Raw genomic sequence first — 52,942 nt, 5'->3', positions numbered from 1 at the left:
CGGCGCACCTTGAGCCTGGACCTGGATCGGCAGTTCGACCGCCTGGGCCTCGGCGCCAGCTGGCAAGCAGTGAGCAGCAGCTATGACGACCTGGCCAATCAGCAACGCCTCGGCGGCTATGCCCTGCTGGGCTTGCGCAGCAGCTGGGCGCTGAATCGCGAAGTCCGGCTGGAACTGAAGGTCGACAATCTGCTCGACAAGTCCTACAGCCGGGTGCTGTACAGCCATGACGGCGCGCAGTACGGGTATCGGGAGCAAGGCCGGGCCTGGATGTTCGGGGTGACCTGGACGCCGGAGCTTTAGTCAGGTCGGTCCTGTAAGAACGCTATCGCGGGCAAGCCTCGCTCCTACACGGGGATTGCACATTTTTCTGTAGGAGCGAGGCTTGCCCGCGATGCGCTAGCCGCAGCTACTCAGAATCAAGCAACTCACAGAGCTTGGCCGTCGCAGCGATCATCTGCCCGCTCGGCCGCTCCAGGCCTTTATCGCTGATCAGCAACAACCTGCCTTGCGCCACCGCCTTCAATTGCGGCCAGGCTTTCCAGGCGTCAAGTTGCGCCTGGGTGCTGGCCAAAATCACTTCAGGGTTGCGCTGCAACACCGACTCGACGCTGACCTGGGGCGCTGGCAGCGGCAAGTCGGCAAACACATTGCGCGCGCCGCACACACTCAAGGCATCACTGATGATTTGCCCGCCGCCCACGGTGTACAGCGGCTGGTCCCAGACCTGATAAAACACCGCCATCGGCGCACTGCGGGCATAACGCTGACGCAGGCCGGCCAGTTGCTGCCGCAACTCGCTGGCACGCTCCAGGCCGCGTTGTGGGCGCCCTAGTCGGGCGGCGATGGTTGCAATTTGAGTGGTGAGCTGGTCGAGGCTGTGGGGTTCGGCCACCAGGGTCGGGATACCCAGGCGAGCGAGCTGCTCGCGCTGGGCCGGGCCGACGCTGCCGGGCCAGAGCAGGAGCAGATCCGGCCTGAGGCTGAGCAGCCGCTCCATGTCCAGCTGGCCATAACGGCCCACCGACGGCAGGTTGTGCAATTGAGGGGGGCGCTCGCCGGCGTCGAGCACACCGACCAGCAGGTCGGCGGAATCCAGTTCGACGACGATTTCCGATAGCGAAGGCGCGAGGCTGACCACGCGCTCCACGGCCAGCGCCGGGCCTGCGAGGGCCAGCAGCAGGACTGCCAGCCAGCGGTGCATCAAGCGAGCTGACGCGGGATGCGGTAGAGGTAGAACAGCACCGCGGTGGACAGCGCCAGGAGGATCAGCGGCACCGCTTCCAGGCCGACGAACACCGCCAGGGCACCGACCCAGGCCGGCAGGGCCGCGGCCAGAAACGCCGCGCGACGACGGGCCGCCAGCTCGATCCAGGCCGCTGGCTCTTCAGGGGTATCGAGGGCTTTATGGGTGGCGATCAGGGCCCGTTTGTAGCCGCCGAAAAAACGCAGGCTGACAAACATCGAGGCCACTCCAGCGATGAAAAACGGCATCGCCAGGATCGGCAGCAACGGCTCGCCCTGGCCAAACACCAGATTGATCACGAACAGCGGCAGCAGCGCCAGCGCCAGGTATTGCCACCAGCTGACGGCCAGGCGCCGCCGGACCTGACCGCGGGTCACGCCCGGTCTACCTCGCCCTGGTGCTCGTTGCCCATCATGTGGTCGAGCTTGCTGGCCTTGGTGGCCAGGTAGAGTTTGTTGTGCGGGTTGTGGCCGGTATGCAGCGGCACGCGCTCGGCAACGACTATGCCCATCTCGGTCAGGGCCTTGACCTTGCGCGGGTTGTTGGTCATCAGCCGCAGGGATTTCACCCCCAGGTGCTCGAGCATCGGCAGGCACATGGCGTAGTCACGCTGGTCGGCGGCAAAGCCCAGGCGCTCGTTGGCTTCCACGGTGTCGGCGCCGCCATCCTGCAACTCATAGGCGCGGATCTTGTTGAGCAGGCCAATGCCGCGGCCTTCCTGACGCAGGTACAGGAGCACGCCACGGCCTTCGCGGGCGATCGCCTGCAGGGCGGCTTCCAGTTGCGAACCGCAGTCGCAGCGCTGGCTGAACAGGGCATCGCCGGTCAGGCATTCGGAGTGCAACCGGCCGAGCACCGGAGCACCATCGGCAATATCACCCAGGCTGAGCACGACGTGCTCGCGGCCGGTGGCTTCATCGAGAAAACCGTGCATGGTGAATTGCGCAAAAGGGGTAGGCAGCTTGGAAGCGGCAACAAAAACGACGGGCACCGTTGTGCTCCTGATCTGTATGGGACTGGAGATTCGCAGAGGCGGCATTGTAACAGCAGCTTCCGACAGACGCTTAGGCTGAATTATCGGACATAAAGATCGAGAAGTTAGATCAACGGTCTTCAGGCGGGCGCCCGGTATCGAACGGATAGGGCTGCTGCCAGCGCTGGAAAATCGGGCGCAAACGGCCATTTTTCACCAACTCGGCCATCCGCCGATCGAACAGCGCGCACAGCACCCGCCCACGTTCATTGTTGGCAAACCCCAGGAACAGTGGCAGTTCGGCCAAATGGCTGCGCCGGAACTGCGAGCGGTCCCCGGCCTGGGACAGGACAACATCGACCTCGGTCAGGGCATCGATATAGAAGTCGGCGCGACCTTGCTGGAGCATCGGCAAGATACCGACACGCCGGCGGATCTCATTGAAACGCTGAATATTGGGCAAGTAGTCCTGGTAGCGATAGCCGCGTACCCAGACCAGGCGATAGTTGCCGAGCGTGGCCAGGGTCGGCGGCGGGTTCGTCGCCAGGCCCAGGCTGTAGATATGGTCGGTGTCGTAATTCCAGCGCGGATACAGGGCGCCATCGGTTTCGTCCCGATAGGAACCGACCAGGGCGTCGACTTCACGCCGCTGCACCAGCCCGACCGAGCGGGTGTACGGCACGCTGCGCATGTCGAGCTTCACGCCCTGGGTCTCGAAGACCTCGCGCAGGATATCCCAGGCCATGCCCTGGCCATCGGCCTGGGTGTAGCTGTCCCACTCCTCGCTGGCCACCCGGATTTCGCCGGGAAGCGCCGCCGGCTCGGCGGCCCGGACCAGGCTGGCGGTCAAGACACAGAGCGTTACCAGCAGAACGCGAGCGGCCGGCATGGCTGATTCCTCAGGTAAAACACCACACCAGCCCCTGCATCGCCAACCAGGCGAAGACACCGGCCAGCACGTCGTCGAGCATGATCCCGATACCGCCGTGCACATGCCGGTCGATCCAGCGAATCGGCCAGGGCTTGAGAATGTCGAAGAAGCGGAACATCAGGAAACCCGCCAGCAACCACTGCCAGCCTTCCGGCACCAGCCACAGGGTGATCCACATGCCGACCATTTCGTCCCAGACGATGCCTTCGTGGTCATGCACCCGCAGGTCGTCGGCCACCTTGCCGCACAGCCAGAAGCCGAACAGCATGGTGATGCCGAGCATCAGCCAGTAACCCCAGTCCGGCAGCATCTGCCACAGCGGGATGAACGGTAGCGCCACCAGCGAGCCCCAGGTACCCGGAGCCTTGGGCAAGGTGCCCGAACCGAAGCCGAAGGCCAGAAAATGCCAGGGATTACGCCAGACGGAGGGTGGCACGAACTCTGCCGGAACCTGTTTGGGATGATCTGTCACGGTGTCTCCCGAAAATGTTGATAGCCCCGAGTGTTCGGGGTGATGTCCCGCCCCTCGGCATCCAGCAGCACCACGCCCTGCCCGGCCACGACCCGGCCCAGCACATGCACCGGCCAGCCGGCGGCGAGCAGCGGCGCCAGCTCGGCTTCGGGCAAGGTGAAGACCAGCACGTAATCGTCACCGCCGCTGAGTGCCGCCGAGCGGGCGCCATTCTCACCGAGAAAGCTCAACAACGCCCGGGACATCGGCAGTTTTTCACTTTCGATCAGCAAGCCGACAGCTGAAGCGGCAGCAATGTGCCCGCAGTCGGCCAGCAGGCCATCGGAGATATCCATGGCCGCGGTAGCCTTGCCGCGCAGCGCCTGGCCCAGGGCCAGTTGCGGTTGCGGCGACCAGTAATGGGCCAGCAAAGGCTCGGCGACCGCCGGCTCGGCGCTGCGTTGTCCGAGCACCAGGGGCAAGGCCCCGGCGCCATTGCCCAGCTCGCCGCCGACACACAGCAGGTCGCCCGGACGGGCACCACTGCGGGTCAGGGCCTGGCCGGCGGGCACGCGACCGAACACGGTCATGGTCAGGGTCAACGGGCCGCGGGTGGTGTCACCGCCTACCAGGCGCACGCCGCAGCTCTGCGCCATGGCGCTCAGGCCGTTGGCATAGGCTTGCAGCCAATCGGCGTCAACCGTCGGCAGAGTCAGGGCAAGGGTGAAGGCGACAGGCGCGGCGCCCATGGCCGCCAGGTCGCTGACCGCCACCGCCAGCGAGCGCTGGCCGAGCAGGAAAGGGTCGCAGGGATCTGCGAAATGCACACCGGCCACCAGGGTGTCGGTGGAAATCGCCAACTGTTCGCCAGGGGGAACAGCCAGCAAGGCGCAGTCGTCGCCAATCCCCAGTGCAACGCCCTCGCCGCCCTGCGCACAAGGCGCGGCAGCGAAGAAGTTACGGATCAGCTCAAACTCGCCCATGGCAGCTGCAAGCGCGGATCAGCGCTTGAATGCCTTCACTTCAGCTTCACGCAGACGCGGGGCCAGCTTGTCGAGTACGCCGTTGACGAACTTGTGGCCATCGGTGGAACCGAAGACCTTGGCCAGCTCGATACCTTCGTTGATCACAACGCGGTACGGCACATCGACACGCTTGAGCAGTTCCCAGGTGGACAGGCGCAAAACCGCCAGTTCGACCGGGTCCAGCTCTTCGATGGTGAGGTCCAGGCAAGGGGTGAGAGCGTTGTCGATCTCATTCTTGTTGGCCGGAACGCCGTGCAGGATCTCACGGAAGTAGGCACCGTCGATGTCGGTGAAATCGTTGTCGACCCGGAACTGCGCTTCGATCTCGTTCAGCGAGTGCTTGGCCATGTGCCATTGGTACAGCGCCTGGGTCGCGAGCTGACGGGCTTCGCGACGCTTGGCGCTCTTGGATGGCTTGCCAGCGTCCGCAGGTTTCGGATCACGCGGGTTGAAACGATCGCTATCGTCGCTAATCACTTGGCCTCCAACTGCGCCAGCAGGCTGACCATTTCCAGAGCGGACAAGGCAGCTTCAGCACCTTTGTTGCCGGCCTTGGTGCCGGAACGTTCGATGGCTTGCTCGATCGAGTCGACGGTCAGCACGCCAAAGGCGACCGGTACGCCGAACTCCATGGACACCTGGGCCAGGCCCTTGGTGCATTCGCCCGCCACGTATTCGAAGTGCGGAGTGCCGCCACGAATGACCGCGCCCAGGGCGATGATCGCCGCGAACTCGCCCTTCTGCGCGACTTTCTGCGCAACCAGCGGAATCTCGAAGGCGCCAGGGGCACGAATCACGGTGATGTCGCTTTCGCTCACGCCGTGACGGACCAGGGCGTCAACGGCGCCGCTGACCAGGCTTTCGACGACGAAGCTGTTGAAACGGCCGACCACCAGGGCATAGCGGCCTTTGGGGGCGATGAAGGTACCTTCGATGGTCTTCAGGGTCATTCGACAAATCTCTTAAAGAGCCGGAGCGCGTTCACTACGCGCTCACTAGTGATATTTGAACCGCGAATTTCAAGCCCGCAACAACCGGCTTTTATTCGGAGGGCACGTATTCTACAACTTCCAGGTCGAAACCGGATATCGCATTAAATTTCATCGGCGCGCTCATCAGGCGCATTTTGCGTACACCCAGGTCGCGCAGGATCTGCGAACCGGCACCGACGATGCTGTAGGTGGTCGGTTTTTTCGCAGGCACGTGCTCGGCCGTTTCGCGGATATGCGCCAGCAGCACGTCGCCGTCCAGCGGGTGGCCCAGCAACAGCACCACGCCGCTGCCGGCCTCGGCCACCGTGGCCATGGCGGCCCGCAGGCTCCAGCGGCCAGGCTGCTTGACCATCAGCAGGTCGCGCAACGGGTCCATGTTGTGCACGCGAACCAGGGTCGGTTCTTCGGCGCAGATGTTGCCCAGGGTCAGCGCCATGTGCACGTCGCCTTCCACCGAATCACGGTAAGTCACCAGGTTGAACTGGCCCAATTCGCTGTCCAGCGGCTGCTCGGCAATCCGCTGAACGGTACGTTCGTGGATCATCCGGTAGTGAATCAGGTCGGCGATGGTGCCGATCTTGATGTTGTGTTCGGCGGCGAAGGCTTCCAGCTCGGCGCGACGGGACATGGTGCCGTCGTCGTTCATCACTTCGCAGATCACCCCGCTCGGCTCGAAACCGGCCATGCGCGCCAGGTCGCAGGCGGCTTCGGTGTGGCCGGCGCGAGCCAGGGTGCCACCCGGCTGAGCCATCAGCGGGAAGATGTGGCCCGGGCTGACAATGTCTTCGGCCTTGGCGTCCTTGGCGGCGGCAGCCTGCACCGTGCGTGCGCGGTCGGCGGCGGAGATGCCGGTGGTCACGCCGGTGGTGGCCTCGATGGAAACGGTGAACTTGGTGCCAAACCCGGAACCGTTGCGCGGCGCCATCAAAGGCAGCTTGAGCAGCTCGCAACGCTCGCGGCTCATCGGCATGCAGATCAGGCCGCGGGCGTGCTTGGCCATGAAGTTGATGTGTTCGGCCTTGCAGCACTCGGCGGCCATGATCAGGTCGCCTTCGTTCTCGCGGTCTTCGTCATCCATGAGGATGACCATCTTGCCTTGGCGGATGTCTTCAACCAGTTCTTCGATGCTGTTGAGCGCCACGCGGCACCCCCTTGAGTCAGGATTTGAGGTAGCCGTTAGCGGCCAGAAAACTTTCGGTGATGCCACCGCTCGAAGGCTCCGCGGCCTTGTCGCCCAGCAGCAGGCGCTCCAGGTAGCGCGCCAGCAGGTCGACTTCGAGGTTGACCTGCCGACCCGGCCGGTAGTCGGCCATGATGGTTTCGGCCAGCGTGTGCGGGACGATGGTCAGCTCGAACTCGGCGCCATTGACCGCGTTGACCGTCAGGCTGGTGCCATCGACGGTGATCGAGCCCTTGTGCGCGATGTACTTGGCCAGGTCCTTGGGCGCGCGGATGCGGAACTGGATGGCGCGGGCATTTTCTTCCCGGGCCACCACTTCGCCGACGCCGTCGACATGGCCGCTGACCAGGTGACCGCCCAGGCGGGTGGTCGGGGTCAGGGCCTTTTCCAGGTTGACCCGGCTGCCGGCCTTCAACTGATGGAAAGCGGTGCAGTCCAGGGTCTCGCGGCTGACGTCGGCCCAGAAGCCGTCGCCCGGCAGTTCCACCGCGGTCAGGCAGACGCCGTTCACCGCAATGCTGTCGCCCAGCTTCACGTCGCCCAGGTCGAGCTTGCCGGTTTCCACATACACCCGCACATCGCCACCCTTGGGGGTCAATGCACGGATGCTGCCGATGGATTCGATGATGCCTGTAAACATGGAGTCCTCCTCGAGAACAGGGTCGCCGCGTGGCGAAGGCCCGAAATTATACGCTCGCTGCTGGCAGAGGAATGGCAATGACTCGCCAGTCATCGCCTACGGCGCGCATTTCAATGATTTTCAGCCGCGGCGCCTCGCTCATCTGCGCCAGCGGCCAGTCGAGCAGCGGCCGGGCCGTAGAGCCGAGGAACTTGCCGGCGACAAAGATCTGGTACTCGTCCACCAAACCTTGCTGGGCGAACGCCCCCGCCAGGCGCGGGCCGGCTTCCACCAGCACCTCGTTGACGCCGCGGGCAGCCAGCTCGCCCAACAGCCGACGCAGGTCCACCTGGCCATCGGCGCCCGGCACGATCAGGCATTCCGGACCGTTGGCATACTGTTCTTCCACCGCCGCGCAGGTGGCGACCAGCGCCGGCCCCGCCTTGAAGAACGGCGCATCGAGCGGCACCCGCAAACGGCCGTCGATCAACACGCGCAAGGGTGGACGGCTCATGGCCAGGGCGGTCTGTTCCGCATCCAGCCCCAGTTCCTCGGCACGTACCGTCAGCCGGGCATTGTCCGCCAGCACCGTGTCGGCACCGGTCAACACCACGCTGGCCTGGGCCCGCAGGCGCTGCACCGCGGAACGCGCGGCGGGGCCGGTGATCCACTGGCTTTCGCCACTGGCCATGGCGGTGCGCCCGTCCAGGCTCATGGCCAGCTTGACCCGCACGAACGGCAGGCCGTGCTCCATGCGCTTGAGGAAACCCTGGTTGAGGGCACGGGCTTGCTGCTCCATCACCCCGCTGTGGGTAGCGATGCCGGCCTGGGCCAGGCGCTGCAGGCCACGGCCGGCGACTTCCGGGTTGGGGTCCTGCATCGCCGCCACGACCCGCGCCACGCCGGCATCCACCAGGGCATCGGCGCACGGCGGCGTACGACCGTGATGGCTGCAGGGTTCGAGGGTCACGTAAGCCGTGGCGCCGCGGGCGTTGGCACCGGCGGCACGCAGAGCGTGGACTTCGGCATGGGGCTCGCCGGCCCGCACATGCCAGCCTTCGCCGACGACCTGGCCGTCGCGCACGATCACGCAACCGACCCGGGGGTTGGGGTGAGTGCTGAAACGGCCTTTTGCGGCCAGCTCCAGGGCGCGCGCCATATAGTGGGCGTCGAGTACCGCCTGTTCGCTGGAGGTGTTCATTCTTTGCCCGGCTCGCGGGCGAGACGGTCGATCTCTTCGCGGAATTCGTTGAGATCCTGGAAGCGCCGGTAGACCGAGGCGAAGCGGATATAGGCCACTTCATCGAGCTTTTGCAGCTCGGCCATCACCAGTTCGCCGACGACCAGGGACTTGACCTCGCGCTCGCCGGTGGCGCGCAGCTTGTGCTTGATATGCACCAGCGCGGCTTCCAGGCGCTCGACGCTGACCGGGCGCTTTTCCAGGGCACGCTGCATGCCAGCGCGGAGTTTTTCTTCGTCGAAGGGCTGGCGGCTGCCGTCAGTCTTGATCAGGCGCGGCAACACCAGTTCGGCGGTTTCGAAAGTGGTGAAACGTTCACCGCAGGCCAGGCATTCACGCCGGCGGCGCACCTGTTCGCCTTCGGCGACCAGACGCGAGTCGATGACCTTGGTGTCGTTGGCACCGCAGAAGGGACAGTGCATGGTGGCAGGCAACAAAAAAAGGGAGGGCCATGGTAGCGCATCCCACTGGCAAGACAAGCCATAGCCTTTACGGTATACAGACCGACTATTATGTTTTGCACATGGAATTTCGCCTTGTTGGAGCTTCGCATGCCACTACGACCGCTCGTTTTGCTCAGCCTTTTCAGCCTGCTGGTCGCTTGCAGCAGCGACGCCCCTAAACCGGCCGCCTCCACCGTGCCGCCCCAGCAGAGTGTGAAAAAAGCCCAGGAATCCACTGACCTCGGCCCTCTGCCGGCCTATCAGCGTGAACTGAGCGGCACCCTGCAGGGCGTACCAAGCGGTGCCGAGGTGGAACTGGCGCTGCTGGTGATCGACGAGCGCGGCCGGCCGCAACGTTTGCTGGCCAGCAGCAACCTGATCGGCAACAACAAGGTCCTGCCGTTTCGCCTTCGCTTCAATCCCGATGTCTTCCCGGTAGGCGCCCGCGTTGAACTGCGCGGCCGTGCCAGCCAGTCCGGCCAGTTGATCCTGCACCTGCCGGCGCAACTCATCACCCAGCCGACCACCCAGGCCGTGGGCCAGCTGCAATTCGTCAAAGCACCATGACCCCACCGCTCGACCTGCAACGCGCCCTGAGCGAACTGCTGGGCGACGCCCAACTGGTGGCCTGCGAACTGCCGGACACCGAGCTGAAGCTGTGGTTGATCGATGCCGACAACATGGACCGCGCCTTCACCCCGGAAGAAACCCGGCGAATTCTCCACGAACCGCCGTACTGGAGTTTCTGCTGGGCCAGCGGCCTGGCCCTGGCACGCTATCTGGCCGAGCATCCGCAGTGGGTGCAAGGCAAGCGGGTCCTGGATTTCGGCGCCGGCTCCGGTGTGGCCGGTATCGCGGCGCTGAAAGCCGGCGCGCTGGAAGTGGTGGCCTGCGACCTCGACCCGCTGGCCATCGCCGCCTGCAAGGCGAATGCGACGCTCAACGGGGTTGAACTGGGTTACTCCACGGACTTTTTCGCGCAAGCGGATCGCTTCGACCTGATCCTGGTGGCCGACGTGCTCTACGACCGCGCCAACCTGCCGCTGCTGGATGAGTTCCTCAGCCGCGGACGCCAGGCGCTGGTGGCGGATTCCCGGGTCAAGGACTTCCAGCATCCGCTGTACCAACGCCTGGAAATGCTCCACGCCCTGACCCTGCCGGATCTGGCCGAGCCCTGGGAGTTCCGCGATGTGAGCCTGTATCACGCGCAGCGCGATTGATGAAGGACAAGTCACCTTGTGCTCTATCGAGCAACATCCAGCAGCATCTGCAGGAGCGAGGCTTGCCCGCGAAACAATCTACCGACCACCCGATACCCCGCTTTCAGCCGCCCCCCGCCAAGCCTTATAGTTGGCCCATTCACGTTCTTCGAGATCCCCCATGAGTCAGGACACGCCGTACATTTTCGACGCCAGCACCGCCGACTTCGACCAGTCGGTGATCGAGAACTCGTTCCACAAGCCGGTGCTGGTGGATTTCTGGGCCGAATGGTGCGCGCCCTGCAAGGCGCTGATGCCGATGCTGCAACAGATCGCCGAGAGCTATCAGGGCGAACTGCTGCTGGCCAAGGTCAACTGCGATATCGAGCAGGACATCGTTGCCCGCTTCGGCATTCGCAGCCTGCCGACCGTGGTGCTGTTCAAGGACGGTCAGCCGGTGGACGGTTTTGCCGGGGCGCAACCGGAATCCGCGGTGCGCGCCATGCTCGAACCCCATGTGCAGATGCCGCCGCCCAAGGCCGCCGACCCGCTGGTGCTGGCTGAAGCGCTGTTCGCCGAAGGGCGCATCGCCGATGCCGAAGCCACGCTCAAAGTGCTGCTGGGCGAAGACAACAGCAACGCCAAGGCATTGATCCTCTACGCCCGCTGCCTGGCCGAACGCGGCGAACTGGGCGAAGCCCAGACCGTACTCGACGCGGTCACCGGCGATGAACACAAGGCAGCGCTGGCCGGGGCCAAGGCGCAGATCACCTTCCTCAAGCAGGCTGCCGACCTGCCGGACAGCGCCGAGCTGAAAAGCCGCCTGGCGCAGGACCCGCAGGATGACGAGGCGGTGTATCAACTGGCCATCCAGCAGCTGGCGCGCCAGCAGTACGACGCGGCGCTGGATGCCCTGCTCAAGTTGTTCATCCGCAACCGCAGCTACAACGAAGGCCTGCCGCACAAGACCTTGCTGCAAGTGTTCGAGCTGCTGGGCAACGACCACCCGCTGGTGACCACCTACCGTCGCAAGCTGTTCGCTGCGCTGTACTGATTCATAGCTGATAGCCGCGCCGGTTTATCGCAAGCCGGCGCAGCCCTCGCCTACTCGATCCAGCTGTAGAGCGGCGTATCACCGCCGCTCACCACCTTGACCTGTGCGCTGTGGCGCAAACGCACCAATAGCCGCTTGCCCGCCGCGGCGCTGCCGGTCAGGCCTTCCAGTTGCTCCAAAAGATCCGGGCCGCTCAATTGCCCGGCCTTGCGCAGCAGGTCCTGAGTGATCTGCCACAGCGCATCGTCCTGGCTCGCCGGCTTGGCCACAGGCGCGCCGCTTTCGGCTTTGGCCGCCTGCAACGGCGTCCCCAGCCGGGCACTCAACTGATCCCAGTCGGCCTCGTCCAGTTCCAGGGTCAAATCCACCGGCCATTCGCCGATGCTTCCACGAATCCGCACCATCGCTCTGCTCCCGAAAATTTCTGACGAGCATGCTCCCATGCGTCTTGCGCAACGCCAAGCAGGCGGTCAAACTCTCGCCACTTTCGTTATAAGATTACATAACATTATTTTCATGTTCGCTCCCGGAGACTTGCCATGCGTCGTCTGCTGCTCGCCCTGCCGTTCGCTCTGTTGCCCCTGGCCATCGCTCACGCGGCCGAAAAACACGACCACGACCATGAGCACGGCAGCCTCGGTGCTCACGAGCATGGCGTGGCCCGCCTGAACGCCGCGCTGGACGGCCAGACCCTGGAGCTGGAACTGGAAAGCCCGGCGATGAACCTGGTGGGCTTCGAGCACGCCGCCAGCACCGACGCGGACAAGGCCAAGGTCGCCGCCGTGCGCGCCCAGCTGGAAAAACCGCTGGCGCTGTTCAGCCTGCCGCCCGCCGCCGGTTGCGTGGTGGCGCAACAGGAACTGGAAAGCCCGCTGTTCGGCGACAAGCCCGAGGATCACGACGAAGACCATGACGACGCGAAGAATGCCGGCGGCCACGAGCATCATCACGAACACAGCGAGATCCATGCGCACTACCAGTTCACCTGTGCCACGCCGGGCGCGCTGAAGAACCTGGACCTGGCCGGCGTGTTCAAGACCTTCCCCGCCACCCAGAAAATTCAGGTACAACTCATCTCGCCAAGTGGCCAGCAAGGCGTGGAAGCGACCTCCAAGGCCGCCAGCCTGAAATTCTGACCGCAACTCCTGTAGCCGCTGCCGCAGGCTGCGATCGAGCCCGAAGGGGTCGTTGCTCTTGAGGTTTTCGCAAGGTCCTGCGGACCTTATCGCAGCCTTCGGCAGCGGCTACAAAACTCACTCCATGATCGGCCCAACATGACCCAAGCACTTATCGAACTGTCCGACCTGGGCTTCAACTGGCCCGGCCATCCACAGTTGCTGGATATCCCGGCCTTTCGCCTGGAAGCGGGTGAAACGCTGTTCCTCAAGGGCCCCAGCGGCAGCGGCAAGACCACCCTGCTCGGCCTGCTCGGCGGTGTGCAGAAACCCGGCCGCGGCAGCATCCGCCTGCTGGGCCAGGAGCTGACCGAACTCTCCGCCGGCGCCCGCGACCGCTTCCGGGTCGATCACACCGGCTACATCTTCCAGCAGTTCAACCTGCTGCCGTTTCTCTCGGTACGCGAAAACGTCGAGTTGCCCTGCCACTTTTCCAAATTGCGCGCCAGCCGCGCCGTACAGCGCCACGGCAGTGTCGACCAGGCAGCGGCCACCCTGCTCGCCCACCTGGGGCTTAAAGACCCCGGCCTGCTCGGCCGTCGCGCCGACTCGCTGTCCATCGGCCAGCAACAACGGGTCGCCGCCGCCCGCGCGCTGATCGGCCAACCGGAACTGGTGATCGCCGACGAACCCACCTCGGCACTGGACTACGACGCCCGCGAAGCCTTTATCCGCCTGCTGTTCGCCGAATGCCGCGAGGCCGGGGCCAGCCTGCTGTTCGTCAGCCACGACCAGAGCCTGGCGCCGCTGTTCGATCACAACCTGTCGCTGGCCGAACTCAATCGCGCCGCCACGCCCGCGGAGGTCTGAGATGTATCTGTTCCGTCTAGCCATGGCCAGCCTGGCTAACCGCCGCTTCACCGCGATCCTCACCGCCTTCGCCATCGCCCTGTCGGTCTGCCTGCTGCTGGCGGTGGAACGGGTGCGCACCGAAGCCCGCGCCAGCTTCGCCAGCACCATCAGCGGTACCGACCTGATCGTCGGCGCCCGCTCCGGTTCGGTGAACCTGCTGCTGTACTCGGTGTTCCGCATCGGCAACGCCACCAACAACATTCGCTGGGACAGCTTCGAGCACTTCGCCAACAGCCCGAAAGTGAAATGGGCGATCCCGATTTCCCTCGGTGACTCCCATCGCGGCTACCGGGTGATGGGCACCACCGCGGCCTACTTCGAGCATTACCAGTACGGCCACCAGCAGAACCTGCAACTGGCCAGCGGCCGCGAGTTCGCCAGCGATCCGTTCGAAGTGGTGCTGGGCGCCGAAGTCGCCGAGGCCCTGCATTACAAGCTCGGCGACAAGCTGGTGCTGGCCCACGGCGTGGCGGCCATCAGCCTGGTCAAGCATGACGACAAACCCTTCACCGTGGTCGGCATCCTCAAGCGCACCGGCACCCCGGTGGACCGCACGCTGCACATCAGCCTCGGTGGCATGGAGGCGATCCATATCGACTGGCACAACGGCGTGCCGGCCCAGGGCAGCGGCCGCATCAGCGCCGACCAGGCGCGCAACATGGACCTGATGCCGCAAGCGATCACTGCCTTCATGCTCGGCCTGAACAGCAAGATCGCCACCTTCGCGGTGCAGCGCGAGATCAATGAATACCGCGGCGAACCGATGCTGGCGATCTTGCCCGGGGTCGCCCTGCAGGAGCTGTGGAGCCTGATGGGCACCGCGGAAAAGGCCTTGTTCGTGGTGTCGCTGTTCGTGGTGCTGACCGGCCTGATCGGCATGCTCACGGCGATCCTCACCAGCCTCAACGAGCGCCGCCGGGAGATGGCGATCCTGCGTTCGGTCGGCGCCCGGCCTTGGCATATTGCGACCTTGCTGGTGCTGGAAGCCTTCGCCCTGGCGCTGTCCGGTGTGCTCGCCGGGCTGGGCCTGCTGTACCTGGGCATCGCCCTGGCCCAGGGTTATGTGCAGTCGAGCTACGGCCTGTACCTGCCGCTGTCCTGGCCAAGCGAGTATGAGTGGACGCTGCTCGGCGGTATCCTGATCGCCGCCCTGCTGATGGGCAGCGTGCCGGCCTGGCGCGCCTACCGACAATCGCTGGCCGATGGCCTGTCCATCCGTTTATGAGGAACTTCTGGTTATGAGGAGCTCCGGCATGCCCCGTGCCCTGCTTGCGCTGTTGATGCTGGTCGCCCTGCCGCTATGGGCCGCCGAACCCCGTGACCTGGCCTGGTCGGAAATGATCCCGCTGGACGCGCCGGCGGAGGTGCCGAACATGCAGCCGCTGCACGACCTGTCGCAGATGAGCGACGCCCTGGCCGCCGAGTCCGCCCCGGCAGCCAAGCAGGACATGCCCAACGCTCCGGTGGTGCAGAGCCTGGACGGCCTGTCGGTGCGCCTGCCCGGCTACATCGTGCCGCTGGAAGTCAGCGAGGAAGGCCGCACCACGGAGTTTCTGCTGGTGCCGTATTTCGGCGCCTGCATCCACGTGCCGCCACCGCCGTCGAACCAGATCGTGCATGTGAAAAGCGCCGTCGGCGTGAAGCTCGACGAGCTGTATCAGCCGTACTGGATCGAGGGGCCGATGCAGGTCAAGGCGTCCACCAGCGACGTCGCCGACGCGGGTTACCAGATGGAGGCAGAGAAAATTTACATGTACGAATTGCAGGAGTGAAACCGCGTTTTTCGCAGTGCCATTCATGACCTCATCGCAAGCAAGCCTGCGCCCACAAAACAGCACAGTTCCCTTTAGCCGCACGTTTGCCCGCGATCAGTTGCACAGCGTACACAACACCCGCAGTTCCACTGCCTCCACGCTGATCCGGTTTTCATTGAGCTGAGTCAAAGCCTGTTCCTTGACGATCCTTACCATTGGACCTAGCCAACTCGAATCGTCCTTTGGAGCTCCCATGCACAAGTCCCTGCTCAGCGCCTCCCTGTTCGCGCTCGCGCTCGCCGCCCCGATCGCCCACGCCCACGAAGCCGGCGACATCATCGTTCGCGCCGGTGCCATCACCGTCAATCCGAAAGCCGACAGCGGTGACGTCAAGGTCGACCGCGGTCCATTGGCCGGTGCCAACCTCGGCGGCAAGGCGACCATGAGCAGCGACACCCAGCTGGGCCTGAACTTCGCCTACATGCTGACCAACAACGTCGGTATCGAACTGCTCGCGGCCACCCCGTTCGAGCATGACGTCAAGCTCAAGGGCACCTCGCTGGACGCCGCCAACGGCAAGCTCGGTACTCTCAAGCACCTGCCGCCGACCCTGAGCGTCGTGTACTACCCGCTGGACCACAAGGCCGCCTTCCAGCCTTACGTCGGTGCCGGCATCAACTACACCTGGATCTATGACGAGCACGTCGGCAGCCGCGCCAGCGCCGCCGGTTTCGACAATTTCCGGGCGAAGAACTCCTGGGGCCTGGCCTGGCAGGTCGGTGCCGACTACATGCTGACCGACAACGTGATGATCAACGCCCAGGTGCGCTACGTCGACATCGACACCACCGCCTACGTGAACAACAACGCGGTCGCCGGCGGCACCCGGGCCAAGGTCGACGTGGACGTCGATCCATGGGTCTACATGGTCGGCCTGGGCTACAAGTTCTAAATCGGGCCAGACAAAAAAAGGCGCCTGCAAGGGCGCCTTTTTTCATGGCTGGGGGAAAGCTCAGCGGCCCAGCAAACGTGCCAACCCGACGCTCATCGGCGTCGGTTCGGGGAGCTTGAAGCGCTGCAACAGGCGCTGGTTGTTCGCCCGCGAATGGCGAATGTCCCCGGAGCGCGCCGGGCCGTAGCTGATCGATGGCAACTGCCCCAACACCTCGCCCAGGACCTCGAGCAACTGCTTGAGGGTAGTGGCCTGGTTCAGGCCGACATTGACCGCGCCGACTTCCAGTTGCGGTGTTTCCAGGGACTGCACCAGCACGTCCACCAGGTCTTCGACATACATGAAGTCACGGGTTTGCTCGCCATCGCCAAATACGGTGATCGGCAGGCCTTTCTGCGCGCGCTCGCAAAAGATGCTGATGACCCCGGAGTACGGCGAGGATGGATCCTGGCGCGGCCCGAAGATGTTGAAGAAGCGGAAGATCGCCGGCTCCAGCCCGTGCTGGCGGCGATAGAAATCGAAGTAGTACTCGCTGGCCAGCTTGTCCGACGCATAGGGCGTCAGTGGTGCCTTGGGCGTGTCTTCGTCGATCGATTCGCCCTCGCCATTGTTGCCATAAACCGCCGCGCTGGAAGCAAACAGCACGCGCTTGACGCCGGCCTGGCGCATGGCTTCGCAGACGTTGAGGGTGCCGATGAAGTTGCTCTGGTGGGTACGCACCGGGTCATCCACTGAAGCCTGCACCGAAGCGACCGCCGCCAGGTGCGCCACCGCCCGGCAGCCGCTCATGGCCCGCGCCACCAGGGCCGCGTCGGCGACGTCGCCTTCGATCAGCTCGACCCGCGGGTTATCCAGCGGCAGGTTGCCGGGTTTACCCGTGGACAGATCGTCGAGGATCCGCACCGAGTAGCCCTTGGCGAGCAAAGCGTCGGTCAGGTGCGAACCGATGAAGCCGGCACCGCCGGTGATCAAGATTGGGCCATCAGCCATGACGATAAAACCTATCCAGTAGAGCCGGGAGTGCCGCGCGCCAGGCGCGAGGCTTGATCCCGAAGGTGTGCAGAATTTTTTTGCAGGCCAGCACCGCGTGCTGCGGTTCTTCGGCAGCGTCCGGCCGGGCGGCGTGGGCCTGGGCGGTCGGCGCTTCGATGGCCAGCGGATGCAGGCTGCGGGCCTCGGTGAGGATCGCCTGGCCCAGCGCCAGCGGCGTGGTCGCCTCATGGCCAGCGTAGTGGTAAGTGCCCCACAGCGGCGCGGCGCAATCGAGTTGCTTGAGCACGGAGATGATCACCCGGGCGGCATCGTCCACTGGCGTCGGGTTGCCCCGACGGTCGTCGGCCAGCAGCAGCTCTTCGGGTTGCTCGGCACGGGCCAGGAAACGCCCCAGGGTGCCTTCGGCGCTATCGTCCAGCAGCCAGCCGAAACGCAGCAGCACATGCTGCGGGCAGGTGGCGCGCACATTCTGCTCGATCCGCCACAAGGCCTGGCCACGCAGACCCAGCGGTACCGGTTCGTCCTTTTCGCTGTAGGCGGTGGCCCGCGAACCGTCGAACACCCGGTAGCTGGAAGGCTGCAGAAGAATGATGTTGTGATGCTGGCACAGCTCGGAAAGCCGCTCGACTGCCCGTTCCTGGCCAGCCAGGCGTGCCTCGGGGACACTCTCCGCCTGGAACCAGTCGAAGTAGTACGCAAGGTTGATCAAGGCATCCGGGCGGGTGTCGTCGAGCAGTTGCGTCAGGCTCGCGGCATCCCAGCCGTCTTGCGGCGGACGGGGGGCGAGGAAACCGATGTCTTCCTCCGCACCGAGGCGAATCAGCGCCTGCCCAAGGGCATTTCCGCCGCCCAGTAACATAAGGCGCATTCGCATAGAGTCAGCAGGCCCAATCTGTTCGGAACGATGGTTTGAATCGGCCAGACCCGCGGGTTTGGCCATGAATATTGCTCAGAATCGTTGCATTTTGCGGGTTTCCGGCGCAACCGTCACTGAGAAAGTGTAGAGCAACAAAGCACACAGCCCTTCAGGGCTGCTGCCGCCAGCGGCGACAAGGCAGGCTTGCAACTTCACTCCGGCGGTCGCATAACGTTGTGCATGAACCTTCCCCAGATCCCCGCCAACGCCCTGCCGGGTTTTCATCCCGCGGTCAGCGCCTGGTTCGACAGCTGCTTCCCGGCGGCGACCGCCGCCCAGGCCCTGGCCTGGCCGCTGATCCGCCAGCGCCGCTCGACGCTGATCGCCGCGCCCACCGGCTCGGGCAAGACCCTGACCGCCTTCCTCGCGGTGATCGACGAGCTGGTTCATCGCGGCCTGGAAAACGGCGGCACGCTGCCGGAACAGACCCTGGTGGTCTACGTCTCGCCACTCAAGGCTTTGAGCAACGATATCCAGATCAACCTGCAGGACCCGCTGGCCGGGATCACCGCGCAACTCGAACACATGGGCCTGCCGCAATTGCGCATCAGCACCGCGGTGCGCACCGGCGACACCCCGCAGAAAGACCGCAGCGCCATGCGCAAGAGCGCGCCGCATATCCTGGTGACTACCCCCGAATCGCTGTATGTGCTGCTGGGCTCGGCCTCCGGCCGGCAAATGCTCGCCAGCACGCGCACGGTGATAGTCGACGAGATCCACGCCATCGCCACCAGCAAACGCGGCAGCCATCTGGCGTTGAGCCTGGAGCGCCTGCAAGCGCTATGCGCCGAGCCGCTGACGCGCATCGGCCTGTCGGCCACGCAGAAGCCCATCGAAGCGGTGTCGCGTTTCCTGGTCGGCCATGAACGCCCCTGCGAGATCGTCGACATCGGCCACGCCCGCCCCCGGGACCTGGCTATCGAAGTGCCGCCCGTGCCGCTGTCGGCGGTCATGGCCAACGACGTCTGGGAACGGGTCTACGAACGTATCGCCGAACTGGCGCGGGAGCACCGTACCACCCTGGTGTTCGTCAACACCCGGCGCCTGGCCGAACGCCTGAGCCGCCACCTCAGCGAACGCCTGGGCAAGGACGCGGTGGCCGCCCACCATGGCAGCCTGGCCAAGGAGTTTCGCCTGGACGCCGAACAGCGTCTCAAGCGCGGCGACCTGCAAGTACTGATCGCCACCGCCTCGCTGGAGCTGGGCATCGATATCGGCGATGTCGACCTGGTGTGCCAGATCGGCTCGCCGCGTTCGATCTCGGCCTTTCTGCAAAGGGTTGGGCGCTCCGGGCACCAGGTCGGCGGCACGCCCAAGGGCCGCCTGTTCGCCCTGACCCGCGACGACCTGATCGAATGCGCCGCCCTGCTCGACTGCGTGCATCGCGGCGAACTCGACACCCTGCTGATCCCCAGGGCGCCGCTGGATGTGCTGGCGCAGCAGATCGTCGCCGAAGTCAGCAACCAGGAATGGCAGGAGCAGCCGCTGCTGGAAATGATCCGTCGTGCCTCGCCTTATAGCGAGCTCGACGAAGCGCATTTCCAGGCGCTGCTACGCATGCTCGCCGAGGGTTACAACGGGCGTCAGGGCATGCGCAGCGCCTACCTGCATCGCGACGCCGTCAACCGTAGCCTGCGCGGTCGGCGGGGCAGCCAGCTGACGGCAGTGACCAGTGGCGGCACCATCCCCGACAACGCCGACTACGCCGTGCTGCTGGAGCCCCAGGCGCTGAATATCGGCAGCGTCAACGAAGACTTCGCGGTGGAAAGCATCGCCGGCGATGTGTTCCAGCTGGGCAATACCTCGTACCGCATCCTGCGGGTGGAAACCGGCCGGGTGCGGGTCGAGGACGCCCACGGCCAGCCGCCGACCATTCCGTTCTGGCTTGGCGAGGCCCCCGGGCGCAGCGCCGAACTGTCGTTTGCCGTGGCGCGCCTGCTGGCCCGGCTCGACGTGTTGCTCGGCGCCACCCCCGGCCAACTACAGCCCGCCCTCGACTGGCTGGGCGACAGCCTGGGCCTGGACGCCGCCAGCGCCGAACAACTGGTCGACTACCTGGCCCGCGCACGCCAGAGCCTGGGCGCGCTGCCGTCCCAGGACACGCTGATCATGGAGCGTTTTTTCGATGAGTCCGGCGGCACCCAACTGATCATCCACACGCCGTTCGGCAGCCGGATCAACCGCGCCTGGGGCCTGGCGCTGCGCAAGCGCTTCTGCCGCACCTTCAACTTCGAATTGCAGGCCGCCGCCAGCGAAGACGCCATCGTGCTGTCGCTGTCCACCGGCCACAGTTTCGAGCTCGACGACGTCTGGCGTTACCTGCACAGCAACAGCGCCGAACACATCCTGGTCCAGGCCGTGCTGGAGGCGCCGCTGTTCGGCGTGCGCTGGCGCTGGAATGCCGGGGTGGCCCTGGCGCTGCCGCGCTTTGTCGGCGGGCGCAAGGTAGCGCCGCAGATCCAGCGGATGAAAAGCGAAGACCTGATCGCCAGCGTGTTTCCCGACCAGATCGCCTGCCTGGAGAACCTCGCCGGCGAACGGCAGATTCCCGATCACCCACTGGTGGAACAGACCCTCGACGACTGCCTGCACGAAGCCATGGACAGCGAGGGCTGGCTGACGCTGTTGCGGCGCATGGAGCGCGGCGAGCTGCGCCTGATCAGCCGCGACCTGCCGGCGCCCTCGCCCCTGGCCGCGGAAATCCTCAGCGCCCGGCCCTACACCTTCCTCGACGACGCACCGCTGGAAGAGCGCCGCACCCAGGCCGTGCTCAGCCGCCGCTGGAGCGACCCCGAGTCCAGCGACGACCTCGGCGCCCTGGACGCCGAGGCCATCCAGTCGGTGCGCGAGGAAGCCTGGCCCGCCCCTGGCAACCCGGACGAAATGCATGAAGCGCTGATGAGCCTGGCCTGTATCGGCGAGGACGAAGTCCAGGCCAACCCGCGGTGGACCGACTGGCTGCAAACCCTGGCGGACAGCGGGCGCGCCAGCCGCTTGCAGATCGGCGGCGGACAAGCCCTGTGGCTGGCCATCGAGCGCCTGGGCTGCCTGCGGGCGATTTATCCACAGGCGCTGCTGCAACCGCTCCTCGAGGCGCCGCCCGGCTTCGATGAGCGATGGCAGCGCGATGAAGCGGTGGTCGAAGTGATTCGAGCCCGGCTCAGTGGCTTCGGCCCGTTGCCGCTGGAGAGCATCGCCATGCCCCTGGGCCTGAGCGCCAGCGAGGTCACCCAGGTCCTGGCGCAGTTGGAAGGCGAAGGTTATGTGCTGCGCGGCCGCTTCAGCCCCGGCGAGGCCCGGGAGGAATGGTGCGAACGGCATCTGCTGGCGCGGATTCATCGCTACACCGTCAAACGCCTGCGTCGGGAAATCGAACCGGTGTCGCTGCAGGACCTGATGCGTTTTCTGTTCGACTGGCAGCACCTGTCCAGCGCCACCCAGGGCCAGGGCAGTGCCATGCTGGCGCAGACGGTCGCCCAGTTCGAAGGCTATGCCGCCGCGGCCGGCGCCTGGGACAGCGACCTGCTGCCGGCGCGGATCAAGGATTACTCCGCCACCTGGCTGGATGAGCTGTGCCGCAACGGCAAGGTGGTCTGGAGCCGGCTCAGCGCCCCGCACAATGCCGCCGGCGCGACCCTGCGCAACACGCCGATCGTGTTGCTGCCGCGCAGCCAGGTCGCGCTGTGGAGCGGGCTGGGCGCACAGCCCGACAGCAGCGCGCTGTCGCCCAAGGCGCAGAAGGTCCATGAGGCCCTGAGCCAGCACGGCGCCTTGTTCTTCGATGAACTGCAACATGAAGCCCATGTCCTGCGCACCGAGCTGGAGATCGCCCTGCAGGAACTGGTGGCCGCAGGGCTGGTGAATGCCGACAGTTTTGCCGGCCTGCGCGCCTTGATCACCCCGGCCAGCAAGCGTCTGGCCCGCAGCGGCCGACGCGGGCGCGGGGCCGTGGTCGGCGGCATGGACGATGCGGGGCGCTGGGCCCTGCTACGGCGTCCGTCGCCAGTACCGGAGGGCGTCGGCGGTCATGGGCAAGCAACCCCACCGGCCACCCTGGAACACATCGCCATGACCCTGTTGCGGCGTTATGGCGTGGTGTTCTGGCGCCTGCTGGAACGCGAGGCCGACTGGCTGCCGAGCTGGCGCGAACTGTTGCGCACCTTCCATCGGCTGGAGGCCCGCGGCGAAATTCGCGGCGGGCGTTTTGTCAGCGGCCTGGCCGGCGAGCAGTTCGCCCTGCCCGAGGCCATCGCCCTGTTGCGCGAAGTGCGCCGCCGCCCGCTGGATGGCAGCCTGATCGCGGTGTGTGGCGTCGACCCGCTGAACCTCGCCGGCACCTTGCTGCCCGGGCCGAAGGTTCCGGCCCTGACCGGCAACCGGCTGGTGTACCGCGACGGCCTGCCCGCGGCCGCCGAGATCGCCGGCAAACCGCATGTCTGGCTGGACCTTGAGCCGCAGGCCAGCCTTGAGCTGCGGACCCGGTTGATTCGCCACTGATATCGGGCCGTGGGCGGCCTGGTGCATCGCGTCGGCCTTATCGCGAGCAAGCTTCGCTCCTACAGAAGCGCAGTGATCGCGCTCAGCTCGATATTTGCCTTCAGGTCAAATATCAAATACCGGAACCGCTATTTTTCCGCACGATTCAAATCCGGACACTGCGCTCCATTGTCAAATCCACCGGAGTTGCAGCCATGCCCATTGCCTTGCTCGCGCTGACCCTCAGCGCCTTCGCCATCGGGACGACTGAGTTCGTCATCGTTGGCCTGTTACCCACCATCGGCGCCGACCTTGGCGTCAGCCTGCCGTCCGCCGGGCTGCTGGTCAGCCTGTACGCCCTGGGTGTCGCCGTCGGCGCGCCGGTGCTCACCGCGCTGACCGGCAAGGTCCCGCGCAAGCTGTTGCTGCTGTCGCTGATGGTGCTGTTCACCCTCGGCAACCTGCTGGCCTGGCAAGCGCCCAGCTATGAATCCCTGGTCCTGGCGCGAATCGTCACCGGCCTGGCCCATGGCGTGTTCTTCTCCATCGGCTCGACCATCGCCACCAGCCTGGTGCCCAAGGAAAAAGCCGCCAGCGCGATTGCCATCATGTTCACCGGCCTGACGGTGGCCCTGGTCACCGGCGTGCCGCTGGGGACCTTTATCGGCCAGCATTTCGGCTGGCGCGAAACCTTCCTCGCGGTATCCGCCCTGGGTGTGATCGCCTTTATCGGCAGCCTGATCTACGTGCCGAAAAACATCGCCCACAGCAAACCGGCGTCCTTGCTGCAACAACTGCAAGTGCTGAAACAACCGCGCCTGCTGCTGGTATACGCCATGACCGCGGTGGGCTACGGCGGCTCGTTCATCGCCTTCACCTTCCTCGCGCCGATTCTCCAGGACATTTCCGGCTTCAGCGCCAGCACCGTCAGCCTGGTGCTGCTGGTCTATGGCCTCTCGGTCGCCGTAGGCAACATCTGGGGCGGCAAGCTGGCGGACAAGCGCGGCCCGATCAGCGCCTTGAAGATCATCTTCGCCCTGCTGGCCGGCGTGCTGTTCCTGCTCACCTTCACCGCCGGCAACCCGTGGCTGGCGCTGGCCACCGTACTGGTGTGGGGCGCCGTGGCCTTCGGCAACGTACCGGGCCTGCAGGTCTACGTGGTGCGCCAGGCCGAACACCACACCCCGCAAGCGGTAGACGTGGCCTCGGGCCTGAACATCGCCGCCTTCAACCTCGGCATCGCCGGCGGCGCCTGGGGCGGCGGCCTGATCGTCGCCCACCTGGGGCTGATCCACACCGCCTGGATCGGTGGCCTGGTGGTACTGGCCGCCCTGGCCCTGACCGCCTGGAGCGGCCGCCTGGATCGCCTCGGCCCGGTATACGCCGAGCCGGCCGAGGGGTCGAGCCGGGTGGTGGTCGGGCACTGAGCCCACAGCCCTGACCGGCTAATGCCGATCAGTTAAACGATTGGCTCCCCTGTAGGAGCGAGGCTTGCCCGCGAACGCCACGCCGCGCAATGCCTGCTCCACCGCGTTGTCGTTCTTCGCGCGCAAGCTGCGCTTCTACAGGGTCGGCTCCTAGAGGATCGAAAACACCGTCCGTAGGAAGGTCGAAACTTTCCCGTCAGCCGGGCAGTCATCAAAAGACAGAGGTGGTTCGAAGGCCCCAAGACGGGAGCGGACATGGCGGCGATTCATATCGGTATTTCCGGCTGGCGCTACAAGCCCTGGCGTGGAGATTTCTACCCCGAGGGGCTGACGCACAAGCGCGAGCTGCAATTCGCTTCGCGCGCAGTCAACAGCATCGAAATCAACGGTTCGTTCTACGCGCTGCAGCCCCCCGAGCGTTATGCCGACTGGTATGCCGATACGCCCAAGGACTTCGTGTTCAGCGTCAAGGCGCCGCGCTACATCACCCATATCCTGCGGCTGCGGGATGTGCACAAGCCGATCGCCCACTTCTTCGCCTCGGGCGTGCTGGAGCTCAAGAACAAGCTCGGGCCGATCCTGTGGCAGTTTCCGCCAAGTTTTCAGTTCGACGCCGAGCTGTTCGGCGCCGAGCTGTTCGGCGCCTTTCTTCAGCAACTGCCCGCCGATACCGAACAGGCCGCCACCCTCGCCCGCCAGCACGAACCACGCCTCAACGGCCACGCCAGCACCAAGGCCTACGGCAAAAAAGCCATGCGCCATGCCGTGGAAATTCGCCACGCAAGCTTTGCCGTGCCCGAATTCACCCATCTGCTGCGCCAGCACGGCGTGGCACTGGCGACAGCGCCCGGCGAGCCTGCCGCGCCCGGGGTGCTGCCATGAGCCATGACGAGTCGGCCAACAACCCGATACCGCCCGCGATCGGGCTCGCCGCCGCGCGCCGCTTCACGGTGCTGACGGTGAATACCCACAAGGGTTTCACCGCCCTGAACCGGCGCTTCATCCTGCCCGAGCTGCGCGAGGCGGTGCGCAGCGTGGCCGCCGACGTGGTGTTCCTGCAGGAGGTGCACGGCGCCCACGACCAACACCCGCAGCGCTACAACAATTGGCCGAGCATGCCGCAATACGAATTCCTCGCCGACAGCATCTGGCCGCAGTTCGCCTATGGACGCAATGCGGTGTACCCGGCCGGCGACCACGGCAATGCGCTGCTCTCGAAATTCCAGATCATTCGCTACGACAACCTCGACATCTCCCTGTCCGGGCACGAGAGCCGCGGCCTGTTGCATTGCGTGCTGCGCCTGCCCGGCGATGCCCTGGAAGTGCACGCCATTTGCGTGCACCTGGGGTTGCGCGAAAGCCATCGCCAGCAACAGCTGGATCTGCTGCTGCAACTGATCGCCGAGCTCCCCGCCGACGCGCCCTTGATCGTCGCCGGAGACTTCAACGACTGGCGGCTGCGCGCCGATGCACAGCTCGCCCCCAGTGGCTTGCAAGAGGCCTTTGTCAGCCAGCACGGCAAACCGGCGCGCAGCTTCCCCGCGCGCCTGCCGCTGCTGCGGCTGGACCGGATCTACGTGCGTCACCTGAAAATCCACCGGCCCCAGGTACTGGACACCCATCCTTGGTCCCATCTCTCCGATCACGCACCGCTGTCGGTCGAGGTCGAGTTATGAACGACATGCCCCTGGAAAAAACCACGGTGGACCACCCGCCTGACGCGGGGCTGGCCCACGAGCCGCTACGGATGGACCTCGAATACGGTTGGCACAGCAACAACCGGGTGGTGCTGCTGGAGAATGGCGAGGCGTATTTTCCCCGGGTGTTCGAAGTGCTGCGCCAGGCGCAGAACGAGATCCTGCTGGAGACCTTCATCCTCTTCGAGGACAAGGTCGGCCACGAACTGCACCGTATCCTGATCGAGGCCGCACAGCGTGGCGTGCGGGTCATCGTCAGCCTGGACGGCTTCGGTTGCGGCGAATTGAGCACCGAGTTCCTTGCCGCCATGAGCAACGCCGGGGTGCGCTTGCAGATATTCGACCCGGCACAGCCGATTTTCGGGGTGCGCACCAACTGGTTCCGCCGCCTGCATCGCAAGATCGTGGTGGTCGACGGCGCCATTGCCTTTGTCGGCGGGATTAATTTCTCCGCCGATCACCTGGCCGATTTCGGCCCCCAGGCCAAGCAGGATTACTCGGTAGAGATCCAGGGGCCGGCGGTGGTGGATATCCACCATTTCGCCCTGCTGCAAGGCGACCGCCCGGCCCGCGCCCGCTACTGGTGGCAACGCCGCCGGCAACGCCGCGCGGAGCTGGCCCTGACCGACCATGACGGCCAGGTGCGCCTGGTCTATCGCGACAACCGCCAGCACCGCAGCGATATCGAAGAGGTCTACCGCCTGGTGCTGCGCGGGGCCCGCCAGCGGGTGGTGATCGCCAATGCCTACTTCTTCCCCGGCTATCGGCTGCTGCGCGAGATCCGCAACGCCGCGCGCCGTGGCGTCGAGGTGAGGCTGATCCTGCAGGGCGAGCCGGACATGCTGGTGGCCAGGCTGGCGGCACGCATGCTCTATGACTACCTGCTCAAGGACGGCGTGACCATCTACGAATATTGCGAACGGCCACTGCACGGCAAGGTGGCGCTGGTGGACGACGACTGGAGCACCGTGGGCTCGAGCAATCTCGACCCGCTGAGCCTGTCGCTGAACCTGGAGGCCAATGTGCTGATCCGCGACCGCGCATTCAATCGCGACCTGTTCGAGCGCCTCGACCGGCTCAGTCGCGACCACTGCCAGGCCATGCCGGCCAAGGGCTCCGGGCGTGGCCGCTTGTGGCGCCTGACCGTGGGTTTCCTGGTGTTTCACATCCTGCGTCACTTCCCGGCCTGGGCCGGCTGGCTGCCCGCCCACAAGCCACAATTGAAACCCTTCGGCCAGGCCGCCACCCCGCGGGAGTCGCCCCATGAGCCGCACTGACGCCCATGGCTCGACGCCCGCCGCGTCGCACTCCCGGTCGCGCTGGCAACGCCTGAAGAAACCGCTGACCATCGCCTTCTTCCTGCTGTTGATCGTGCTGTTCACCCTGCTGGCCCGGCGCATCGACTGGAGCGAAGTGCTCGGCACCCTGGCCGACTTCAAGGTGCGCACCCTGGTCATCGCCGCGGGCCTGACCCTGGCCAGCTTCCTGGTCTATGCCTGCTTCGACCTGATCGGTCGCACCTACATCCGGCAGAACCTCGGCTGGCGGCAGATCCTGCCGGTGGGGGTCATCAGCTACGCCTTCAACCTCAACCTCAGCGCCTGGGTCGGCGGGATCGCCATGCGCTACCGGCTGTATTCCAGGCTCGGGGTGAGCACCGGCAATATCGCCAAGATCCTCGGCCTGAGCCTGGCCACCAACTGGTTCGGCTACATGGCCCTGGCCGGCGCGGTATTCGCCAGTGGCCTGATGAAGTTGCCGCCCGGCTGGCAACTCAGCAACGGCGCGTTGCAGGGGGTGGGCGTCCTGCTGCTGGTGCTGGGCGTGGGTTACCTGGCGGCCTGTCGGTTTTCCCGACGGCGCGAGTGGTCGATACACGGGGTCGAGATCAACTTGCCCTCCTTGCACATGGCCTTGCTGCAACTGGCCCTGGGCGCACTCAACTGGTCGCTGATGGCAGCGGTGATCTTTACCCTGCTGCCCAGCAAGCTCGATTACCCGGTGGTGCTCGGGGTGCTGCTGATCAGCAGCATCGCCGGGGTCATCACCCATATTCCAGCGGGGCTCGGGGTGTTGGAGGCGGTGTTTATCGCCCTGCTGCAACATGAGGTGTCCCGCGGCAGCCTGCTGGCCGGATTGATCGCCTACCGGGCGATCTACTTCATCCTGCCGCTGCTGATCGCGCTGCTGATGTACCTGGTGGTGGAGGCCAAGGCCAAGGCGTTGCGCGTGGAGAAAAAGCCGCGCAAAGGCGGCTGACGCTATCGCGACAAACGCGCGCGCTCCTCTCCAGGAGCGAGCTTGCGCGCCTCATTCAACCAGCGCTTGCGACTATCGCGACTGAATGATGCTCAAGCGTTCTCCCACCACCATTTCCGTGATCCAGTCCACCAGGATCGAGGTGTAGGCCTGCTGCGACACGGGATCGCTCAGGGCATGGTCAGCGCCGTCGATGATCCGGTGGGTCATGGAATGGGTCTGCTGGCAGGCCGCGCGGTAGCTCATGAACGTGGCGTGGGGCACATACTCGTCGTTTTCCGATTCCACCAGCAGCACATCCCCGGTGAACGTCGAACAGGCATGCAGCGCCCGGTTGCTGTCGGCACGCACCAGGCTGCTGCGGTAATCCAGCAGGTCGACCTTGTCCAGGTCGCGCTTGGGGCTGTTCCAGGCTTCGTCGCGGTACAGCGCCGGCACCCGCAATGCCAGCCAGCGCACCGGTCGCAGCGAGGTCAGGATACTCGCCAGGTAGCCGCCATAACTGGTGCCCACCACGGCGATCGCCGAGGTATCGAGGGCCGGATGGGCCAGCAGGCGGTCATAGGCCGCCAACAGGTCGCGCAGGTTGTCTTCGCGGGTCACCCGGTTCAGCGGGATGCCGCTGCCGGCGTGGCCCCGCAGGTCGAAGGTCAGGCACACGCAACCCAGCCCGGCGATGCCGCGGGCGCGCTCCAGGTCGCGCTCCTGGCTACCGCCCCAGCCGTGGACAAACAGTACGCCGGGGACTTTCGACTTGGGGCTGAGGAAAGTCCCGCGCATCTGCTCGTCATCGATGTCGATTTGAATGCTTTCGCTTCTAGCCGTCATAGGATTGGACCGTTACATATTTGAGAAGAAAGTCACTGTGTTCCGCGGGCCCGCGATAGACCTCGATGGCATCGGCCGGCAAGGGCCGGTCGACATAGGTTTCCACCGCGGACACACGAATCGCGCGCATGTCCGGATGCTCGATAAAGGCCTGCAAAGCCGCCACTTCGGCGCTGCTGGCACCGCCCATGCGCCACGATTGCTCGAGTACGCCGCTGCGCTGCCGGCCTTCGGCGTCCAGGCCCTGGGCGATGTCGTAGTTGCGCCGGGAGGCGAAGAATCGGGGATAGGCCTCATCGGCGGCGGCGTCGAAAACCCGCGCCTGCTGCACCGCCAGGCGCACTTGCTGCGGCAGTTGCAGCGCCAGCAACTCAGGGTAGCCACCCTGCACCACCAACAGCTCGGAACCGCCGTAGACCTGCTCGCTGTCGGAGTCTTCGGTCAGGTACTGCTGGCCGCAGTAACTGAGGACGTGGCCGGCGATAAAGGACTGGCCGACGCTGTAGGTGGCCACCTGTTGCAGATCCTGCTCCAGGACCACGCCTTGATTGAACTGCCGGGCGACGTCCGGTTGCGCCAGCATCTCGTCGAAGCGCTCCAGGCTCTCGATCACCTGCTGGCCGCGACCGGCGCAGGCATGGATCGGTTTCATGCGGATCGGCCCGCTGTAAAGCAAATGACTGGCCGCTGGCCGGGCGTCATTCAGGGAAAACACGCTCAGGCCGTCCAGCACCACATTGCGCACCCGCAGGGAGAACAGCGGCGCCCAGCCCGGCGGGGCCACGGCGTTCCTGTTCAACAGACCATGGGTAATGGCCTTGGTGCAGATAAAGTCATGCTCGACATACCCGCCCCACAGGTCGTCCGGCCCCTTGAGCCGCAATTGCCGGGCCGCGGCGGGGCCGACGATGGTCTGCGTCGGCAACAGGTACAGCTCGCTCTGCCCATGCACGAGCGGGTCGTAGTCACCGGCGAACTGCAACCCGAGGATCTGCGCCAGCCAGCGGGCCAGCGCGCGATTGGTCTCCACGACATGCTGCGAGGCCCCCGGATGGACCGAGTGGGCGACCACCAGCTTCTTGCATTGCGTCGGGGTCATGCGTCCCCCTTCGTCATCGGCGTGATGAATGTACAAACCAGGGTGCAGGGATCACGCCAAGGCCAGGGGGAAGTCGAATGCCCCCATGGAATAAGCGCTCCAGGCCATCGCTGCTGGCATTGCGCCTGTTTTATTTTGCACGATCGGCCGGCGACGCCCGGTATTTTGCACGACCCGCGGGGTCAGCCCTGCCCGGTCCGCGCCGGCAGTGTCACGCCGAAACGCGCGCGATACTCGCTGGGCGCAAGCCCGGTGATCTTCTTGAAGGTGGCGCGGAACGCCCCCGGGTCCTGGTAACCGACCGTCCAGGCGATATGGTCGATGGTGCCGTTGGTGAACTCGAGCATTTCCCGTGCCTTGCCTACCCGCAAGTGCTGGCAATATTCGGTGGGTTTGAGCCCGGTTGCGGTCCGAAAGCGCCGCAGGAAGGTGCGCTCCTCCAGCCCGGCCTGCTGCGCCATGACGGCGAGGGAAACGTCCACCGCGCCATTGGCCTGCAGCCAGTGCTGCACCTTGAGGATCGCCGCGTCGCCATGGCCTAGGATCGGCGCGAAGTTACTGCCGCACTGGCTGGCGCTGTCGCTGTGTTCGATCACCAGGAAACGCGCGGTGCCGCTGGCGATGCTCGGGCCCAGCAGGCGGTCGACCATGCGCAGCCCCAGCTCGGACCAGGCCATCAGGCCGGCGGTGGTGATCAGGTCGCCGTCGTCGACGATCGGCTTGTCGGCGTTCAGGCGGATGTTCGGGTAGCGCTCGGCGAACTGCTTCGCCGAGCTCCAGTGAGTGGTGGCGCTGCGGCCGTCGAGCAGGCCGCTTTCGGCCAGCAGGATCGAACCGACACAGACCCCGCCCAGGGTCGCGCCATTGGCATGCTGCTGGCGCAGCCATTGGATCAGCGCCTGCGGTGCCTGCGCCTGGGAAAAACCGGCCACCGAGGGTGGGATCAGCACCGCCAGCAATGGACCGTCAGCACCCGAGTGACTGTCGTACACCCGTACGGGCGCCTGGTCGGCCTGGGCCTGCCAGTGGCTGATGCGCAGCAGCGGCAACTGTGTGCTGCGCTGTTCGGCGGCAATGCGGTTGGCGACCTCGAACAGGTCGGTCAAGCCATGCACCGCGGCCATCTGTGCGCCGGGATAGATCAGCACGCCCAGTTCGGCGACTGCGCTTTCCATACCCATTGTCAGTTTTCCCCCTTCTATTGTCGGTGCGGCCAATCCTCGACCGGCCCGCCGGAGCCAATACTGGACTCCACAGCCAACCACTACTTCAGAGGAAACACCCATGGCCAAGCAAGCGCTCATCGTAGTCGATATCCAGAACGACTACTTCCCCAACGGCAAGTGGCCCTTGGTCGGTGTCGAAGCCGCCGCTGACAACGCCGCGCGGCTGATCCAGGCCTTCCGCGACAGCGGCCAGCAGGTGGTGCACATCCGCCACGAATTCACCTCCGACAGCGCACCGTTCTTCACCCCCGGCTCCAGCGGCGCGCAACTGCATCCGAAGGTCAGCAACCGCGCCGACGAGCCGGTGGTGCTCAAGCACTTCGTCAACTCGTTCCGCGAAACCGAGCTCAAGGCCATTCTTGACCAGCACGGCATCGAACAACTGGTGGTGGTCGGCAGCATGAGCCACATGTGCATCGACGGCGTCACCCGCGCCGCCGCCGACCTGGGTTACGACGTCACGGTGATCCATGACGCCTGTGCCACCCGCGACCTCGAATTCAATGGTGTGGTAGTGCCGGCGGCCCAGGTGCATGCCGCGTTCATGTCGTCCCTGGGGTTCGCCTACGCCAGCCTGGTGTCCACCGATGAGTTTCTGGCGGGCAGCCGTTGACTCTGCCAGGCAGCACCTTGCTGGGGACCTCGTCCCCAGCACCGAATTCGCGATAGATGGAAAGCAAAAAGCCCGTAGCGTTTACGCGCTACGGGCTTTCTTCATGCCGTTGCCAAGAGGGCTCTCTTAGAACGGAATATCGTCATCGAAGCTGTCATTGAAGTTCTGCGCCGGCTGCGGCGAGGACTGCTGAGGCGCTGGACGCGATTCGCGTTGTGGCGCCTGCGAAGGCTGCGGACGCGACTGCTGCGGACGTGGCGCGGAGTTGCCCATGCCCTGGCCCTGGTCGCCCTGAGGACGGCCGCCCAGCAGCTGCATGGTGCCCTGCATGTCGACGATGATTTCAGTGGTGTAACGCTTGATGCCGTCTTTTTCCCACTCGCGGGTCTGCAGCTTGCCTTCGATGTAGACCTGCGAACCTTTGCGCAGGTACTCACCGGCGATTTCCGCAACCTTGCCGAACATCGACACACGGTGCCACTCGGTCTTCTCGACCTTCTGGCCGGTCTGCTTGTCGGTCCATTGTTCGCTGGTGGCCAGACTCAGGTTGGTCACGGCGTTACCGTTAGGCAGGTAGCGAACTTCAGGATCCTGGCCGCAAGTGCCGACCAATATGACTTTGTTAACCCCACGGGCCATAACGTTCTCCTAGGCTTCGCACGCCGATCGGGCTGGGTTGACCAGCTGCTCGAGGGTCGCGCGATCCAATAATTCGGTGTCCAATTTGATGTAAATGGCGGCTTCTTCGGCCACCATCACTGCATCTGTTACCCCAACAACGGCCTTCAGGCGCTCGACCAGACCGGCTTCGCGGATCGCTTCGGGCGATAACGGCAAGCGCAGGCTCGTCACGTAAGGTGGTTCGCGCATGGTAACAGCAAAGGCCAGCCAGAGTGCAGCCAACCCTGCGCAACCCAGGAATACAACCGACAAACCGCCATGCTGGAACAACCAGCCGCCGAGAATGCCGCCCAGCGCCGAACCGAGGAACTGGCTGGTGGAGTAGACCCCCATGGCCGTGCCCTTGCCGCCGGCCGGTGAAACCTTGCTGATCAGCGACGGCAGCGAAGCTTCCAGCAGGTTGAACGCGGTGAAGAACACCACCGTGCCGATCACCAGCGCCTGCAGGCTGTCGCCGAACTCCCAGAAGAATAGCTCGGTGAGCAGCAGCGTACTGACCGCGCCCAGCAGAACTCGTTTCATTTTGCGTTTCTTCTCGCCGTAGATGATGAACGGGATCATGGCGAAGAAGGAGATCAACAGCGCGGTGAGGTAGACCCACCAGTGCTGTTCCTTGGGCAGGCCGGCTTTTTCCACCAGGGCCAGCGGCAAGGCGACGAAGCTCGACATCAGCATCGCGTGCAACACGAAGATACCAAGATCCAGGCGCAGCAGGTCCGGGTGCTTGAGCGTCGGCAACAGGGCCTGGCGCGCGACCCCGGATTCGCGGTGCTGCAACGGGCCGGTCGAGTGCGGCACCATGAAGGCGACGATGAAAATGCCCAGCAACGCCATGCCGCCGGTGGCGAAAAACAGCCCGGGCAAGCCGAAAGCGCGGGTCATCAGCGGGCCGGCCACCATGGCCACGGCAAAGGACAGGCCGATGGTCATGCCGATCATGGCCATGGCCTTGGTCCGGTGCTGCTCGCGGGTCAGGTCCGACAACAGCGCCATGACCGCCGCGGAAATCGCCCCGGCGCCCTGCAGGATGCGCCCGGCGATCACGCCCCAGATCGAATCGGCGTTGGCCGCCAGCAAACTGCCCAGGGCAAAGACGATCAGCCCCAGGTAAATCACCGGACGACGGCCGATGCGGTCGGAAATGATCCCGAACGGGATCTGGAAAATCGCCTGGGTCAGGCCGTAAGCGCCGATCGCCAATCCAATCAGGGCCGGGGTCGCTCCCGCCAGGTCCATCCCATAGGTCGCCAGGACCGGCAACACCATGAACATGCCAAGCATACGGAAGGCGAACACCAGGGCCAGACCGCTTGCCGCGCGGGTCTCGGCGCCACTCATGCGCTCGCTGTGGGGATCATGCATGGAAAAACCTCGTGTGAACCGGCGGCGATTCTACCAGTCCGATCGATTGACGGGGTATATGGCGACGCTTTGCCGCGCAGGTTTCATCTACGGCTGCACAGACCTCATTTGATAGTGTGCATCCATCCAGTATTTGCCCTTATACTCCTACGTTTTCGACGCCCGCCGAGCGAGGCCACTTTGGACAAGATCCTGATTCGTGGGGCCCGAACCCACAACCTGAAGAACATCGACCTGACCCTGCCACGGGACAAACTGATCGTCATCACCGGCCTGTCCGGATCCGGCAAATCGTCCCTGGCGTTCGATACGCTGTACGCCGAAGGGCAGCGCCGTTATGTCGAGTCGCTGTCGGCCTATGCCCGGCAATTCCTGTCGATGATGGAAAAACCCGACGTCGACACCATCGAAGGTTTGTCGCCGGCAATTTCCATCGAGCAGAAATCCACTTCGCACAACCCGCGCTCCACCGTGGGCACCATCACCGAGATCTACGACTACCTGCGCCTGCTGTATGCGCGCGTGGGTACGCCACGCTGCCCGGATCACGACATCCCGCTGGAAGCTCAGACCGTCAGCCAGATGGTCGACCTGGTGCTGGCCCAGCCGGAAGGCAGCAAGCTGATGCTGCTGGCGCCGGTGATTCGCGAGCGCAAGGGCGAGCACCTGTCGGTCTTCGAGGAACTGCGCGCCCAGGGCTTCGTCCGCGCCCGTGTCAACGGCAAGCTCTACGAGCTGGATGAGCTGCCGAAGCTGGATAAACAGAAGAAGCACTCGATCGATGTGGTGGTCGACCGCTTCAAGGTCCGCGCCGACCTGCAGCAGCGTCTGGCCGAGTCCTTCGAGACCGCGCTGAAGCTGGCCGACGGTATCGCCCTGGTGGCGCCGATGGACGACGAACCCGGTGAAGAAATCATCTTTTCCGCGCGCTTCGCCTGCCCGATCTGTGGCCACGCCATCAGCGAACTGGAACCCAAGCTGTTCTCCTTCAACAACCCGGCCGGTGCCTGCCCGACCTGCGATGGCCTGGGGGTCAAGCAGTTCTTCGACATCAAGCGCCTGGTCAATGGCGAGCTGACCCTGGCCGAAGGGGCGATTCGCGGCTGGGACAGGCGCAACGTCTATTACTTCCAGATGCTTGGCTCGCTGGCATCGCATTACGGCTTCAGCCTGGAAGTACCGTTCAACCAGCTGCCGGCCGACCAGCAGAAGGTCATTCTCAACGGCAGCGGCACGCAGAACGTCGACTTCAAGTACCTCAACGATCGTGGCGATATCGTCAAACGCTCCCACCCGTTCGAAGGCATAGTGCCGAACCTGGAACGCCGCTACCGCGAGACCGAGTCGGCCACCGTGCGTGAGGAGCTGGCCAAGTTCCTCAGCACCCAGCCGTGCCCGGATTGCCGCGGCACCCGCCTGCGTCGCGAAGCCCGCCACGTGTGGGTCGGTGAGAAGACGTTGCCGGCCGTTACCAGTCTGCCGATCGGCGATGCCACCGATTACTTCGGCACCCTGTCGCTAACCGGACGCCGTGGCGAGATTGCCGACAAGATCCTCAAGGAAATCCGCGAGCGCCTGCAGTTCCTGGTCAATGTCGGCCTGGATTACCTGACCCTGGATCGCAGCGCCGATACCCTGTCCGGCGGCGAAGCGCAGCGTATTCGTCTGGCCAGCCAGATCGGCGCCGGCCTGGTGGGGGTGATGTACATCCTCGACGAACCCTCCATCGGCCTGCACCAGCGCGACAACGATCGCTTGCTGGGCACCCTGAAACACCTGCGGGATATCGGCAATACGGTGATCGTGGTCGAACACGACGAGGACGCCATTCGCCTGGCCGACTATGTGGTGGACATCGGCCCGGGCGCTGGCGTGCATGGCGGACAGATCGTCGCCGAGGGCACTCCCGACGAGGTGATGTCCCATCCCGACTCGCTGACCGGCAAATACCTGTCAGGGCGCGTGAAAATCGCCGTGCCGGCCAAGCGTACGCCGCGTAACAAAAAGCTTTCACTGTCCCTAAAAGGGGCTCGCGGCAACAACTTGCGCAACGTCGATCTGGAGATTCCGATCGGCCTGCTGACCTGCGTGACCGGTGTCTCCGGCTCGGGCAAGTCGACCCTGATCAACAACACCCTGTTCCCCCTCAGCGCCACGGCGCTGAACGGCGCGACCACGCTGGAAGCCGCTGCGCACGACAGCATCAATGGCCTGCAGCACCTGGACAAGGTGGTGGATATCGATCAAAGCCCGATCGGTCGCACCCCGCGCTCCAACCCGGCGACCTACACCGGGCTGTTCACGCCGATCCGCGAACTGTTTGCCGGGGTACCCGAATCGCGCTCGCGCGGCTACGGTCCGGGCCGCTTCTCCTTCAACGTCAAGGGCGGACGCTGCGAAGCCTGCCAGGGCGACGGCCTGATCAAGGTGGAAATGCACTTCCTGCCGGACATCTACGTGCCGTGCGATGTGTGCAAGAGCAAGCGCTACAATCGCGAAACCCTTGAGATCAAGTACAAGGGCAAGAGCATCCACGAGGTCCTGGAAATGACCATCGAGGAAGCGCGGGAGTTCTTCGACCCGGTGCCGGCGCTGGCGCGCAAGCTGCAGACGCTGATGGATGTGGGGCTTTCCTACATCAAGCTGGGGCAGTCGGCGACGACCTTGTCCGGCGGTGAGGCGCAGCGGGTCAAGCTGTCTCGCGAGCTGTCCAAGCGTGACACCGGCAAGACCCTCTACATCCTCGACGAACCGACCACCGGCCTGCACTTTGCCGATATCCAGCAGTTGCTGGACGTTCTGCATCGCCTGCGTGACCACGGCAACACCGTGGTGGTGATCGAGCACAACCTGGACGTGATCAAGACCGCCGACTGGCTGGTGGACCTGGGGCCGGAAGGCGGTTCCAAGGGCGGACAGATCATTGCCGAGGGTACGCCGGAGCAGCTGGCAGAAATGCCGCAATCCCATACCGGCTACTACCTCAAGCCACTGCTGACCCGCGACCGGGCCTGAGCCCAATGAAAAAGCCCCGGCCATTGTGAAATGGCAGGGGCTTTTTTGTGCTCGTCAGTCCCGCATTTGCCTGCAGACGCGGGCTAGGACATCAGAACTGCGACTGCAGGTAGTTTTCCAGACCGATCGACTTGATCAGCCCCAACTGCTTTTCCAGCCAGTAGGTATGGTCTTCTTCGGTATCGGCCAACTGCACACGCAGGATGTCGCGGCTGACATAGTCCTTGTGCTTCTCGCACAGTTCGATGCCTTTGCACAGTGCAGCGCGGACCTTGTACTCCAGGCGCAGGTCGGCGGCGAACATGTCCGGCACGGTGGTACCGATATCCAGATCGTCAGGGCGCATGCGTGGCGTGCCCTCGAGCATCAGGATGCGACGCATCAATGCATCGGCATGTTGAGTCTCTTCTTCCATCTCGTGATTGATGCGCTCGTAGAGCTTGCTGAAGCCCCAGTCCTCATACATACGCGAGTGGATGAAATATTGGTCACGCGCCGCCAGTTCGCCCGTCAGCAACGTGTTGAGGTAATCGATTACGTCCGGGTGACCTTGCATCGCCCTACATCTCCCTGCTTGAAAGTCTGTATTTTGAACCAAGCTGACTTGCAGGTCACTGTAAAAACGCTAACAAAGTGAAGATTTTCAGAGAAAAGTAGCCGAAAAAACGCAAAAACCGCCCAAATGAGGGCGGTTCTGCTTCTCGTTTAGACTTAGTTAAGCTGTACGCCCAACGCCTTTGCGATTCCTTCTCCATAAGCCGGGTCAGCCTTGAAGAAATGCTGCAGTTGACGCTGGACCACGTCCGAGCTGACACCCGCCATTGCGCCGGCGATGTTGTTGATCAACAGGGCTTGCTGCTGATCATTCATCAGGCGGAACAGAGCGCCCGCATGGCTGTAGTAGTCGGTGTCTTCGCGGTGATCGTAACGGTCCGCCGCACCGCTGAGGGCCAGCGCCGGCTCCGCGTAGCGAGGAGCCTGCTTCGGCGCATCGGCGTAGCTGTTCGGCTCATAGTTCGGCGCCGCGCCACCATTGCTGCCAAAGGCCATAGAGCCGTCGCGCTGGTAGCTGTTCACCGGGCTGCGCGGGGCATTGACCGGCAGTTGCTGGTGGTTGGTGCCGACACGATAGCGATGAGCGTCGGCGTAAGCGAATACGCGGCCTTGCAGCATGCGGTCCGGCGACAGGCCGACGCCTGGAACCATGTTGCTAGGACCAAAGGCAGCCTGCTCGACTTCTGCGAAGTAGTTCAGCGGGTTGCGGTTCAACTCCAGCTCACCGACCTCGATCAGCGGGAACTCCTTCTGCGACCAGGTCTTGGTCACGTCGAACGGGTTCTCGTAGTGAGCGGCCGCCTCAGCCTCGGTCATGATCTGAATGCATACGCTCCATTTCGGGAAGTCGCCGCGTTCGATCGCGTTGAACAGGTCACGTTGGGCGTAATCCGGATCGGTACCCGCCAGGCGGGCAGCCTCGGCCGGTGCCAGGTTCTTGATGCCCTGCCGGGTCTTGTAGTGCCATTTCACCCAGTGACGCTCGCCCTTGGCGTTGATCAAGCTGTAGGTGTGGCTACCGAAGCCGTGCATATGACGATAGCCGTCCGGAATCCCGCGATCCGAGAACAGGATGGTAACCTGGTGCAGCGCCTCGGGAGAGTGTGACCAGAAGTCCCACATGGCCTGGCCGCTCTTCAGGTTGCTCTGCGGCAGACGTTTCTGGGTGTGGATAAAGTCGGGAAACTTCAGTGGATCGCGAATGAAGAACACAGGCGTGTTGTTGCCGACGATGTCCCAGTTACCTTCTTCGGTATAGAACTTCAGGGCAAAACCGCGCGGGTCGCGTTCGGTATCAGCCGAACCACGCTCGCCACCTACGGTGGAGAACCGCAGGAAAGTAGGAGTCTGCTTACCCACGGACTCGAAAAGCTTGGCGCTGGTGTATTCGGTAATGTCGCGGGTCACAGTGAAAGTGCCGTAGGCACCCGAGCCCTTGGCGTGTACGCGACGCTCAGGAATGTTTTCACGGTTGAAGTGGGCAAGCTTCTCGATCAGATGAAAATCATCGAGCAGCAGCGGGCCACGAGGGCCAGCAGAACGGGAATTCTGGTTATCGGCGACTGGAGCGCCACTTGCGGTGGTAAGCGTTTTGTTTTGGCTCATGCTCAATCTTCCTCTGTCAGTCTTGGAACTGCCGGCTAATCGGCTGACGAAGAGTATCGACCATCAAGATGACAGCATCAAATGCATTAAATGATTGCTATCGATAGAAATTTTCTAATACAGCAGACACAAAAAACCGGGCACTAGGCCCGGTTCTTTGTATTTGACGTCTTACTCAGCGGATACAGCTTCACCGCCGACAGCACGATCAACCAACTCGACGTACGCCATAGGCGCGTTGTCGCCAGCGCGGAAACCGCACTTGAGGATGCGCAGGTAGCCACCCTCACGGGTAGCGTAACGCTTGCCCAGGTCGTTGAAGAGCTTACCAACGATAGCTTTCGAACGAGTACGGTCGAAAGCCAGACGGCGGTTAGCCAGGCTGTCTGTCTTGGCCAAAGTGATCAGCGGCTCAGCAACGCGGCGCAGTTCTTTAGCTTTCGGCAGTGTAGTTTTGATCAGCTCGTGCTCGAACAGCGACACCGCCATGTTTTGGAACATGGCCTTGCGGTGCGAGCTGGTGCGGCTCAGGTGACGACCACTTTTACGATGACGCATGGTTCATTCCTTACCAAACACAACGTTCGGTGATTACGACGATCAGGCAGTCGCCTTGTCGTCCTTCTTAAGACTTGCAGGCGGCCAGTTGTCGAGGCGCATGCCGAGGGACAGACCGCGGGAGGCCAGAACGTCCTTGATTTCAGTCAAGGATTTCTTGCCAAGGTTCGGAGTCTTCAACAGTTCTACTTCGGTACGCTGAATCAGGTCGCCGATGTAGTAAATGTTTTCCGCCTTAAGGCAGTTAGCCGAACGTACAGTCAGTTCCAGATCGTCAACCGGGCGAAGCAGGATCGGATCGATCTCGTCTTCCTGCTCGATTACCACTGGCTCACTGTCACCCTTGAGGTCGACGAACGCAGCCAACTGCTGTTGCAGGATGGTTGCAGCACGACGGATAGCCTCTTCAGGATCCAGGGTACCGTTGGTTTCCAGATCAATAACCAGCTTGTCCAGGTTGGTACGCTGCTCGACACGGGCGTTTTCCACCACGTATGCGATACGGCGAACCGGGCTGAACGAAGAGTCAAGCTGCAAGCGACCGATGCTGCGGCTTTCGTCTTCATCGCTCTGACGCGAGTCTGCCGGTTCATAACCACGACCACGAGCTACTACGAGCTTCATGTTCAGGGCGCCGTTAGACGCCAGGTTAGCGATTACGTGATCGGGGTTAACGATCTCGACATCATGATCCAGCTGAATATCGGCAGCGGTAACCACCCCCGAACCCTTCTTCGACAAGGTCAGCGTAACTTCGTCACGGCCGTGCAGCTTGATAGCCAGACCTTTAAGGTTCAACAGGATTTCAATTACGTCTTCCTGTACACCTTCGATGGCGCTGTACTCGTGGAGCACACCGTCAATCTCGGCCTCGACTACTGCACAGCCGGGCATTGAGGACAACAGGATGCGGCGCAGCGCGTTGCCCAGGGTGTGGCCAAAACCACGCTCGAGAGGCTCGAGGGTGATCTTGGCGCGGGTTGGACTGACAACCTGCACATCAATATGGCGGGGTGTCAGGAACTCATTTACCGAAATCTGCATGGATGCACCTATTTTCTAGCCCTTACTTGGAGTAGAGCTCGACAATCAGGCTTTCGTTGATGTCGGCGGACAGATCACTGCGAGCTGGAACGTTCTTGAAAACGCCCGACTTCTTCTCAGTGTCTACTTCTACCCATTCTACGCGGCCACGTTGGGCACACAGATCGAGAGCTTGGACAATGCGAAGTTGGTTTTTTGCTTTCTCGCGAACAGCAACCACGTCACCAGCACGAACCTGGTAGGACGGAACGTTAACGGTCTGACCGTTTACGCTGATCGACTTGTGCGATACCAGCTGACGGGATTCGGCACGAGTCGAACCGAAGCCCATACGGTATACAACGTTGTCCAGACGGCATTCGAGCAGTTGCAGCAGGTTTTCACCGGTTGCACCCTTCTTGCCAGCAGCTTCTTTGTAGTAGCCGCTGAATTGACGCTCGAGAACGCCGTAGATACGACGGACCTTCTGCTTTTCACGCAGTTGGGTGCCGTAGTCGGACTGGCGACCGCGGCGCTGGCCGTGGATACCAGGTGCTGCTTCGATGTTGCACTTGGATTCGATAGCGCGCACGCCGCTCTTCAGGAAGAGATCGGTGCCTTCGCGACGAGCCAGTTTGCATTTTGGACCAATGTAACGAGCCATTCTTTACAATCTCCTGGATTACACGCGGCGCTTCTTCGGCGGACGGCACCCGTTATGCGGGATTGGCGTCACGTCGGTGATGCTGGCGATCTTGTAGCCACAGCCGTTCAAAGCGCGGACTGCGGATTCACGACCTGGACCTGGGCCCTTGACGTTAACGTCGAGGTTTTTCAGGCCATATTCCAGCGCAGCTTGACCAGCACGCTCAGCAGCTACTTGAGCAGCGAACGGGGTGGACTTGCGGGAACCGCGGAAACCCGAACCACCGGAGGTTGCCCAGGAAAGAGCGTTACCTTGACGGTCGGTGATGGTCACGATGGTGTTGTTGAAAGACGCGTGGATGTGGGCGATGCCATCAACCACTGTCTTTTTAATCTTTTTACGAGGACGAGCAGCAGGTTTTGCCATGACTAAATTCCTGTCGATTCGCTGGTGCGATTACTTGCGGATCGGCTTACGCGGACCTTTGCGAGTACGCGCGTTGGTCTTGGTACGCTGACCGCGCACTGGAAGACCACGACGATGGCGCAGACCGCGGTAGCAGCCCAGATCCATCAAGCGTTTGATTTTCATGTTGATTTCGCGACGCAGGTCACCTTCAGTGGTGAACTTCGCCACTTCGCCACGCAGCTGTTCAATTTGCTCGTCGCTCAGATCCTTGATCTTTGCGGCTGGGTTGACCCCAGTCTCTGCACAGATTTTCTGCGCAGTCGTGCGACCAACACCATAGATGTAGGTCAGCGAGATAACAGTATGCTTGTTATCTGGAATGTTAACGCCTGCAATACGGGCCATTCAGTGGGACTCCAATTGACAGCTACCTACGCCCCGGAAGCCAAGAAATAGGGCGCGAGATAATATCGCTGTAATAACAAATAATCAACCCAGCAGCGCACTAGCTGCTGGGCTTGAAGCACAATCACACTCAGCCTTGGCGCTGTTTGTGACGCGGTTCCGCGCTGCAAATTACTCGAACAACACCTTCGCGGCGAATAATCTTGCAGTTACGGCACAGCTTTTTCACCGATGCACGAACTTTCATCACCAACTCCTCGAACCTTATGGGTCAGCGCAGCATGCCGCTGCCGTAACCCTTCAGGTTGGCTTTCTTCATCAGGGATTCGTACTGGTGCGAAACGAGGTGCGATTGTACTTGCGACATAAAGTCCATAACAACCACGACCACGATCAGCAACGAGGTCCCGCCAAGGTAGAACGGAACGTTTGCTGCAACCACCAGGAACTGGGGCAACAGGCAGACGGCCGTCATATATAGAGCACCGAACATGGTCAAGCGGGTCAGAACGCCATCAATGTAGCGCGCAGACTGCTCACCTGGACGGATGCCCGGAATAAAGGCACCGGACTTCTTCAGGTTTTCCGCTACGTCTTTCGGATTGAACATCAACGCCGTATAGAAGAAGCAGAAGAAAATAATCCCTGCACTAAACAGCAGAATATTCAACGGCTGACCAGGAGCGATCGACTGCGAGATGTCCTGCAACCAGCCCATACCTTCAGACTGACCGAACCAGGCACCCAACGAAGCCGGGAACAGCAAAATGCTGCTCGCGAAAATAGCAGGAATAACGCCTGCCATATTCACTTTCAGCGGCAAGTGGCTAGTCTGCGCAGCAAACACCTTGCGGCCCTGCTGACGCTTGGCATAGTGAACAGCAATACGACGCTGGCCACGCTCAATGAACACCACAAAACCGATAATCGCTACTGCCAGCAAACCGATGGCAACCAGGGCAAAAATGTTGATATCACCCTGACGCGCAGACTCGAAAGACTGCCCGATCGCTCTCGGAAGACCGGCGACGATACCTGCGAAAATCAACATCGAGATACCGTTGCCAACACCACGCTCAGTAATCTGCTCACCCAGCCACATCATGAACATCGCACCAGCCACAAAAGTGGATACCGCGACGAAATGGAAGCCAAAGTCACCAGTGAACGCAACGCCCTGCCCCGCCAGGCCAACGGACATGCCGATGGCCTGAACAAGAGCTAGGACGACAGTGCCGTAGCGGGTGTACTGGCTGATCTTGCGACGGCCAGCTTCACCTTCCTTCTTCAACTGCTCCAGCTGAGGGCTGACGGCGGTCATCAGCTGCATGATGATCGATGCCGAGATGTACGGCATGATCCCCAGTGCAAAGATGCTCATCCGTTCCAGCGCGCCGCCGGAAAACATGTTGAACAAGCTAAGAATGGTCCCCTCATTCTGTCGAAACAGGTCTGCGAGTCGGTCAGGGTTAATACCTGGAACCGGGATGTGTGCGCCTATTCGGTAGACGATAATCGCCAAGAACAGAAAACGCAGACGAGCCCAGAGTTCAGACATACCGCCTTTGCCGAGCGCAGAGAGAGCACCTTGCTTAGCCATTTATTCCTCGAACTTGCCGCCAGCTGCTTCGATAGCCGCACGCGCACCTTTGGTGGCTGCGATGCCCTTGATAGTCACAGCGCGAGTAACTTCGCCGGACAGCATGATTTTCACACGCTGTACGTTTTGGTTAATCACGTTGGCATCTTTCAGGGACTGCACGGTGACGATGTCGCCTTCCACTTTAGCCAGCTCGGACAGACGCACTTCTGCGCGGTCCATGGCCTTCAGGGATACGAAACCGAACTTTGGCAGGCGACGATGCAGCGGCTGTTGACCGCCTTCAAAGCCTGGAGCAATGGTGCCACCGGAGCGGGAAGTCTGACCTTTGTGACCACGGCCACCAGTCTTACCCAAACCACTACCGATACCACGGCCCGGACGATGCTTTTCGCGACGGGAACCCGGCGCTGGACTCAGATCATTGAGTTTCATCGATTAACCCTCGACACGCAGCATGTAGTAAGCCTTGTTGATCATCCCGCGGTTCTCGGGAGTATCCTGGACTTCTACAGTGTGACCGATGCGACGCAGACCCAGACCCTTAACGCACAGTTTGTGGTTAGGGATACGGCCGGTCATGCTTTTGATCAGCGTTACTTTAACGGTAGCCATGATCAGATGATCTCCTGGACGCTTTTGCCACGCTTGGCGGCAATGGATTCAGGGGACTGCATTGCTTTCAAACCCTTGAAAGTGGCGTGAACCACGTTTACTGGGTTAGTCGAGCCGTAGCACTTGGCCAGAACGTTCTGAACGCCAGCAACCTCGAGGACAGCACGCATAGCGCCGCCAGCGATGATACCGGTACCTTCAGAAGCAGGCTGCATGTACACCTTCGAAGCGCCGTGAGCGGACTTCATTGCGTACTGCAGGGTGGTGCCGTTCAAATCAACTTGGATCATGTTGCGGCGAGCAGCTTCCATTGCCTTCTGGATCGCAGCAGGCACTTCACGCGACTTGCCACGGCCGAAGCCAACGCGACCTTTACCATCACCAACCACGGTCAACGCGGTGAAAGTGAAGATACGGCCGCCTTTTACGGTTTTGGCTACGCGGTTAACTTGAACCAGCTTCTCAATGTAGCCTTCGTCGCGCTTTTGGTCGTTATTTGACATAACTTAGAACTCCAGCCCAGCTTCACGAGCAGCATCAGCCAGCGCCTTGACGCGGCCGTGGTACTTGAAGCCAGAGCGGTCGAAAGCCACCTGCGAGACGCCAGCGGCTTTTGCACGCGTAGCGACCAGCTGGCCAACCTTAGTGGCCGCGTCGATGTTGCCAGTGGCGCCATCACGCAGTTCTTTATCCAAAGTCGAGGCACTTGCCAGGACCTTGTTGCCGTCGGCCGAAATGACCTGGGCGTAGATGTGCTGCGAAGAGCGGAACACGCAGAGACGCACGACTTCGAGTTCGTGCATTTTCAGGCGTGCTTTGCGAGCGCGACGCAGTCGAGTAACTTTTTTGTCGGTCATTTGCTATGCCCTACTTCTTCTTGGCTTCTTTACGACGGACGACTTCGTCCGCGTAGCGCACACCTTTACCTTTGTAAGGCTCTGGCGGACGGAAGTCGCGGATCTCAGCGGCCACTTGACCTACCAGCTGCTTGTCGATGCCCTTGATCAGGATATCGGTCTGGCTAGGAGTCTCAGCGGTGATGCCTTCCGGCAGCTCGTAGTCCACTGGATGCGAGAAGCCAAGGGCCAAGTTCAGCACTGTGCCTTTTGCTTGTGCCTTGTAACCAACACCGACCAGCTGGAGCTTGCGCTCGAAGCCTTGGCTTACGCCTTGGACCATGTTGTTTACCAACGCACGAGTGGTACCGGCCATTGCGCGAGTTTGTTGGTCGCCATTGCGAGCAGCGAAACGCAGCTCACCAGCTTCCTGAACAATTTCAACGGACGAGTGTACGTTCAGTTCGAGAGTGCCCTTGGCACCCTTCACCGAAAGCTGTTGGCCGGCGAATTTAACTTCAACACCAGCTGGCAGCTTAACGGGGTTCTTAGCGACGCGAGACATGCTTATCCCCCCTTAGAACACAGTGCAAAGAACTTCGCCGCCGACACCGGCAGCGCGCGCAGCACGATCAGTCATCACACCTTTGTTGGTGGAGACGATAGACACGCCGAGACCGCCACGAACTTTCGGCAGATCTTCAACGGACTTGTACTGACGCAGGCCTGGACGGCTAACGCGCTTCACTTCCTCGATGACCGGACGGCCTTCGAAGTATTTCAGCTCGATGGACAGCAGTGGCTTGGTTTCGCTGCTGATCTGATAACCCGCGATGTAACCTTCGTCCTTCAGGACTTTTGCTACAGCCACCTTCAGCGTGGAAGACGGCATGCTTACGACGGACTTTTCAGCCATCTGGGCATTACGGATTCGAGTTAGCATGTCCGCTAACGGGTCCTGCATACTCATGGGCTAGACGCTCCTGATACAAAAAAAATGAGCCTTGCGGCTACAGCTTGTCGCCGAGAAATTCCGGGCAAAAAACACGGGCTCAGGCGAGCCGGTCATTCTAGACACACCCCAGAAATGAATCAAGCCCCAAAAGGGGCTTGATTCATGTTCAAGGCCACCGGTGGTCAGGATCTTGCGACCCCGAACACCGCGACTTTGATAGCTATTACCAGCTGGCTTTAACCAGACCTGGTACGTCACCACGCATTGCAGCTTCACGCAGCTTGTTACGGCCGAGGCCGAACTTGCGGTAAACGCCGTGCGGACGACCAGTCAGGCGGCAGCGGTTACGCATGCGCGAAGCGCTTGCGTCACGTGGCTGCTTCTGCAGAGCTACGGTAGCTTCCCAACGCGCTTCTGGACTTGCGTTCAGATCGACGATGATAGCTTTCAGCGCTGCACGCTTGGTGGCGTACTTGGCAACGGTGAGCTGACGCTTCAGCTCACGGTTTTTCATGCTCTTCTTGGCCATTTTCCTACTCCAATCAGTTGCGGAACGGGAATTTGAAAGCACGCAGCAGAGCGCGGCCTTCATCATCGTTCTTGGCAGTGGTGGTCAGGGTAATGTCCAGACCGCGGAGAGCATCGATCTTGTCGTAGTCGATTTCCGGGAAGATGATCTGCTCTTTCACGCCCATGCTGTAGTTGCCACGACCGTCGAAGGACTTGGCATTCAGGCCGCGGAAGTCGCGAACCCGAGGCAGGGAGATCGACAGCAGACGATCCAGGAACTCGTACATACGCTCACGGCGCAAGGTCACTTTGACGCCGATCGGCCAACCTTCACGGACTTTAAAGCCAGCGATGGATTTCCGAGCGTAGGTCACAACGACTTTCTGGCCGGTGATCTTTTCCAGGTCAGCAACAGCGTGCTCGATGACTTTTTTGTCGCCGATCGCTTCGCCCAGACCCATGTTCAGGGTGATTTTGGTAACGCGCGGAACTTCCATCACGTTCGAAAGCTTAAGTTCATCCTTAAGTTTCGGAGCGATTTCCTTCCGGTAAATCTCTTGTAGTCGTGCCATGGTCTTCTACCTAGCAGTGTTCAAGCATCAACCGCTTTTTGGGTCGACTTGAAGACACGAATTTTTTTGCCGTCTTCTACTTTGAAACCAACGCGGTCAGCCTTGTTGGTTTCGCCGTTGAAAATGGCGACGTTGGAAGCGTGCAGTGGCGCTTCTTTCTCGACGATACCGCCCTGTACGCCCGACATCGGGTTAGGCTTGGTATGACGCTTAACCAGGTTCAGACCACCAACAACTAGACGGTTGTCAGCGAGAACCTTAAGCACCTTACCGCGCTTACCCTTGTCTTTGCCGGCGATCACGATGATCTCGTCGTCACGACGAATCTTTTGCATGTCGGATCTCCTTACAGCACTTCTGGGGCGAGCGAGACGATCTTCATGAACTTCTCAGTACGAAGTTCACGGGTCACTGGCCCAAAGATACGGGTGCCGATCGGCTCTTGCTTGTTGTTCAACAGAACAGCAGCGTTGCCATCAAAGCGGATGATGGAGCCGTCAGCACGACGGACGCCATGGCGAGTGCGGACTACAACAGCAGTCATCACTTGACCTTTCTTCACCTTACCGCGAGGAATTGCTTCCTTGACGGTAACTTTGATGATGTCACCGATACCAGCGTAACGACGATGGGAGCCACCCAGCACCTTGATGCACATAACGCGGCGAGCGCCGCTGTTATCGGCCACATCGAGCATGGATTGAGTCTGAATCATATAATTTCTCCGACCCTTAGCCCTTAGACTTCCACAGCGCGTTCGAGAACATCAACCAGAGCCCAAGACTTGGTCTTGGCCATCGGACGAGTTTCACGAATAGTGACTTTGTCGCCGATGTGGCACTGGTTGGTTTCGTCGTGCGCGTGCAGCTTAGTCGAACGCTTAACGTATTTACCGTAGATAGGGTGCTTAACGCGACGCTCGATCAGAACGGTGATGGTCTTGTCCATCTTGTCGCTGACAACACGGCCAGTCAGCGTACGGACAGTTTTTTCGGCTTCAGCCATGATTACTTACCTGCCTGCTGGTTGAGCACAGTCTTCACGCGAGCGATGTCACGCTTAACTTGCGAGAGCAGATGAGACTGCCCCAACTGGCCAGTTGCCTTCTGCATGCGCAGATTGAACTGGTCGCGCAGCAGGCCGAGCAGTTGCTCGTTCAGCTGCTGTGCGGATTTTTCACGAAGTTCATTCGCTTTCATCACATCACCGTCCGTTTAACAAAGGAGGTGGCGAGCGGCAGCTTTGCAGCAGCCAGGGCGAAAGCCTCACGCGCCAGCTCTTCAGAAACACCCTCGATTTCATACAGGACTTTGCCTGGCTGAATCTGGGCAACCCAGTATTCGACGTTACCCTTACCTTTACCCATCCGAACTTCGAGTGGCTTCTTGGAAATAGGCTTGTCCGGGAATACACGGATCCAGATCTTGCCGCCACGTTTTACGTGACGGGTCAGAGCACGACGCGCTGACTCGATCTGACGAGCGGTGAGACGACCACGAGCAACAGACTTCAGCGCGAACTCGCCGAAGCTGACTTTGCTACCGCGCAATGCCAGACCACGGTTGTGGCCGGTCATTTGCTTGCGGAACTTCGTACGCTTTGGTTGCAACATTTGGCGTACCCCTTACTTAGCAGCTTTTTTACGAGGCGCAGGTGCTTGTGGCTTCAGCTCTTCTTGGCGACCACCAATTACTTCGCCTTTGAAGATCCAAACCTTCACACCGATCACACCGTAAGTGGTGTGAGCTTCGTAGGTGGCATAGTCGATATCGGCACGCAGGGTGTGCAGTGGCACACGACCTTCGCGATACCATTCAGTACGTGCGATTTCAGCACCGCCGAGACGACCGCTCACTTGGATTTTGATGCCTTTGGCACCAATGCGCATGGCGTTCTGTACTGCGCGCTTCATAGCGCGACGGAACATTACACGACGCTCCAGCTGCTGAGCTACGCTCTGGGCAACCAGCATACCGTCGAGCTCCGGCTTGCGGATCTCTTCGATATTGATGTGCACAGGCACACCCATTTGCTTGGTCAGGTCCTGACGCAGTTTCTCAACATCTTCACCTTTCTTGCCGATCACGATGCCGGGACGAGCGGTGTGGATGGTGATGCGTGCAGTTTGAGCCGGACGATGGATATCGATACGGCTTACGGACGCGCTTTTTAGTTTGTCTTGGAGGTACTCACGCACATTCAGATCTGCGAGCAAATAGTCCGCATAAGTCCGACCGTCTGCGTACCAGACGGAGGTGTGCTCCTTGACGATTCCCAGGCGAATGCCAATGGGATGTACTTTCTGACCCATCTCTTCGACTCCGTTACTTGTCAGCAACCTTGACAGTGATATGGCAAGACCGCTTGACGATGCGATCAGCACGGCCTTTGGCACGTGGCATGATGCGCTTCAGCGAACGCCCTTCGTTGACGAAAACGGTGGAGACCTTCAGGTCATCAACGTCTGCGCCTTCGTTATGCTCGGCGTTGGCTACGGCCGACTCCAGCACTTTCTTCATGATCTCGGCGGCTTTCTTACTGCTGAAAGCCAACAGGTTGAGCGCTTCGCCCACCTTCTTCCCGCGGATCTGGTCGGCGACCAAGCGGGCTTTCTGGGCGGAGATTCGAGCGCCCGACAACTTAGCGGCTACTTCCATCGTTCCTTACCCCTTAACGCTTGGCTTTCTTGTCAGCCACGTGCCCGCGATATGTACGGGTACCGGCGAACTCGCCCAGTTTGTGGCCGACCATGTCTTCGTTCACGAGAACTGGAACATGTTGACGACCGTTATGCACAGCAATGGTCAGACCGACCATTTGTGGCAGGATCATGGAACGGCGCGACCAGGTCTTAACTGGTTTGCGATCGTTCTTTTCCGCCGCCACTTCGATCTTCTTCAGTAGGTGAAGATCAATAAAAGGACCTTTTTTCAGAGAACGTGGCACTGTCGTATCCCTCTATTTACTTGCGACGACGGACGATCATTTTGTCGGTACGCTTATTACCACGAGTCTTCGCGCCCTTAGTCGGGAAGCCCCATGGCGATACCGGATGACGACCACCAGAGGTACGACCTTCACCACCACCATGTGGGTGGTCAACCGGGTTCATGGCAACACCACGAACGGTTGGGCGAACGCCACGCCAGCGTTTGGCACCAGCTTTACCCAGCGAACGCAGGCTGTGCTCGGAGTTCGAGACTTCGCCCAGGGTCGCACGGCATTCAGCCAGGACTTTACGCATCTCACCGGAACGCAGACGCAGGGTCACGTAGACACCTTCACGAGCGATCAGCTGAGCCGAAGCACCAGCGGAACGAGCGATTTGCGCGCCTTTACCTGGCTTCAGTTCGATGCCGTGTACGGTGCTACCAACTGGAATGTTACGCAGTTGCAGAGCGTTGCCCGGCTTGATCGGTGCCAGAGCACCTGCGATCAGCTGGTCGCCAGCGCTCACGCCTTTAGGGGCGATGATGTAGCGACGCTCGCCGTCTGCGTACAGCAGCAAAGCGATGTGAGCAGTACGGTTTGGATCGTATTCGATACGCTCGACAGTGGCAGCGATGCCATCTTTGTCGTTGCGACGGAAGTCGACCAGACGGTAGTGCTGCTTATGACCACCACCAACGTGACGAGTGGTAATACGGCCATTGTTGTTACGACCACCAGACTTCGATTTCTTCTCGAGCAGCGGTGCGTGAGGAGCGCCTTTATGCAGCTCCTGGTTGACCACCTTGACCACAAAACGGCGGCCAGGGGAAGTCGGTTTGCATTTAACGATTGCCATGATGCACCCCTTCCTTACTCAGCACTGCTGCTGAAATCGAGATCTTGGCCTGGCTGAAGGGAGATAACTGCCTTCTTCCAGTCATTACGCTTGCCCAGACCGCGAGCGGTACGCTTGCTCTTACCCAGAACGTTCAGGGTAGTAACGCGCTCCACTTTCACGCTGAACAGGCTTTCGACGGCCTTCTTGATTTCCAGCTTGGTTGCATCAGTAGCAACCTTGAAAACGAACTGGCCTTTCTTGTCTGCCAGAACCGTAGCCTTCTCGGAAACGTGCGGGCCAAGCAGAACTTTAAATACGCGTTCCTGGTTCATCCCAGCAGCTCCTCGAATTTCTTCACGGCCGACACAGTGATCAACACTTTGTCGTATGCGATCAGACTAACTGGATCGGAACCTTGCACGTCACGTACATCAACGTGTGGCAGGTTACGAGCAGCCAGGTACAGGTTCTGATCAACAGCGTCAGACACGATCAAAACGTCGGTCAGACTCATGTTGTTCAGCTTGCCCAGCAGATCTTTGGTCTTCGGAGTTTCAACAGCGAAATCCTGAACCACGACCAGACGATCAGTACGCACCAGCTCAGCAAGGATGGAACGCATTGCTGCGCGATACATCTTCTTGTTCAGCTTCTGGGAGTGATCCTGTGGACGAGCTGCGAAAGTGGTACCGCCGCCACGCCAGATTGGGCTACGGATAGTACCGGCACGAGCACGGCCAGTACCTTTCTGACGCCATGGGCGCTTGCCGCCACCGGAAACGTCGGAACGGGTCTTTTGCTGCTTGCTACCTTGACGGCCGCCGGCCATGTAGGCCACGACTGCTTGGTGAACCAGCGTCTCGTTGAATTCGCCGCCAAATGTCAGTTCGGAAACTTCGATCGCTTGAGCGTCATTTACATTTAATTGCATGTCAGCTTCCCCTTAACCGCGAGCCTTGGCCGCCGGACGTACAACCAGGTTGCCGCCAGTAGCGCCAGGAACAGCACCCTTGACCAACAACAGATTGCGTTCAGCGTCGACGCGCACTACTTCCAGGGACTGCACGGTCACGCGCTCAGCGCCCATATGACCGGACATTTTTTTGCCCTTGAATACACGACCAGGAGTCTGGCACTGGCCAATAGAGCCCGGGACGCGGTGGGAAACGGAGTTACCGTGGGTGTTATCTTGACCGCGGAAATTCCAACGCTTGATGGTACCGGCGAAGCCTTTACCTTTCGACTGACCGGTAACATCTACCAGTTGGCCAGCTGCGAAGATTTCTGCATTGATCAGATCGCCAGCTTGGTACTCGCCTTCTTCAAGGCGGAATTCCCAAACGCCACGACCGGCAGCAACGTTCGCTTTAGCGAAGTGACCTGCCTGAGCAGCAGTCACGCGCGAAGCACGACGCTCACCTACAGTGACTTGCACTGCACGATAGCCATCGGTTTCTTCAGTTTTGAACTGGGTGACGCGATTCGGCTCGATCTCAATGACCGTGACCGGAATGGAGACACCTTCTTCGGTGAAAATACGGGTCATACCGCATTTACGACCGACTACACCAATAGTCATGTTGTAAACCTCATGAGTGTACGGGGCTTTCACCCGCTATGGCCGCCCATTTCAGAGCGTTACACGACTAAGACCGAGTCTTAGCCGAGGCTGATCTGCACTTCCACACCTGCCGCAAGATCAAGCTTCATAAGAGCATCAACGGTTTTATCCGTTGGCTGGACGATGTCCAGTACGCGCTTATGAGTACGGATCTCGTACTGGTCACGCGCGTCTTTGTTGACGTGCGGGGAGACCAGAACGGTGAACCGCTCTTTACGGGTAGGCAGTGGAATAGGACCACGCACTTGAGCACCAGTACGTTTCGCGGTTTCCACGATTTCCTGGGTGGATTGGTCGATCAGGCGATGGTCGAAAGCCTTCAACCTGATACGGATTTGCTGATTTTGCATTGGATTTCAGACTCCAGGCTGCTATTCCCACCGGGCGCAATACGCCCGTTAAAAGGAGGCGCAATTCTATAGACGGCCCCACAGAGTGTCAACCCAATAAAAAAGCCCCCGCAAGCGGGGGCTTTTTCATGAGTCGCCGATTACTCGATGACTTTGGCTACGACGCCAGCGCCGACGGTACGACCGCCTTCACGGATAGCGAAACGCAGACCATCTTCCATCGCGATGGTTTTGAT

Annotated in this window: 67 protein-coding genes and 1 pseudogene (1 of these 68 cut by a window edge); 17 read left to right on the top strand and 51 right to left on the bottom strand. The window is 61.9% G+C overall.

Going from position 1 to position 52,942, the window contains the following annotated elements; translation table 11 throughout:
• Positions 1-303: the final stretch of a TonB-dependent receptor domain-containing protein gene (locus AC07PQ_RS24330; RefSeq protein ID WP_493186579.1), read on the top strand. Its footprint begins 1,587 nt before the window's first position; the window shows 303 of its 1,890 coding nt (coding positions 1,588-1,890); its start codon lies off the left edge, out of view; its stop codon occupies positions 301-303.
• A gap of 106 nt (positions 304-409) precedes the next feature.
• Here the strand turns inward: AC07PQ_RS24330 and AC07PQ_RS24325 are convergent, their stop codons facing one another.
• The 12 genes from AC07PQ_RS24325 to nrdR form a co-directional block, all read right to left on the bottom strand.
• Complete coding sequence (locus tag AC07PQ_RS24325) at positions 410-1,204, bottom strand: cobalamin-binding protein (RefSeq protein ID WP_007924106.1); 795 nt, start codon at positions 1,202-1,204, stop codon at positions 410-412.
• Positions 1,204-1,623 (bottom strand): hypothetical protein, encoded by a 420-nt coding sequence (locus AC07PQ_RS24320; RefSeq protein WP_007924107.1) that lies wholly within the window; start codon positions 1,621-1,623, stop codon positions 1,204-1,206. The genes AC07PQ_RS24325 and AC07PQ_RS24320 overlap by 1 nt, the downstream gene beginning before the upstream one ends.
• A complete protein-coding gene (gene ribA / locus AC07PQ_RS24315) occupies positions 1,620-2,237 on the bottom strand; it encodes a GTP cyclohydrolase II (RefSeq protein WP_007924108.1) in 618 nt (205 codons plus the stop codon). Before ribA ends, AC07PQ_RS24320 begins: the two co-directional genes overlap by 4 nt.
• Before the next feature lie 112 nt (positions 2,238-2,349).
• Positions 2,350-3,108 carry a substrate-binding periplasmic protein gene (locus tag AC07PQ_RS24310; RefSeq protein ID WP_007924110.1) on the bottom strand — a complete coding sequence of 253 codons (759 nt, stop codon included), beginning with the start codon at positions 3,106-3,108 and terminating at the stop codon, positions 2,350-2,352.
• Positions 3,109-3,118: 10 nt separating this feature from the next.
• Positions 3,119-3,622 (bottom strand): phosphatidylglycerophosphatase A family protein, encoded by a 504-nt coding sequence (locus tag AC07PQ_RS24305; protein ID WP_053262819.1) that lies wholly within the window; start codon positions 3,620-3,622, stop codon positions 3,119-3,121.
• Positions 3,619-4,584, bottom strand: a complete 966-nt coding sequence (thiL, locus tag AC07PQ_RS24300; RefSeq protein WP_493186580.1) for a thiamine-phosphate kinase — start codon at positions 4,582-4,584, stop codon at positions 3,619-3,621. Before thiL ends, AC07PQ_RS24305 begins: the two co-directional genes overlap by 4 nt.
• A gap of 18 nt (positions 4,585-4,602) precedes the next feature.
• Positions 4,603-5,103: a transcription antitermination factor NusB gene (gene nusB / locus AC07PQ_RS24295; RefSeq protein WP_007924115.1), complete on the bottom strand. Its 501-nt coding sequence runs from the start codon at positions 5,101-5,103 to the stop codon at positions 4,603-4,605.
• Entirely contained in the window at positions 5,100-5,576 is a 477-nt protein-coding gene (gene ribH, locus AC07PQ_RS24290; RefSeq protein ID WP_007924117.1) for a 6,7-dimethyl-8-ribityllumazine synthase, read from the bottom strand. Before ribH ends, nusB begins: the two co-directional genes overlap by 4 nt.
• A 91-nt stretch (positions 5,577-5,667) precedes the next feature.
• Complete coding sequence (ribBA, locus tag AC07PQ_RS24285) at positions 5,668-6,759, bottom strand: bifunctional 3,4-dihydroxy-2-butanone-4-phosphate synthase/GTP cyclohydrolase II (RefSeq protein ID WP_007924126.1); 1,092 nt, start codon at positions 6,757-6,759, stop codon at positions 5,668-5,670.
• A 16-nt stretch (positions 6,760-6,775) separates the two neighbouring features.
• Positions 6,776-7,438 carry a riboflavin synthase gene (locus tag AC07PQ_RS24280; RefSeq protein WP_007924128.1) on the bottom strand — a complete coding sequence of 221 codons (663 nt, stop codon included), beginning with the start codon at positions 7,436-7,438 and terminating at the stop codon, positions 6,776-6,778.
• 46 nt (positions 7,439-7,484) lie between these two features.
• Complete coding sequence (gene ribD, locus AC07PQ_RS24275) at positions 7,485-8,618, bottom strand: bifunctional diaminohydroxyphosphoribosylaminopyrimidine deaminase/5-amino-6-(5-phosphoribosylamino)uracil reductase RibD (RefSeq protein WP_007924130.1); 1,134 nt, start codon at positions 8,616-8,618, stop codon at positions 7,485-7,487.
• Positions 8,615-9,079: a transcriptional regulator NrdR gene (nrdR, locus tag AC07PQ_RS24270; RefSeq protein ID WP_007924133.1), complete on the bottom strand. Its 465-nt coding sequence runs from the start codon at positions 9,077-9,079 to the stop codon at positions 8,615-8,617. Before nrdR ends, ribD begins: the two co-directional genes overlap by 4 nt.
• Before the next feature lie 129 nt (positions 9,080-9,208).
• On the opposite strand from nrdR, the gene AC07PQ_RS24265 reads away from it, so the two are divergent.
• The 3 genes from AC07PQ_RS24265 (at position 9,209) to trxA (ending at position 11,353) form a co-directional block, all read left to right on the top strand.
• Positions 9,209-9,667: a hypothetical protein gene (locus tag AC07PQ_RS24265; protein ID WP_087091866.1), complete on the top strand. Its 459-nt coding sequence runs from the start codon at positions 9,209-9,211 to the stop codon at positions 9,665-9,667.
• On the top strand, positions 9,664-10,320 hold the full coding sequence (locus AC07PQ_RS24260; RefSeq protein ID WP_101339237.1) for a class I SAM-dependent methyltransferase: 657 nt from the start codon (positions 9,664-9,666) through the stop codon (positions 10,318-10,320). The genes AC07PQ_RS24265 and AC07PQ_RS24260 overlap by 4 nt, the downstream gene beginning before the upstream one ends.
• A 160-nt stretch (positions 10,321-10,480) precedes the next feature.
• Positions 10,481-11,353: a thioredoxin gene (gene trxA, locus AC07PQ_RS24255; RefSeq protein WP_493186581.1), complete on the top strand. Its 873-nt coding sequence runs from the start codon at positions 10,481-10,483 to the stop codon at positions 11,351-11,353.
• Positions 11,354-11,403: 50 nt separating this feature from the next.
• Here trxA and AC07PQ_RS24250 read toward each other — a convergent pair whose 3' ends face one another.
• A complete protein-coding gene (locus AC07PQ_RS24250; RefSeq protein WP_007924138.1) occupies positions 11,404-11,757 on the bottom strand; it encodes a hypothetical protein in 354 nt (117 codons plus the stop codon).
• Between the two features lie 135 nt (positions 11,758-11,892).
• Between AC07PQ_RS24250 and AC07PQ_RS24245 the strand changes: the two genes are divergently transcribed.
• The 5 genes from AC07PQ_RS24245 (at position 11,893) to AC07PQ_RS24225 (ending at position 16,086) form a co-directional block, all read left to right on the top strand.
• Positions 11,893-12,489: a DUF2796 domain-containing protein gene (locus AC07PQ_RS24245; protein WP_101339238.1), complete on the top strand. Its 597-nt coding sequence runs from the start codon at positions 11,893-11,895 to the stop codon at positions 12,487-12,489.
• A 138-nt stretch (positions 12,490-12,627) separates the two neighbouring features.
• Entirely contained in the window at positions 12,628-13,338 is a 711-nt protein-coding gene (locus AC07PQ_RS24240; protein ID WP_493186582.1) for an ABC transporter ATP-binding protein, read from the top strand.
• 1 nt (position 13,339) lies between these two features.
• Positions 13,340-14,605: an ABC transporter permease gene (locus AC07PQ_RS24235; RefSeq protein ID WP_493186583.1), complete on the top strand. Its 1,266-nt coding sequence runs from the start codon at positions 13,340-13,342 to the stop codon at positions 14,603-14,605.
• Between the two features lie 28 nt (positions 14,606-14,633).
• Entirely contained in the window at positions 14,634-15,152 is a 519-nt protein-coding gene (locus tag AC07PQ_RS24230) for a DUF3299 domain-containing protein (RefSeq protein WP_493186584.1), read from the top strand.
• A gap of 235 nt (positions 15,153-15,387) precedes the next feature.
• Entirely contained in the window at positions 15,388-16,086 is a 699-nt protein-coding gene (locus AC07PQ_RS24225) for an OmpW/AlkL family protein (protein ID WP_007924143.1), read from the top strand.
• Between the two features lie 60 nt (positions 16,087-16,146).
• Here the strand turns inward: AC07PQ_RS24225 and AC07PQ_RS24220 are convergent, their stop codons facing one another.
• Entirely contained in the window at positions 16,147-17,076 is a 930-nt protein-coding gene (locus tag AC07PQ_RS24220; RefSeq protein ID WP_493186585.1) for an NAD-dependent epimerase/dehydratase family protein, read from the bottom strand.
• Entirely contained in the window at positions 17,069-17,953 is an 885-nt protein-coding gene (locus AC07PQ_RS24215) for a sugar nucleotide-binding protein (RefSeq protein ID WP_037034303.1), read from the bottom strand. Before AC07PQ_RS24215 ends, AC07PQ_RS24220 begins: the two co-directional genes overlap by 8 nt.
• 222 nt (positions 17,954-18,175) lie before the next feature.
• On the opposite strand from AC07PQ_RS24215, the gene AC07PQ_RS24210 reads away from it, so the two are divergent.
• The 6 genes and pseudogenes from AC07PQ_RS24210 (at position 18,176) to AC07PQ_RS24185 (ending at position 27,854) form a co-directional block, all read left to right on the top strand.
• Entirely contained in the window at positions 18,176-22,492 is a 4,317-nt protein-coding gene (locus AC07PQ_RS24210; RefSeq protein WP_493186586.1) for a DEAD/DEAH box helicase, read from the top strand.
• 194 nt (positions 22,493-22,686) lie between these two features.
• Positions 22,687-23,898 (top strand): MFS transporter, encoded by a 1,212-nt coding sequence (locus AC07PQ_RS24205; RefSeq protein ID WP_087092698.1) that lies wholly within the window; start codon positions 22,687-22,689, stop codon positions 23,896-23,898.
• A 255-nt stretch (positions 23,899-24,153) separates the two neighbouring features.
• Positions 24,154-24,744: pseudogene (locus AC07PQ_RS24200) on the top strand (DUF72 domain-containing protein); the annotation flags it as partial.
• 32 nt (positions 24,745-24,776) lie between these two features.
• The gene (locus AC07PQ_RS24195; protein WP_493186587.1) at positions 24,777-25,574 is read left to right on the top strand and encodes an endonuclease/exonuclease/phosphatase family protein; all 798 of its coding nucleotides are present in this window, start codon (positions 24,777-24,779) and stop codon (positions 25,572-25,574) included.
• On the top strand, positions 25,571-26,872 hold the full coding sequence (clsB, locus tag AC07PQ_RS24190) for a cardiolipin synthase ClsB (RefSeq protein ID WP_101339246.1): 1,302 nt from the start codon (positions 25,571-25,573) through the stop codon (positions 26,870-26,872). Before AC07PQ_RS24195 ends, clsB begins: the two co-directional genes overlap by 4 nt.
• Positions 26,859-27,854 (top strand): lysylphosphatidylglycerol synthase domain-containing protein, encoded by a 996-nt coding sequence (locus AC07PQ_RS24185; RefSeq protein WP_493186588.1) that lies wholly within the window; start codon positions 26,859-26,861, stop codon positions 27,852-27,854. Before clsB ends, AC07PQ_RS24185 begins: the two co-directional genes overlap by 14 nt.
• A gap of 72 nt (positions 27,855-27,926) precedes the next feature.
• Here the strand turns inward: AC07PQ_RS24185 and AC07PQ_RS24180 are convergent, their stop codons facing one another.
• The 3 genes from AC07PQ_RS24180 to AC07PQ_RS24170 form a co-directional block, all read right to left on the bottom strand.
• Positions 27,927-28,682: an alpha/beta hydrolase family protein gene (locus AC07PQ_RS24180; protein ID WP_493186589.1), complete on the bottom strand. Its 756-nt coding sequence runs from the start codon at positions 28,680-28,682 to the stop codon at positions 27,927-27,929.
• Positions 28,672-29,781 (bottom strand): DUF3182 family protein, encoded by a 1,110-nt coding sequence (locus AC07PQ_RS24175; protein WP_493186590.1) that lies wholly within the window; start codon positions 29,779-29,781, stop codon positions 28,672-28,674. Before AC07PQ_RS24175 ends, AC07PQ_RS24180 begins: the two co-directional genes overlap by 11 nt.
• 182 nt (positions 29,782-29,963) lie before the next feature.
• Positions 29,964-30,962 (bottom strand): GlxA family transcriptional regulator, encoded by a 999-nt coding sequence (locus AC07PQ_RS24170; protein WP_493186591.1) that lies wholly within the window; start codon positions 30,960-30,962, stop codon positions 29,964-29,966.
• 103 nt (positions 30,963-31,065) lie between these two features.
• Here AC07PQ_RS24170 and AC07PQ_RS24165 point away from each other — a divergent pair, with 103 nt between their 5' ends.
• Positions 31,066-31,620 (top strand): cysteine hydrolase family protein, encoded by a 555-nt coding sequence (locus AC07PQ_RS24165; protein WP_493186592.1) that lies wholly within the window; start codon positions 31,066-31,068, stop codon positions 31,618-31,620.
• 126 nt (positions 31,621-31,746) lie between these two features.
• Here AC07PQ_RS24165 and AC07PQ_RS24160 read toward each other — a convergent pair whose 3' ends face one another.
• Together AC07PQ_RS24160 and AC07PQ_RS24155 are read right to left on the bottom strand one after the other, a co-directional pair.
• Complete coding sequence (locus AC07PQ_RS24160) at positions 31,747-32,259, bottom strand: single-stranded DNA-binding protein (protein ID WP_007924170.1); 513 nt, start codon at positions 32,257-32,259, stop codon at positions 31,747-31,749.
• 9 nt (positions 32,260-32,268) lie between these two features.
• Positions 32,269-33,663, bottom strand: coding sequence for an MFS transporter (locus AC07PQ_RS24155; protein WP_493186593.1), 1,395 nt, complete (start codon positions 33,661-33,663; stop codon positions 32,269-32,271).
• Between the two features lie 180 nt (positions 33,664-33,843).
• Here AC07PQ_RS24155 and uvrA point away from each other — a divergent pair, with 180 nt between their 5' ends.
• Positions 33,844-36,678, top strand: coding sequence for an excinuclease ABC subunit UvrA (uvrA, locus tag AC07PQ_RS24150; protein WP_007924172.1), 2,835 nt, complete (start codon positions 33,844-33,846; stop codon positions 36,676-36,678).
• Between the two features lie 91 nt (positions 36,679-36,769).
• Here the strand turns inward: uvrA and bfr are convergent, their stop codons facing one another.
• The 31 genes from bfr to AC07PQ_RS23995 all read right to left on the bottom strand — a co-directional run.
• Positions 36,770-37,234: a bacterioferritin gene (bfr, locus tag AC07PQ_RS24145; RefSeq protein WP_007924173.1), complete on the bottom strand. Its 465-nt coding sequence runs from the start codon at positions 37,232-37,234 to the stop codon at positions 36,770-36,772.
• A 155-nt stretch (positions 37,235-37,389) separates the two neighbouring features.
• Entirely contained in the window at positions 37,390-38,838 is a 1,449-nt protein-coding gene (locus AC07PQ_RS24140; RefSeq protein WP_007924174.1) for a catalase, read from the bottom strand.
• A gap of 171 nt (positions 38,839-39,009) precedes the next feature.
• On the bottom strand, positions 39,010-39,396 hold the full coding sequence (rplQ, locus tag AC07PQ_RS24135; RefSeq protein WP_007924175.1) for a 50S ribosomal protein L17: 387 nt from the start codon (positions 39,394-39,396) through the stop codon (positions 39,010-39,012).
• A gap of 42 nt (positions 39,397-39,438) precedes the next feature.
• Positions 39,439-40,440 (bottom strand): DNA-directed RNA polymerase subunit alpha, encoded by a 1,002-nt coding sequence (locus AC07PQ_RS24130; RefSeq protein WP_007924176.1) that lies wholly within the window; start codon positions 40,438-40,440, stop codon positions 39,439-39,441.
• A 22-nt stretch (positions 40,441-40,462) separates the two neighbouring features.
• The gene (rpsD, locus tag AC07PQ_RS24125) at positions 40,463-41,083 is read right to left on the bottom strand and encodes a 30S ribosomal protein S4 (RefSeq protein WP_003176404.1); all 621 of its coding nucleotides are present in this window, start codon (positions 41,081-41,083) and stop codon (positions 40,463-40,465) included.
• A gap of 18 nt (positions 41,084-41,101) precedes the next feature.
• Positions 41,102-41,491, bottom strand: coding sequence for a 30S ribosomal protein S11 (gene rpsK, locus AC07PQ_RS24120; RefSeq protein ID WP_007924177.1), 390 nt, complete (start codon positions 41,489-41,491; stop codon positions 41,102-41,104).
• A gap of 30 nt (positions 41,492-41,521) precedes the next feature.
• Complete coding sequence (rpsM, locus tag AC07PQ_RS24115) at positions 41,522-41,878, bottom strand: 30S ribosomal protein S13 (RefSeq protein WP_009045849.1); 357 nt, start codon at positions 41,876-41,878, stop codon at positions 41,522-41,524.
• 130 nt (positions 41,879-42,008) lie between these two features.
• A complete protein-coding gene (gene rpmJ, locus AC07PQ_RS24110) occupies positions 42,009-42,125 on the bottom strand; it encodes a 50S ribosomal protein L36 (RefSeq protein ID WP_002555468.1) in 117 nt (38 codons plus the stop codon).
• A gap of 24 nt (positions 42,126-42,149) precedes the next feature.
• Positions 42,150-43,478: a preprotein translocase subunit SecY gene (gene secY / locus AC07PQ_RS24105; RefSeq protein ID WP_007924182.1), complete on the bottom strand. Its 1,329-nt coding sequence runs from the start codon at positions 43,476-43,478 to the stop codon at positions 42,150-42,152.
• Positions 43,479-43,913 (bottom strand): 50S ribosomal protein L15, encoded by a 435-nt coding sequence (gene rplO, locus AC07PQ_RS24100; RefSeq protein ID WP_007924183.1) that lies wholly within the window; start codon positions 43,911-43,913, stop codon positions 43,479-43,481.
• A gap of 3 nt (positions 43,914-43,916) precedes the next feature.
• On the bottom strand, positions 43,917-44,093 hold the full coding sequence (gene rpmD, locus AC07PQ_RS24095; RefSeq protein ID WP_003176408.1) for a 50S ribosomal protein L30: 177 nt from the start codon (positions 44,091-44,093) through the stop codon (positions 43,917-43,919).
• 2 nt (positions 44,094-44,095) lie between these two features.
• Positions 44,096-44,596 (bottom strand): 30S ribosomal protein S5, encoded by a 501-nt coding sequence (rpsE, locus tag AC07PQ_RS24090; RefSeq protein WP_007924184.1) that lies wholly within the window; start codon positions 44,594-44,596, stop codon positions 44,096-44,098.
• A gap of 3 nt (positions 44,597-44,599) precedes the next feature.
• On the bottom strand, positions 44,600-44,950 hold the full coding sequence (gene rplR, locus AC07PQ_RS24085; protein ID WP_003186037.1) for a 50S ribosomal protein L18: 351 nt from the start codon (positions 44,948-44,950) through the stop codon (positions 44,600-44,602).
• Between the two features lie 10 nt (positions 44,951-44,960).
• The gene (gene rplF / locus AC07PQ_RS24080) at positions 44,961-45,494 is read right to left on the bottom strand and encodes a 50S ribosomal protein L6 (protein ID WP_007924185.1); all 534 of its coding nucleotides are present in this window, start codon (positions 45,492-45,494) and stop codon (positions 44,961-44,963) included.
• A 12-nt stretch (positions 45,495-45,506) separates the two neighbouring features.
• Positions 45,507-45,899 (bottom strand): 30S ribosomal protein S8, encoded by a 393-nt coding sequence (rpsH, locus tag AC07PQ_RS24075; protein ID WP_003228724.1) that lies wholly within the window; start codon positions 45,897-45,899, stop codon positions 45,507-45,509.
• A 208-nt stretch (positions 45,900-46,107) separates the two neighbouring features.
• Complete coding sequence (rpsN, locus tag AC07PQ_RS24070; RefSeq protein WP_003228726.1) at positions 46,108-46,413, bottom strand: 30S ribosomal protein S14; 306 nt, start codon at positions 46,411-46,413, stop codon at positions 46,108-46,110.
• Positions 46,414-46,426: 13 nt separating this feature from the next.
• A complete protein-coding gene (gene rplE / locus AC07PQ_RS24065; RefSeq protein WP_007924186.1) occupies positions 46,427-46,966 on the bottom strand; it encodes a 50S ribosomal protein L5 in 540 nt (179 codons plus the stop codon).
• Between the two features lie 20 nt (positions 46,967-46,986).
• Positions 46,987-47,301, bottom strand: coding sequence for a 50S ribosomal protein L24 (gene rplX, locus AC07PQ_RS24060; RefSeq protein WP_003186046.1), 315 nt, complete (start codon positions 47,299-47,301; stop codon positions 46,987-46,989).
• A gap of 11 nt (positions 47,302-47,312) precedes the next feature.
• Positions 47,313-47,681, bottom strand: coding sequence for a 50S ribosomal protein L14 (rplN, locus tag AC07PQ_RS24055; RefSeq protein WP_002555479.1), 369 nt, complete (start codon positions 47,679-47,681; stop codon positions 47,313-47,315).
• Positions 47,682-47,704: 23 nt separating this feature from the next.
• Positions 47,705-47,971 carry a 30S ribosomal protein S17 gene (rpsQ, locus tag AC07PQ_RS24050; RefSeq protein ID WP_003194644.1) on the bottom strand — a complete coding sequence of 89 codons (267 nt, stop codon included), beginning with the start codon at positions 47,969-47,971 and terminating at the stop codon, positions 47,705-47,707.
• Positions 47,972-47,973: 2 nt separating this feature from the next.
• Positions 47,974-48,165, bottom strand: coding sequence for a 50S ribosomal protein L29 (gene rpmC, locus AC07PQ_RS24045; RefSeq protein WP_002555481.1), 192 nt, complete (start codon positions 48,163-48,165; stop codon positions 47,974-47,976).
• Positions 48,165-48,578, bottom strand: coding sequence for a 50S ribosomal protein L16 (gene rplP, locus AC07PQ_RS24040; protein WP_003228729.1), 414 nt, complete (start codon positions 48,576-48,578; stop codon positions 48,165-48,167). Before rplP ends, rpmC begins: the two co-directional genes overlap by 1 nt.
• Before the next feature lie 12 nt (positions 48,579-48,590).
• Positions 48,591-49,277 (bottom strand): 30S ribosomal protein S3, encoded by a 687-nt coding sequence (gene rpsC / locus AC07PQ_RS24035; protein ID WP_007924192.1) that lies wholly within the window; start codon positions 49,275-49,277, stop codon positions 48,591-48,593.
• A 13-nt stretch (positions 49,278-49,290) separates the two neighbouring features.
• A complete protein-coding gene (rplV, locus tag AC07PQ_RS24030) occupies positions 49,291-49,623 on the bottom strand; it encodes a 50S ribosomal protein L22 (protein ID WP_003103908.1) in 333 nt (110 codons plus the stop codon).
• A gap of 13 nt (positions 49,624-49,636) precedes the next feature.
• Positions 49,637-49,912 (bottom strand): 30S ribosomal protein S19, encoded by a 276-nt coding sequence (gene rpsS, locus AC07PQ_RS24025; RefSeq protein WP_002555486.1) that lies wholly within the window; start codon positions 49,910-49,912, stop codon positions 49,637-49,639.
• Between the two features lie 16 nt (positions 49,913-49,928).
• Positions 49,929-50,753: a 50S ribosomal protein L2 gene (gene rplB, locus AC07PQ_RS24020; protein ID WP_007924198.1), complete on the bottom strand. Its 825-nt coding sequence runs from the start codon at positions 50,751-50,753 to the stop codon at positions 49,929-49,931.
• A 14-nt stretch (positions 50,754-50,767) separates the two neighbouring features.
• Positions 50,768-51,067, bottom strand: a complete 300-nt coding sequence (rplW, locus tag AC07PQ_RS24015) for a 50S ribosomal protein L23 (protein WP_002555488.1) — start codon at positions 51,065-51,067, stop codon at positions 50,768-50,770.
• Entirely contained in the window at positions 51,064-51,666 is a 603-nt protein-coding gene (gene rplD, locus AC07PQ_RS24010) for a 50S ribosomal protein L4 (RefSeq protein ID WP_007924200.1), read from the bottom strand. Before rplD ends, rplW begins: the two co-directional genes overlap by 4 nt.
• A gap of 12 nt (positions 51,667-51,678) precedes the next feature.
• On the bottom strand, positions 51,679-52,314 hold the full coding sequence (gene rplC, locus AC07PQ_RS24005; protein ID WP_007924205.1) for a 50S ribosomal protein L3: 636 nt from the start codon (positions 52,312-52,314) through the stop codon (positions 51,679-51,681).
• An 80-nt stretch (positions 52,315-52,394) separates the two neighbouring features.
• Positions 52,395-52,706, bottom strand: coding sequence for a 30S ribosomal protein S10 (rpsJ, locus tag AC07PQ_RS24000; RefSeq protein ID WP_003186070.1), 312 nt, complete (start codon positions 52,704-52,706; stop codon positions 52,395-52,397).
• A 140-nt stretch (positions 52,707-52,846) separates the two neighbouring features.
• A partial coding sequence (locus AC07PQ_RS23995; protein ID WP_080966996.1) for an EF-Tu C-terminal domain-related protein occupies positions 52,847-52,942 on the bottom strand: 96 nt, incomplete at its 5' end.

This window comes from Pseudomonas sp. GW821-FHT09E12, from assembly GCF_059416085.1.
This window is presented reverse-complemented; position numbering and strand designations above follow the sequence as displayed.

What these genes read in the sequence shown, in the direction of transcription:
- AC07PQ_RS24325 (WP_007924106.1), bottom strand. Translation starts at nt 1,204, where the DNA reads ATGCACCGCTGGCTGGCAGTCCTGCTGCTGGCCCTCGCAGGCCCGGCG.
- AC07PQ_RS24310 (WP_007924110.1), bottom strand. Translation starts at nt 3,108, where the DNA reads ATGCCGGCCGCTCGCGTTCTGCTGGTAACGCTCTGTGTCTTGACCGCC.
- thiL (WP_493186580.1), bottom strand. Translation starts at nt 4,584, where the DNA reads ATGGGCGAGTTTGAGCTGATCCGTAACTTCTTCGCTGCCGCGCCTTGT.
- ribH (WP_007924117.1), bottom strand. Translation starts at nt 5,576, where the DNA reads ATGACCCTGAAGACCATCGAAGGTACCTTCATCGCCCCCAAAGGCCGC.
- AC07PQ_RS24280 (WP_007924128.1), bottom strand. Translation starts at nt 7,438, where the DNA reads ATGTTTACAGGCATCATCGAATCCATCGGCAGCATCCGTGCATTGACC.
- ribD (WP_007924130.1), bottom strand. Translation starts at nt 8,618, where the DNA reads ATGAACACCTCCAGCGAACAGGCGGTACTCGACGCCCACTATATGGCG.
- nrdR (WP_007924133.1), bottom strand. Translation starts at nt 9,079, where the DNA reads ATGCACTGTCCCTTCTGCGGTGCCAACGACACCAAGGTCATCGACTCG.
- AC07PQ_RS24265 (WP_087091866.1), top strand. Translation starts at nt 9,209, where the DNA reads ATGCCACTACGACCGCTCGTTTTGCTCAGCCTTTTCAGCCTGCTGGTC.
- AC07PQ_RS24260 (WP_101339237.1), top strand. Translation starts at nt 9,664, where the DNA reads ATGACCCCACCGCTCGACCTGCAACGCGCCCTGAGCGAACTGCTGGGC.
- trxA (WP_493186581.1), top strand. Translation starts at nt 10,481, where the DNA reads ATGAGTCAGGACACGCCGTACATTTTCGACGCCAGCACCGCCGACTTC.
- AC07PQ_RS24250 (WP_007924138.1), bottom strand. Translation starts at nt 11,757, where the DNA reads ATGGTGCGGATTCGTGGAAGCATCGGCGAATGGCCGGTGGATTTGACC.
- AC07PQ_RS24245 (WP_101339238.1), top strand. Translation starts at nt 11,893, where the DNA reads ATGCGTCGTCTGCTGCTCGCCCTGCCGTTCGCTCTGTTGCCCCTGGCC.
- AC07PQ_RS24240 (WP_493186582.1), top strand. Translation starts at nt 12,628, where the DNA reads ATGACCCAAGCACTTATCGAACTGTCCGACCTGGGCTTCAACTGGCCC.
- AC07PQ_RS24235 (WP_493186583.1), top strand. Translation starts at nt 13,340, where the DNA reads ATGTATCTGTTCCGTCTAGCCATGGCCAGCCTGGCTAACCGCCGCTTC.
- AC07PQ_RS24230 (WP_493186584.1), top strand. Translation starts at nt 14,634, where the DNA reads ATGCCCCGTGCCCTGCTTGCGCTGTTGATGCTGGTCGCCCTGCCGCTA.
- AC07PQ_RS24225 (WP_007924143.1), top strand. Translation starts at nt 15,388, where the DNA reads ATGCACAAGTCCCTGCTCAGCGCCTCCCTGTTCGCGCTCGCGCTCGCC.
- AC07PQ_RS24220 (WP_493186585.1), bottom strand. Translation starts at nt 17,076, where the DNA reads ATGGCTGATGGCCCAATCTTGATCACCGGCGGTGCCGGCTTCATCGGT.
- AC07PQ_RS24215 (WP_037034303.1), bottom strand. Translation starts at nt 17,953, where the DNA reads ATGCGAATGCGCCTTATGTTACTGGGCGGCGGAAATGCCCTTGGGCAG.
- AC07PQ_RS24210 (WP_493186586.1), top strand. Translation starts at nt 18,176, where the DNA reads ATGAACCTTCCCCAGATCCCCGCCAACGCCCTGCCGGGTTTTCATCCC.
- AC07PQ_RS24205 (WP_087092698.1), top strand. Translation starts at nt 22,687, where the DNA reads ATGCCCATTGCCTTGCTCGCGCTGACCCTCAGCGCCTTCGCCATCGGG.
- AC07PQ_RS24195 (WP_493186587.1), top strand. Translation starts at nt 24,777, where the DNA reads ATGAGCCATGACGAGTCGGCCAACAACCCGATACCGCCCGCGATCGGG.
- clsB (WP_101339246.1), top strand. Translation starts at nt 25,571, where the DNA reads ATGAACGACATGCCCCTGGAAAAAACCACGGTGGACCACCCGCCTGAC.
- AC07PQ_RS24185 (WP_493186588.1), top strand. Translation starts at nt 26,859, where the DNA reads ATGAGCCGCACTGACGCCCATGGCTCGACGCCCGCCGCGTCGCACTCC.
- AC07PQ_RS24180 (WP_493186589.1), bottom strand. Translation starts at nt 28,682, where the DNA reads ATGACGGCTAGAAGCGAAAGCATTCAAATCGACATCGATGACGAGCAG.
- AC07PQ_RS24175 (WP_493186590.1), bottom strand. Translation starts at nt 29,781, where the DNA reads ATGACCCCGACGCAATGCAAGAAGCTGGTGGTCGCCCACTCGGTCCAT.
- AC07PQ_RS24170 (WP_493186591.1), bottom strand. Translation starts at nt 30,962, where the DNA reads ATGGGTATGGAAAGCGCAGTCGCCGAACTGGGCGTGCTGATCTATCCC.
- AC07PQ_RS24165 (WP_493186592.1), top strand. Translation starts at nt 31,066, where the DNA reads ATGGCCAAGCAAGCGCTCATCGTAGTCGATATCCAGAACGACTACTTC.
- AC07PQ_RS24160 (WP_007924170.1), bottom strand. Translation starts at nt 32,259, where the DNA reads ATGGCCCGTGGGGTTAACAAAGTCATATTGGTCGGCACTTGCGGCCAG.
- AC07PQ_RS24155 (WP_493186593.1), bottom strand. Translation starts at nt 33,663, where the DNA reads ATGCATGATCCCCACAGCGAGCGCATGAGTGGCGCCGAGACCCGCGCG.
- bfr (WP_007924173.1), bottom strand. Translation starts at nt 37,234, where the DNA reads ATGCAAGGTCACCCGGACGTAATCGATTACCTCAACACGTTGCTGACG.
- AC07PQ_RS24140 (WP_007924174.1), bottom strand. Translation starts at nt 38,838, where the DNA reads ATGAGCCAAAACAAAACGCTTACCACCGCAAGTGGCGCTCCAGTCGCC.
- rplQ (WP_007924175.1), bottom strand. Translation starts at nt 39,396, where the DNA reads ATGCGTCATCGTAAAAGTGGTCGTCACCTGAGCCGCACCAGCTCGCAC.
- AC07PQ_RS24130 (WP_007924176.1), bottom strand. Translation starts at nt 40,440, where the DNA reads ATGCAGATTTCGGTAAATGAGTTCCTGACACCCCGCCATATTGATGTG.
- rpsD (WP_003176404.1), bottom strand. Translation starts at nt 41,083, where the DNA reads ATGGCTCGTTACATTGGTCCAAAATGCAAACTGGCTCGTCGCGAAGGC.
- rpsK (WP_007924177.1), bottom strand. Translation starts at nt 41,491, where the DNA reads ATGGCAAAACCTGCTGCTCGTCCTCGTAAAAAGATTAAAAAGACAGTG.
- rpsM (WP_009045849.1), bottom strand. Translation starts at nt 41,878, where the DNA reads ATGGCCCGTATTGCAGGCGTTAACATTCCAGATAACAAGCATACTGTT.
- rpmJ (WP_002555468.1), bottom strand. Translation starts at nt 42,125, where the DNA reads ATGAAAGTTCGTGCATCGGTGAAAAAGCTGTGCCGTAACTGCAAGATT.
- secY (WP_007924182.1), bottom strand. Translation starts at nt 43,478, where the DNA reads ATGGCTAAGCAAGGTGCTCTCTCTGCGCTCGGCAAAGGCGGTATGTCT.
- rplO (WP_007924183.1), bottom strand. Translation starts at nt 43,913, where the DNA reads ATGAAACTCAATGATCTGAGTCCAGCGCCGGGTTCCCGTCGCGAAAAG.
- rpmD (WP_003176408.1), bottom strand. Translation starts at nt 44,093, where the DNA reads ATGGCTACCGTTAAAGTAACGCTGATCAAAAGCATGACCGGCCGTATC.
- rpsE (WP_007924184.1), bottom strand. Translation starts at nt 44,596, where the DNA reads ATGTCAAATAACGACCAAAAGCGCGACGAAGGCTACATTGAGAAGCTG.
- rplR (WP_003186037.1), bottom strand. Translation starts at nt 44,950, where the DNA reads ATGACCGACAAAAAAGTTACTCGACTGCGTCGCGCTCGCAAAGCACGC.
- rplF (WP_007924185.1), bottom strand. Translation starts at nt 45,494, where the DNA reads ATGTCTCGCGTCGCTAAGAACCCCGTTAAGCTGCCAGCTGGTGTTGAA.
- rpsH (WP_003228724.1), bottom strand. Translation starts at nt 45,899, where the DNA reads ATGAGTATGCAGGACCCGTTAGCGGACATGCTAACTCGAATCCGTAAT.
- rpsN (WP_003228726.1), bottom strand. Translation starts at nt 46,413, where the DNA reads ATGGCCAAGAAGAGCATGAAAAACCGTGAGCTGAAGCGTCAGCTCACC.
- rplE (WP_007924186.1), bottom strand. Translation starts at nt 46,966, where the DNA reads ATGGCACGACTACAAGAGATTTACCGGAAGGAAATCGCTCCGAAACTT.
- rplX (WP_003186046.1), bottom strand. Translation starts at nt 47,301, where the DNA reads ATGCAAAAGATTCGTCGTGACGACGAGATCATCGTGATCGCCGGCAAA.
- rplN (WP_002555479.1), bottom strand. Translation starts at nt 47,681, where the DNA reads ATGATTCAGACTCAATCCATGCTCGATGTGGCCGATAACAGCGGCGCT.
- rpsQ (WP_003194644.1), bottom strand. Translation starts at nt 47,971, where the DNA reads ATGGCTGAAGCCGAAAAAACTGTCCGTACGCTGACTGGCCGTGTTGTC.
- rpmC (WP_002555481.1), bottom strand. Translation starts at nt 48,165, where the DNA reads ATGAAAGCGAATGAACTTCGTGAAAAATCCGCACAGCAGCTGAACGAG.
- rplP (WP_003228729.1), bottom strand. Translation starts at nt 48,578, where the DNA reads ATGTTGCAACCAAAGCGTACGAAGTTCCGCAAGCAAATGACCGGCCAC.
- rpsC (WP_007924192.1), bottom strand. Translation starts at nt 49,277, where the DNA reads ATGGGTCAGAAAGTACATCCCATTGGCATTCGCCTGGGAATCGTCAAG.
- rplV (WP_003103908.1), bottom strand. Translation starts at nt 49,623, where the DNA reads ATGGAAGTAGCCGCTAAGTTGTCGGGCGCTCGAATCTCCGCCCAGAAA.
- rplB (WP_007924198.1), bottom strand. Translation starts at nt 50,753, where the DNA reads ATGGCAATCGTTAAATGCAAACCGACTTCCCCTGGCCGCCGTTTTGTG.
- rplW (WP_002555488.1), bottom strand. Translation starts at nt 51,067, where the DNA reads ATGAACCAGGAACGCGTATTTAAAGTTCTGCTTGGCCCGCACGTTTCC.
- rplD (WP_007924200.1), bottom strand. Translation starts at nt 51,666, where the DNA reads ATGCAATTAAATGTAAATGACGCTCAAGCGATCGAAGTTTCCGAACTG.
- rplC (WP_007924205.1), bottom strand. Translation starts at nt 52,314, where the DNA reads ATGACTATTGGTGTAGTCGGTCGTAAATGCGGTATGACCCGTATTTTC.
- rpsJ (WP_003186070.1), bottom strand. Translation starts at nt 52,706, where the DNA reads ATGCAAAATCAGCAAATCCGTATCAGGTTGAAGGCTTTCGACCATCGC.